Genomic DNA, 55,499 nt, shown 5'->3' on the forward strand with positions numbered 1-55,499 from the left:
AGCCGTCCGGCGAGATCATCGAGACGCCGATCATCTCGAACTTCAAGGAAGGCCTCACCGTGCTCGAGTACTTCAACTCGACCCACGGCGCCCGCAAGGGTCTGGCCGACACCGCTCTGAAGACGGCGAACTCGGGCTATCTCACCCGCCGCCTGGTCGACGTGGCGCAGGACTGCATCGTCAACGCCATAGACTGCGGCACCGACAAGGGCCTGACCATGCAGCCGATCGTCGATGCCGGCCAGGTCGTCGCGACGCTTGGCCAACGCATCCTCGGCCGCACCGCGCTCGATGACATCAACCATCCGGTTTCCGGCGATCTGATCGTCAAGGCTGGCACGCTGATGGACGAGCGCGACATCGAGCTGGTCGAGAAGGCCGGCATCCAGTCGGTACGCATCCGCTCGGCACTGACCTGCGAGGTCAAGGTCGGCGTCTGCGCAGTCTGCTACGGTCGCGATCTGGCCCGCGGCACGCCCGTCAACCAGGGCGAGGCCGTCGGCGTCATCGCGGCGCAGTCGATCGGCGAGCCGGGCACGCAGCTCACCATGCGTACCTTCCACATGGGCGGCACCGCCCAGGTGGTTGACTCGTCCTTCATCGAGGCCTCCTACGAGGGCACGGTGACGGTCCGCAACCGCAACGTGGTGCGCAACTCCGACGGCCAGTTGATGGCGATGGGCCGCAACATGGCGGTGCTGATCCTCGACGAGGGCGGCAAGGAGCGGGCGACCCACCGCATCACCTACGGCTCGCGTCTGTTCGTGGACGAGGGCGACAAGGTGAAGCGCGGCCAGCGCGTCGCCGAGTGGGATCCCTACACCCGGCCTGTGCTGACTGAAATCGAGGGCAGGGTGCAGTACGAGGATCTGGTCGACGGCATTTCCGTGCAGGAAACGGCCGACGAATCGACCGGCATCACCAAGCGCGAGGTCATCGACTGGCGTTCAACGCCGCGCGGTTCGGATTTGAAGCCGGCGATCAGCATCCTCGACCCCAAGGGCAAGGTCGGCAAGCTGTCGAAGGGCGGCGACGCCCGCTTCCTGCTCTCGGTCGAGGCCATCCTCTCGGTCGAGCCGGGTTCGATGGTTCGCCCTGGCGACGTGCTGGCGCGTATCCCAATGGAGTCGGCCAAGACCAAGGACATCACCGGCGGTCTGCCGCGGGTGGCAGAATTGTTCGAGGCGCGTCGTCCGAAGGACCATGCCATCATCGCCGAGATCGACGGCACGATCCGCTTCGGACGCGACTACAAGAACAAGCGCCGGATCATCATCGAGCCGCATGATTCGACGCTGGAGCCGGTCGAGTACCTGATCCCGAAGGGCAAGCCGTTCCATCTGCAGGACGGCGACGCCATCGAGAAGGGCGACTACGTGATGGACGGCAACCCCGCGCCGCACGACATCCTGGCGATCAAGGGCGTGGAGGCGCTGGCCTCCTACCTCGTCAACGAGATCCAGGAGGTCTATCGTCTGCAGGGCGTGTCGATCAACGACAAGCACATCGAGGTGATCGTCCGCCAGATGCTGCAGAAGGTCGAGATCACGGTGCAGGGCGATTCGACCTACATCCCCGGTGACCACGTCGACGCGATCGAGCTTGAGGAGGTCAACGACCGCCTGGTCGAGGAAGGCAAGAAGCCTGCGGAAGGCCAGCCGGTGCTGCTCGGCATCACCAAGGCCTCGCTGCAGACGCCGTCCTTCATCTCGGCGGCCTCCTTCCAGGAGACCACCCGCGTGCTGACCGAGGCGGCGGTTGCCGGCAAGGTCGATACGCTGCAGGGCCTGAAGGAGAACGTCATTGTCGGCCGGCTGATCCCGGCCGGCACCGGGGGCCAGATGAGCGCCATCCGGCGCATCGCCACCTCGCGCGACGAACTCATCCTCGACGAGCGCCGCAAGGCGACCGGCGCGGAGACGGCGACGCCGATGCTCACCGAGATGGTCGACGCCGCGCAGTAGGGCGATCGGCAGAAAAGACAGAATGGGCCGCCGGGCGAGAGTCCGGCGGCCCATTCTGTTTGGGCCATCTTCCCGGGGCGGCTGCAGCGCCGCTGCTGGACGACGAGAGATCGGAGCGTCCGGCTCGTGAAGCATGAGCGCGGTGGAACCCTGTCGACAAATCTGTCAGGAGCACTGGTGGACGTCGGTTGAAGCCCCGCCGGGCTGCCTTATCTCAGACACGGGTGCACCAGTCGGTGACGCTGGAGCGCGGCTGAGAAGCTTGGGATCGTCGAGGAGAGCATGGCGGTGGATGCGCGGGTGAGCGATGTCGGAGTTGGCCCTGCTCACCTTGGGTGTGATTACGCAGGATGGCATCATATTGGCGCTTGGACGTCGAATTCGCTGAGTAGCTCTTCATCGAGCTCGATGTGGCGATTGTGGAATTCCGGGCCAAGAATATGGCCATGACTCAGGGAAAAACCATATAACGTCAGCATCTTGGGATTGGCGGCGCGCAATGCCAAAGCCGCCTGAATTCCTGTAGAGGGAACATGTCGTCCTAATGCCTCAGGCGAAAAGGGAATGCCGCTGCACAGGGATAGGAAGAGATTTCGCTCTTCCCGACCGACTACAATTCTGCTCTTGCAGTTTAGACGAATCGTCGAGCCGATGTCGATGGGATCGATGATAACAGCCAGTCCGCACGATATCGCATCGATGGCTGGTTTCTTAAGGAAGCGGAGCTCTTTGTTCTTTCCTCCAAGTCTCATGGAATAACTATTTAGGAATAGTATATCGACTTCTTTGAGGCCAAATCCAACATGGCTGGCATTCACGCTAGCAATCAGGTCATGGTTATGCCTGAATTCGAACCTCCCGGGGGCGCTTCCTAAAAGGGCGATAGACTTACCCTCGACATATGCTTTGAGGGTATGAAACATCTTCTCGACGCTTTCTAGTTTGTCCACCCTGGCACCTTTCAAGTTTCGACGCATAGAGGCCCATGTTCGGCGTAATGTCGGGGCGAGGTCAGAAGCAATCTCTACGTCCACTTCTACTACCTGGAATAGGCTAGTAGCTCATCAATCTTGATAACAAACTTCACTTGAGTTTGGGCGCGCTCCGGGCCCGCCTTCCGCTTGCCTCAGGGTAGCCTCATCAACCCGCAGGACAAGGGGCGACCGATGAAGGACGTCGACCGAACGAACTCCACAAGGCTATCGCCGGCATCCCGGACAGCTTTCCGTTTCCGCTGCTTCGGCAACCGCCTTGCGTCGGGCTCCGACATCGGCGCCGCGACCACCGCCGGAACGAATAGCGATTCCGGTGCCGGCGCCTCAGCCAAAGGCTGACGGGCGGCCCGACGCCAAGGAACAACTGCTGCGGGACAAGGCGTACCGCGCTCACGGTCTCGCCGGCATCGTGAGCTCTGCAATCGTCATGTGTCGAAGCCCTCAAAGGCTGGAACATCGCTCCTCATATCCACTCGCGAAAGGTGCCCCTGGAACAGCGCTTACGCTTCACCGGCGGCAACCCTAGGAAAATCCATCACTTGCCGCGCGACGCGGAGTTTCTGATCGAGTCGCCGGAAAGCGTGCAGGTGCTGAGGATTCTGACCGGCCATGGAAGGGCGGGGTAGCGAAAGCTTTCCGAGCTGCCGCGATCAGGGATCGCCTACTGCCCGTAACGCTCGGTCCGGATGCGCTGCGGCTCGATGCCTGCCGCGATGAGTGCATCGGCGGCGGCCTCAACGAAGCGGTTGGCGCCGCAGACAAAGGCGAGCCGCGGGCGCTCCGGCAATGCCGCCAGCACGGCCGCCACCATCGGCGGATCGACGCGGCGCGAAAAATCCTCGCTGCGTCGCGCCGGCTCGCGCGTCAGCGCGAAGCTGAGCGACAACCCGTCCTGCCGCCGATCCAGCTCGAGCAGCTCGTCGCGAAAGATCACCTCGTCCCAGGCGCGCACCGAATAGAGCAGGGCAACCGGCACATGCGACGCCTGGGCGGAGCGGTGGCGCAGCATGCTCATCAGCGGCACGACCCCCGAGCCGCCGCCGATCAGCAGCAGCGGGCCCCTTTCGGCGACATCCCACACGAAATGGCCGCCGAGCGGGCCCTTGATCTCGATCTCGTCGCCGACGGCCGCGACATCGTGAAAGAACGAGGAGACCTCGCCGTCCTCCAGCCGCTCGACGGCAAGCTCGACTTCGGGCCCGGCCTCCGGCGCGCCGGCGATCGAATAGCTGCGCTGCGCGGTGTAGCCGTCCGGGGCGGTGAGCCGGACGTCGGCATGCTGCCCGGCCCGCCAGACAAAAGGCGTCCTCGGCAACAGGAAGAAGCTGGTGACGCGGGGTGTTTGTCGCACGATCCGCGTGATGGTGGAGGGCTGCCAGCACGCCGGGCGGACCGTGCCCGGCCCCGCTACGCCATCAGTCATCGGTGTAGCGCTGTTCGCGCCATGGGTCGCCGTAGATGTGATAACCGCGCAGTTCCCAGAAGCCGGCGGCATCCTGGTCTATGAGCTGCAGGCCGTCGATCCACTTCGCCGACTTCCAGAAGTAGAGATGCGGCACCAGCAGCCGCGCGGGGCCGCCGTGGTCGGACGAAATCGACTCGCCTTCGAAACGGATCGCCACCATCGCCTTGCCGCCGACGAGGTCGGCGGTCGGCACATTGGTGGTGTAGCCGTCGAAGCAATGCGCCAGCGCATAAGGCTTCGGCGCTTCGATGCCGGCCTCGGCAAGGATGTCGTCGACCAGCACGCCCTCCCAGCTGGTGTCGAATTTCGACCAGGCGGTGACGCAATGGATGTCGCGGGTCATGCGGCTGATCGGCAGGCGATTGAACGCCTCCCAGTCCCATTCGGCCACCGGCTTCGGTCCGACTTTGAGCGTGAAACTCCAGTCTTCGAGGCGCATCTGCGGCGTCGGGCCGGCCGACAGCACCGGAAAATCCTCGGTAAGGTATTGCCCGGGCGGCAGGCGCTCCGCCTGTTCGCGCGGCGGTCGCCGTCCTCCGAAGCCGCGTGTCACCATCTCTGCCGCTCCTGTCGCTGCTGTCGGACGATCCTATCCATGCCGCCTCGGGGCGGCAACAAGACCGGAGCCGTCGAGGCACCTGCCCATGCCCTGTCGCTCAATCCTCCAGATGCTCCGGCGGGTGCGCGTTGCGGCCCTTGCCGAAGGTGTAGCCGGTCTCTACCGCCGTGCGGCCGAACTTGTCGCGCAGCCGGTCGATGGCGCCCTCCGCCATGGCGCGCTTGCGTGCCTGCTCATCGACCAGATCGGGCGGATCGGCGCGGCCGTCGTCGGAGAGATCGCTGACGCCGATGCCGAGCAGGCGGTAGCGCGTCCCGTCGGCTTCCCTGGCCAGCAACTGCAGGCCGACCTGGAAGATGCGGTCGGCGAGCTGCGTCGGGTCGGCGAGTTGGCGGTTGCGCGTGCGGATCTTGAAATCCTGCGATTTCAGCTTGAGCACGACGGTGCGGCCGGCGATGTCGGCCTTTTTCAGTCGGGCCGACACTTTTTCGGACAGCGCCCGCAGCACCGGCACCAGATCGGCCATCGCGGCGAGGTCGGCGTCGAAAGTGGTTTCGGCCGAGACGCTCTTGGCCTCGCCGTCGGGGTGGACCCGGCGGTCGTCCTGGCCGCGCGACAGGCGAAAGAGCCGGTCGCCCATGACGCCGTAGCGGCGCATGAGGTCGCCGCGCTCCATCGCCTGCAACTGGCCGATCATGCGGATGCCGTCCCGCTCCAGCGCCGCGGCGAAGGCTTTGCCGACGCCCCAGATCAGCGTCACCGGCTGGCCAGCCAGGAAGGGCACTGCCTCCCCTTCGCCGATCACGGCGAAGCCGCGCGGCTTCCTCAGGTCCGAGGCGATCTTGGCCAGGAATTTGCAGTAGGACAGGCCGACCGAGACAGTGATGCCGATCTCCTTCTCCACGCGGCGCGAGAAATCGGCGAGCACCAGCGCCGGCGGCCGGCCGTGCAGCCGCTCGGTACCGCCGAGATCGAGGAACGCCTCGTCGATCGACAGCGGCTCGACCAGCGGCGTCAGCGCCTGCATCATGGCGCGCACCTCGCGGCCGACGCGTACATATTTCTCCATGTCGGGCGAAATCACGAACGCCTGCGGGCAGGCCTCAAGTGCCTTGAACATGGGCATGGCCGAGCGCACGCCGTTGATGCGGGCGATGTAGCAGGCGGTGGAGACGACGCCGCGCTTTCCCCCGCCGATGATCACCGGCTTGTCGCGCAGCTCCGGCCTGTCGCGCTTTTCCACCGCCGCGTAGAAGGCGTCGCAATCTATATGCGCGAGCGGCAGCCGGTAGAGCTCGGCATGGCGGGCGAGTCGCGGGCTGCCGCAACCGGCACAGCGCATTGTTCGCCCGGACTGGGGCGTCAGGCAATCGCGGCAGAAGCCATGCTCCGGGTCGTTGACAGGCATCGCCACCAATGCGAACATAAAGAGAACAGGCGGGATGATAGATCAGCGCGACGGCGCCCGCAAGGCGCGGTAAGGAGGAGTCGTGTCCGAAGTCATCAAACCGCTGACGCCCGAGCTGTGGCCGGCCTTTGAGGATCTCTTCGGCAAGCAGGGCGCATGCTACGGCTGCTGGTGCACGCATTTCCGCCTCCGGCCGGCGGTGCGCCGCGAGAACGACCGGCAGCGCAACAAGGACCACATCCGCGCCCGCATCGAGGCCGGGCCGCCACCGGGCCTGCTTGCCTTCGACGGCGATGCCGCAGTCGGCTGGATGCAGATCGGCCCCCGCGCCGACGTGCCGGAGTGGAACAATGCCGGCCGCGTCTCGGCGCCGCTGGCGACGGAAGACGCCGACGACAACGGCGTGTGGGCGATCTCCTGCTTCTTCACCCGCAATTCGGCCCGTGGCAGGGGCCTGTCGCACCGGCTGGTGGCGGCCGGCATCGGTTTCGCGCGGGAGAACGGCGCGCGTCTGCTGGAAGCCTGCCCGATCGACTATTCCCGCGATTCGCGCTCGGTCGGGCTGTTCGTCGGTTCGACGCGGGTGTTCGAGAAGGCCGGGTTCGTCCGCGTCGCCGAACGCAAGGCTGGCCGGCCGCTGATGCGGATGGAACTGGTCTAGAGGCCCGGTAGGCGCGTACCGGCTGCCGCAGGCCGACGATCCGAAATACGACAGATGCCGTATTTCGGGGCGGATCATCGCGATGTAACCCCTTGCTTTTCAGTGTCCAGAGACCTGGATCAACTTGCGGTGCCGATTGGAGCTTCCAACCGGGCGCGAACCACTGTCGGACGCTGCTGTCACATAACGGAGAAGCGCATGCCGATCGACAACATCCAGGAAACGCTGGTCATCCGCAACCTCATGGGTCTCAACGGAGTGTTTCCCGATGACGGCTCCGCCGGCCTGTCGACGCTCGGCATGATCCGTTCCTTTGCTGGAAACTACCAGCCGTATGAGACGCCGGCACCGTCGGGCTACTCACTTTATTCTGTACACCAATACAGCGCCCTCCACGCCGTCGTCGGAACCACCTATGGCGGTGACGGCGTCAACACGTTCTCGCTACCCGATCTCGGCATGCGCATCGCGACCGGTGCGGGTTCGGGAACTGGTCTGACGCCGCGCTTTAACGGCGAGATCTACGGAGCCAACGAGGTTTGGCTGACAGGGTCGACGCTTCCGGGATCGTCCGGCGGCTGGGGCACGCCGACCGACAACGCCCAGCCATCCCTTGCAGTCACCTATCTTATCCGGACGGATGACACGAACAACCTGCTCGGAGAGGTGGTCCGCTACGCCGGCGACCGCGTCCCGGGCGGCTATCTGAAGGCTGAAGGTCAGGTGATGTCGATTGCCGGCAACGAGGCGCTGTTCGAGGTGCTCGGCAACCGCTATGGCGGCGACGGCTTGACCACATTCGCCTTGCCGGACCTGCGCGGCCGCAGCGTCGTCGGCGCCTCGGACACGCTGGCGCCCGGAAGCCGGGTCGGTTCCGAATACCATTGGCTTTCGACCGAAAACATGCCGGTGGAGATGGGCGGCAGCGGCCAGCCGCTCGACAACAGGGCACCGGGGCTCGCGCTCAACTACATCATCTGCATCGATGGCTACTATCCCTCGAGAGACGGCAGCGGCTATGCACCGGGGGACGGCTACTTCATCGGCGAGATCGTGGCGTTCGCGGGCACTCAGGTGCCGTCGGGCTGGATGCTCTGCACCGGACAGATCTTGCCGATCAGCTCAAATCAGACCCTTTTTTCAGTTCTCGGCACGACCTATGGCGGCAACGGCGTCAACCAATTCCAGCTGCCCGACCTGCGCGGCCGGGTCACTGCGGGTGCGGATCCGTCGCATCCGGTCGGCACGGTGGTGGGCTCCAATACCGTCGACATCCCGATCTCCGAGATTCCGCCGATCGTCACTACGGGAACGTCCGGCGACGATACCTATTACGGCGGCAACCACGCCGACCGTCTCTCCGGGGGCGACGGCAACGACACGTTGACCGGCAATGGCGGAAACGACGTGCTCGACGGCGGCGCCGGCGTCGACACGATGAAGGGCGGGCTCGGCGACGACCTCTACATCGTCCGCCATGCCGGCGACGTCATCATCGAGGCGTCCGGCGAGGGCAGCGACCGCGTCGACGCCTGGGTCGACTACAAGCTGGCGGCCGGGGTGTCGGTCGAGGTTTTGCAGACCGCCGATGCGAACGGCACCGACCCTATCAGGCTGACCGGCAACGACTTCTCGCAGACCATCATCGGCAATGCCGGCAACAACTGGCTGCACAGCGGCGGTTACGGCAATCCGGACACGCTGATCGGCGGCGCCGGCGACGACATCTACTCCGTCTACAACGCCAACGACGTCGTCGTGGAGAATCCGGGCGGGGGGTTCGACCAGGTGGCGGCCGGGGTGAGCTACAGGCTCGCCGCCGGCGTCGAGGTGGAGAAGCTGACCACGACCGCCGCCAGCGGCACCAAGCCGATCGACCTCACCGGCAATACCTTCGGCCAGACCATCATCGGCAACGATGGCAGGAACGTGCTGCATGACGGTGGGGTCGATCCCGTCACCAAGCAGAGCGGCGCCGATACGCTGATCGGCCGCGACGGCAACGACACCTATATTCTCTACAACAGCAGCACCGTCATCATCGAACTCGCGGGGCAGGGAACCGACCGGGTGGCGGCCGGCGTCGACTACAGGCTCGGCGAGGGCGTCCATGTCGAACTGCTCAACACCACCTCGTTGCGCGCCACCTATGCGGTCAATCTCACCGGCAACGAGTTCGTACAGAAGATCCGTGGCAATGACGGCGTCAACCGCCTCGACGGCGGCGGTGGCTCGGACACGCTGATCGGCGAGGGCGGCGCCGACACATTCGTGTTCTCGACGACGCTCGGCCCGGACGATATCGACACCATCGTCGACTTCACGCCGGGCGAGGACAGGATCGAGCTTGCCGGCTCGATCTTCCAGGGGCTGTCGGCGGGCGTTCTGGAAGCCTCGGCTTTCCACGTCGGCGGCGAGGCGATCGAAGCGGACCACCGCGTCCTCTACGATCCGACCACCGGCGCGCTGAGCTACGATGCCGACGGGGACGGCGACGGCGTGGCGATCCACTTCGCCACCGTCACCGTGGGTATATCGCTGACCAACACCGACCTCTTCGTGGTCTGAGAAGGGCTGAACCCGGTCGCGCGGTGCCGGCCGCCGACCGGCGTCAGGCCAGGGCGCTGAGACAGGCGAAGATCACCGCCGCGAGCGACGCCGATATTGGCACCGTGACCACCCAGGCGGCGACGATGGTGCGCACATGCGCGCGTCGCACCAGCCGGCGGCGCGCGATCTCGGTCTGCGCCGTGCGCTTGCCCGCCTTGGCCTTGCCGGGCGCGTCATCCGGCTGAGCGAGGGATTGATCGGACGCGCCGGCGCGCTCGGCCGCCCGGCGCTGCAGATAGCGGCGCCGCTGCACCGAATTGGCCAGATACCATTCGCGGAAGAAGCCGACGCCGAACACGGCGCCGACGGCAATGTGCGTCGAACTGACCGGCAGCCCGAACCAGGAGGCGACGATCACGGTGAGAGCCGCCGACAGCGCGATGCAGAAGGCGCGCATCGGGTTGAGTTTTGTGATCTCCTGGCCGACCATTCGCACCAGACGCGGCCCGAACAGCAGCAGGCCGAACGAAATGCCGAGCGCGCCGATGGTCATGACCCAGAGCGGTGTCGCCGCGGCCGGGCCGCCGCCACCCGCTGCCCGGGCGATCGCCGCCAGCGGGCCAACGGCGTTGGCCACGTCGTTGGCGCCATGGGCGAAGGAGAGCAGGGCGGCGGAGATGATCAGCGGCACCGTGAAGAGCGTCTTGAGCGACTGCCGGCGGTTTTCCATGCCTTCCGACAGGCGGCGGACATGGAAATGCGCAGCCGCCCACGCCAGCATGAAGGCGGCGAGGCCGATCAGCGCCGTGGTGCGGCCGGAGACGTGGGCGCTATTGCCGATCAGCGTCAGATAAACGGCGAAGGCGCCGGCCATGACGGCAATCAGCAGCGGCACCCAGAACCGCGCCGCGGCGATCTTGTCGTCTCGGTAGATGACCGCCGTCTTGACGAAGGCGAGGAACGCAGCGGCGATGACGCCGCCGAGGATCGGCGAGGTTATCCAGCTCGCCGTGATTGCCGCCATGGCATGCCAACTGACGGAGCCGAGGCCCGCTGCGGCCCAGCCGGCGCCGACGACGGCGCCGACGATCGAATGAGTGGTCGAGACGGGCGCGCCGATCCAGGTGGCGAGATTGATCCAGGACGCGGCCGACAGCAGCGCCGCCAGCATCAGAAGCACCAGCGTCGACGGATCGACGCTGTCCGGCGGGATGATGCCGCTGGAGATCGTGTCGACGACCTCCCTGCCGGCAATTAGCGCGCCCGCCGTCTCGAAGACGGCGGCGATCGCCAGCGCGCCGCCCATGGTGAGTACTTTGGCGCCGACCGCCGGTCCGACATTGTTGGCAACGTCGTTGGCGCCGATGTTGAGCGCCATGTAGGCGGCGAGCGTCGCCGCGGCGATGATGACCAGGGTGCGCATCTCGCCGCCGGTGATCAGTGACGTGGCGAAGGCCGCCAGCGCCATGAACAGCAGCGCCAGCCCGGGCGCGACAAGGCGCCTGGAGACGAAGGTTGTAGCCTCGCCTAGCTCGCCGAGCCTGGCCAGGTCTTTGTCCAACGTCGTCTTGCGCTCGGCCGCGCGGCTATCCGTCATCGTCTCTCATTCCCGGCCGTCGGCCATCGCCGCACTGGCGGCGCAAACACCTTCACCTAGGCTGGATGACCGGTCAGGACAATGCTTGCGCCTGCGCCGGCAGATGCGGCGGGATTCGATGGCAGCTTCAGGCTGCCGACTTCCGCGGATTTTGGCAGAAGCGGGCGATCAGGTCGGCAAGGTCGGGCTCGCGCACGCTGCTGGCGGCTGCGTCCGGCGAGAACCATTGGCGCCGTCGCGACTTGCGCTCGGGCCAGCTGTCCTTCACCCGGTCGATCTCCATGGGAAAGACATGCACCTCGCAGCGCTTCGCCTGTCCGGAGGGCATGGCCTTGGCGTAGTAGTAGCGGCCGAGCTCGGCGGGGGCGACCGCGCCCTCGATCCCGGCCTCCTCGCCGGCCTCGCGGGCCGCCGCGTCCCAGAGCTTCTCGTTGCCTTCCGGCCAGCCCTTCGGCAGCACCCAGCGCCCGGTGTCGCGGCTGGTGATCAGCATGACCTCGACGCCGTCCGGCCCTTTGCGCCATGGCAGCGCTGCGACCTGGACACGGCAAGGCGCGCCGCCGAGGAGCCGCCGTATCCTGTCTGCGAAGTAGCTTCGCGCGCTATGGCCTATGAACATCTCCAAGAGTGCCGCCTGCCCGGGAATCGTTTGCCGTCTCAACAATAGTAGAGTTAATCATCCGTAATAAAAGTAAAAATTGCGCAAAGACATGACGCAAATGTGGTATTGGCCTCGTTCCGCGTCAAGGTTCAGCCGACGTGATCGTCGGCGATCGGCTTCTGATAGGTAAAGCCCATGTCCCAGGGAAAGTAGATCCAGGTGTCCTGCGACACCTCTGTGACGAAGGTGTCGACCAGCGGACGCCCTTTGGGCTTGGCATAGACCGTGGCGAAATGCGCCTTGGGCATCATTGCGCGCACGATCCCGGCCGTCTTGCCGGTATCGGTGAGATCGTCGACGATCAGCACGCCTTCGCCGTCCTTCTCGAGCAGGGAAGGCGTCACGTCCTTGAGAACGGCGAGTTCACCTTGCGAGGTGTAGTCGTGATAGGAGGCGACGGAAACGGTCTCTATGACGCGGATGCCGAGTTCGCGCGAGATGATGGCCGCCGGCACCAGCCCGCCGCGGGTGATGCAGACGATCGCCCGCCACTGCGTGCCGGCGCCCGCCAGCCGCCATGCGAGCGCCCGGGCATCGCGATGGAACTGATCCCACGAGACGGGAAAGGCCTTTTCTGGAAGGGACATGGCAAGCGCACTCCGCTGGACGCGCCGCGCGCGTCGAAGATTGGAATGCAGCCTGCATTAGCGGCGAATGCAGCCGTTTGGCAAGCGCCGCCATGTCTGGGCGCTACCGCGACATCAGGCAGGCGACCGGCATCGACTGCAGCACGGTGCGGGTGATGCCGCCGAACAGCAGCTGCCGCAGCCAGGAATGGCTGTAGGCGCCGAGCACCAGAAGGTCGGCGCCGGTCGCGGCGGCGCGGTCGCGGATCACCTCCTCGATGTGGCGGCCGCGCGACTGGTCGGTCGCCACAGTCACCTCGGCGCCGTGGCGCGACAGCGCCGCGGCGAGGGCCGAGGCGCTTGCCGCCAGGTCGTCGCCCTCGGCCGGCGGGTCCACGACGAAAATCTCGGTCGCCTCCGCCTCCTCGATCAGCGGCAGCGCGTCGAAGGCGGCGCGCGCCGCCTCGCGGCTGCCGTTCCAGGCGATCAGCACGCGCGAGAAGCTCGTGGTCAACGCCCCGGAATGCGGCACGATGAGCACCGGCCGACCGGCCTCGTAGAGCACGCTCTCGATTCCGGTCGTGTCGTCGGAAGCCCAGTCCGGATTGTGCTGGGCTGCGATCACCAGGTCGGCCGCCCGCGCGATCGCCGCGCAGGCATAGCCGCTGTCGCCGGAGAAGCTGCGCGCGCCGTGCCAGTCGTGGCTCTGGCCGTCGGCCTTCATGCGGCTGGTGAACAGGCCTTCCACCTGCCTGGTCCGCTCTTCCGCGGCCTGCGTGGCGGTCTCGATCACGGCGACGTCGGGAAAGCCGACCGCCGCGCTGTAGGCGACCGGAATGGGTTCCGCGTGGATGCCGACGATATGCGCGCCCCATGCTTGCGCGAGCGGGACGGCGCAATCGAGCACGCGCTGGGCGTCCTCCTTGCCCTGGAGGATGACGGCGATGGTCTTGTAGATCATGGCGCGCTCCCTGCGTCCTTTACCAAGAAACACGTTGCGGCCGCGCCTGGTTCCGGCGGTCTCCGCGTCACGCGGCGGGCGTCAGGCTCTTCACCATCGCCTCCACCGCGGCGCGGGCAGCCTCCAGCGCCTCCGCCGAACGGGAGCGTACAACGAGTTCGGTCCAGAAGGAACCGTCGCGATATTTCGGATAGGAGCCGATGATCGTGTCCGGATGCGCCTTCTGGATCTCGCCGAGCGGGCCGCCGATGACGCCCTCGCCGAATGGGCAGTGGACGGTGGCCGACAGAAGCTTCTGACCGGTCTTCAGCGTCGGCAGCACGTTGTCGAGCATGGCCTGGAAGATCGCAGGCACGCCTGCCATCACATGTACGTTGCCGATGCGAAAGCCCGGTGCGACAGAGATCGGATTATCGATATGGACGGCGCCGCGCGGCATGCGCGCCATGCGCCTGCGCGCCTCGGTGAACTCCATGTCGCGCGTCGCATAGTGCGCCCCGAGCAGCGCCAGCGCCCCTGCGTCGTGTTCGCAGGGCACGCCGAACGCCTTCGCCACCGAATCCGCCGTGATATCGTCATGCGTCGGCCCGATGCCGCCGGTAGTGAACAGGTAGGTATAGCGCCCGCGCAGCGCATTCACCGCGTCGGCGATGTCGTCCTCGTCGTCGGCGACGATGCGCACTTCCTTAAGATCGATGCCGATCGCCGTCATGATGTCGGCGAGATGGCCGATGTTGCGGTCCTTGGTGCGGCCGGAAAGAATCTCGTCGCCGATGACGAGCATCGCTGCGCTGACGGTGTCGGTCATGGGCGCCCCGTGGGTTTGGCACCCGGAAATACAGCGGGGAGGGCGCGGCGGCAATGGTTCGCGATCGGTGAACGGTCCGTCGGCGGATGGGGTGCTTTCAATGAACGCCGGATGGCTCCATCTTTGCCACGGTGCAACGTCGCAGTCGAAACCGAACGCGTTGAAGGAGAAGATCATGGCCAAGGTGCTGGTGCTTTATTATTCGAGCTGGGGTCACATGGAGCAGATGGCGAAATCCGCCGCCGAGGGCGCGCGCGAGGCCGGTGCCGCCGTGACGATCAAGCGGGTTCCCGAGTTGGTCCCGGACGAGGTCGCCAAGGCCGCCTACTACAAGCTCGATCAGGACGCGCCGATCGCCGATCCGCTGGAACTCGCGGACTACGACGCCATCATTCTCGGCGCATCGACGCGCTACGGCTCGATGGCCGCGCAGCTCAAGAATTTCCTCGACCAGACCGGTCCGCTATGGGCGAAGGGTGCGCTGATCAACAAGGTCGGCTCGGTGATGGTCTCGACCGCGACGCAGCACGGCGGCGCCGAGCTTGCGCTGATCAATGCCCAGGTTTTCATGCAGCACCAGGGCATGATCATCGTGCCGCTGTCCTATGCCTATCAGGGTCAGTCGGGCAACGACGTGGTGCGCGGCGGCGCGCCCTACGGCATGACCACCACCTCCGACACCGATGGTTCGCGCCAGCCTTCCGCACAGGAGCTGGAAGGCGCGAAATTCCAAGGCAAGCGCGTCGCCGAAATCGCGGCCAGGCTGCACAGGTGAGCGTCGTCGCCGGCGGCTTGCTCGTTTGCCAAAACCAATCTTCGGCGCCGGGGCTGGCGGCGAGGCCGGGCGCCGCCTTCGTCCCCCTCGTTGCGGGGGAGACAGCGATTTTCGACATCCTGACCGAGCGCCGATCCCGCGAGGCGAGGAGAAAAGCGCGGTTAAGTGCTGGAAATCGCAGGAGAGGGGCTTTGCCGAGCGCAAATCCGCAATAGTGTCGCCTCGGTGCATGCGCGCGAGGCGACACGATGACCGACCTCCTGGGCTGGCTTGCCGGTGCCTTGTTCCTGACGGCATTCCTGGCCGTCGGCTATTTTGTGCTGGCGACGCGCCGGCTGGCTGCGGAGGCCGAGCGCCGCATTCCGCCGAGCGGCGGCTTCGTCCAGGCCGGCCACAATCGCATCCACTATGTCGAGGCGGGGCAGGGGTGGCCGATCCTGTTCTTGCACGGGCTCGGCGGCCAGCTCCACCATTTTCGCCACACGCTGTTCGACCGGCTGTCCGGCGACTTCCGCGTCGTGGCGCTGGACCGTCCGGGCTCTGGCTATTCCGTGCGCGCGTCCGGCGCCGACGGCCGGCTCAGCCAGCAGGCTGAAGCGGTGGCCGGCTTCATCGATGCTCTGGAGCTCGATCAGCCGCTGGTCGTCGGCCATTCGCTCGGCGGCGCGGTCGCGCTGGCGCTCGCCCTCGACCATCCCGAAAAGGTCGGCGGGCTGGCGCTGCTGTCGCCGCTCACCCATCAGGCCGACAGCGTGCCGGCCGAATTCGCGGCGCTTTCGATCCGTTCGCCGCTGCGACGCAGGCTGCTCGCCCACACAGTCGCGATTCCGATGGCGCTGAAGCGCGCGCCGCAGACGCTCGCCTTCGTGTTCGGGCCGCAGGCGACGCCGAAGGACTACATCGTCGCCGGCGGCGGGCTTCTCGGGCTGCGGCCGGCGCATTTCGAGGCGACGGTGGCCGATTTCGTCGCGCTGGAGCGCGAACTCGGCCGCTACGAGGCGCGGCTCGGCGAGATCGGGCAGCCGGTCGGCGTGCTGTTCGGCACGGCCGACAAGGTCATCCGCCACGAAGAGCACGCGCTGCCGCTCGCCGGCCGGATCAAGGACTTCGAGCTGGAGTTGCTCGACGGCATAGGCCACATGCCGCAGTTCGTGGCGCCCGACCGCGTCGAGGCCTTCATCCGCCGCATCGCCGAACGGGCTTTCGCCCGATAGGAGGAGCGCCCTTGGAAAGCTCGACGGTCCGGACAGGGTTGCGTTTGCCGGCCGGTGCTATACCACTGGCGCGCAAGCGGGCGTGGCGGAACCGGTAGACGCAAGGGACTTAAAATCCCTCGGGCTTGCCCGTGCGGGTTCGATCCCCGCCGCCCGCACCAGGATCACGCCTCCTCCTCGACGAACACTTCGTCGCGCTTCTTGCGCACCGACGGAAGCAGCACGACCACCAGCACGGCGACGGCGATGGCGAGCAGCGCGGCGCTCAGCGGCCGCGTGATGAAGGTCGTCGGGTCGCCGCGCGACAGGATCATGGCGCGGCGCAGGTTTTCCTCCAGCAGCGGCCCCAGCACGAAGCCGAGCAGCAGCGGCGCCGGCTCGCAGCGCAGTTTTGTCAGGATGTAGCCGAGCAGGCCGAACAGGGCCACGGCATAGAGGTCGAAGACGTTGGAGTTCACCGAATAGACGCCGATCGAGCAGAACGCCATGATGATCGGGAACAGCACGTAGTAGGGCACCGTCAGCAGCTTCACCCACAGGCCGATCAGCGGCAGGTTGAGCACGATCAGCATAAGATTGCCGATCCACATCGAGGCGATGATGCCCCAGAACAGCGCCGGCTGCTCGCTCGCCACGTTGGGACCGGGCACGATGCCCTGGATGATCATGGCGCCGATCATCAGCGCCATCACCGGATTCGCCGGGATGCCCAGCGTCAGCATCGGGATGAAGGAGGTCTGCGCCCCGGCATTGTTGGCCGATTCCGGACCGGCGACGCCGGCGACGGCGCCCTTGCCGAACTCCTCGGGGTTTTTCGAGACACGCTTCTCCACAGTGTAGGAAGCGAAGGCGGCCAGGATGGCGCCGCCACCCGGCAGGATGCCGAGGATCGATCCGATCGCCGTTCCGCGCACGATCGGCGCGGCCATGGCGCGAAAATCCTCGCGGGTGGGAAGCAAGCCGGAGACTTTCGCCATCAGCACCTCGCGCGTGCGTTCGTTCTCCAGGTTGCGGAGGATCTCGGCGACGCCGAAGACCCCGACGGCGACTGCGACGAAGTTGAGCCCGTCGGCATATTCGCGGATGCCCAGCGTGAAGCGCGGCGAGCCGGAAATCACGTCGGTGCCGACGAGGCCGAGCAGCAGCCCGAGCACGACCATGGCCAGCGCCTTGACGACCGAGCCATGCGCGAGCGCGATGGCAGAGACGAGGCCGACGATCATCAGCGAGAAATATTCGGCCGCGCCGAATTCCAGCGCGATCGCCGTCAGCGGCGGCGCGAAGATGGCGACCAGGAAGGTCGAGACCGTGCCGGCGAAGAAGGAGCCTATGGCCGCGATGGCGAGGGCCGCGCCGGCGCGGCCCTTGCGAGCCATCTGGTAGCCGTCGATCGCCGTGACGGCGGATGAGGATTCGCCCGGCATGTTGATGAGGATCGCCGTGGTCGAACCGCCATACTGCGCGCCGTAATAGATGCCGGCGAGCATGATCAGCGAGGATACCGGGTCGCCGATCTGGAAGGTGAGCGGCAGCAGCATGGCGATGGTCGCGGTGGCGCCGATGCCCGGCAGCACGCCGATGAGGGTGCCGAGCAGCACCCCGATCAGGCAGAAGCCGAGGTTCCAGATGGTCGAGGCGGTCGAGAAGCCGAGCGCGAGATTGTCGAGCAGATCCATGGCGAGCCTCAGAAACCGATCCAGGGGCCGAAGCGGCGGAAGGGCAGGCCGAGCGCGTAGCTGAACACGGCGACCGAGAAGATGGTCACCGCGGCAGCCAGGATGAGGGCCGCGGCGGGCTTCATGCGGTGGCTGGCGAAGGCGGCGATCAGGCAGGTGAGGAACAGGGCGGGGACGAAACCCAGGCCGCGCACGGTGAGCCCGAAGAAGATCGGCGCCGGCAGGATGAACAGCGCGCCACGCCAGGCGATGGCGCCGATCGGCTCGCCGGCGACGCGTGTCGCCTGGATGACGATGACGACGCCGAGCACGATCAGGATACCGGCCAGCACCAGCGGGAAATATCCCGGCCCCATGCGGAAGGTCGTGCCGATGTCGAGGCCGAACGACTGGATGGCGAAGAACGCGCCGAAGGCGATGAAGATCGCTCCGCAGGCGCCGTTGGTGGGATCAATCTTGAGCGAGTTCATGGCCTCCCCCTCGTGTTCGAGGCGTGGTTCCCGGTTGCCTTCCGGCAGGACATTTCCGGCATTGCCGCCGAAGAGCGTCTTGGACCGTCCGTCCGCCCCGGTGGATGCGCGCGGCGCGTTCGTGGCCGCCCTCTGCCTTTCCTTCGGCCGCGGGTGCGGAAAAGATCCCGCGGCCGCGGCCGTTGCGCAAGCCGAAAGGGCTCAGTCCAGCGAGACGCCCGCCTCCTTGACGATCGGCGCCCACTTGGCGGTCTCGGCCTTGACGTGCTCGGCGAGCTTTTCGGGGCTCGACCCGACGATCTCCGCGCTGAAATCGCCCATGCGCTGCACGACGGTCGGATCGGCGAGCGCCGCCAGCGCCGCCTTGTTGAGCCGCGCCACCACGTCCGGCGGCGTCGCCGCCGGGGCGAACAGGGCGTTCCACGTATAGGTCTCGTAGCCCGGCACCGTCTCGGCCACCGTCGGCATGTCAGGGAAGGAGGCGGCGCGCTTGGCCGTGGTCACCCCCAGCCCTTTCAGCGTGCCGGACTTGATGTGTCCGGACGACGACGGAAGGTTGTCGAACATGATCGGCACCTGGTTGGCAATCACGTCGTTCAGCGCCGGCCCTGCGCCCTTGTAGGGCACGTGCTGCATCTCGACCCCGGCCATGCTCTTGAACAGTTCGCCCGACAGGTGCAGCGGCGTGCCGTTGCCGGACGAGGCATAGGCATACTGGTCCGGATTGGCTTTCAGCAGGTCGATCAGTTCCTGCACCGTGTTGACCGGAAGCTGCGGGTTGACCACCAGCACGTTCGGCACCACGACCAGCAGCGAGATCGGCGAAAAATCCTTCTCCGGATCGTAGGGCTTGGTCTTCAGCATCAGCGGGTTGAGCGCATGGGTGGCGACGGTGCCCATCAGGATGGTGTAGCCGTCCGCCTCGGCCCGCGCCACCCGGTCGGCACCGAGGTTGCCGCCGGCGCCCGCCACGTTCTCCACGATCACCTGCTGGCCGAGGTCCTTGGACATGCTCGCCGCAATCAGGCGCGCCACCAGGTCGGTCGAGCCGCCGGCCGCGAAGGGCACGACCAATGTGACCGGCCGGTCCGGAAAGCCTTGCGCCGAAGCCGGGCCTGCCCAGGCCAGGCCGGCGCCCAGCGCAAGGCCGAGCGCGGTTCTTCTGGTGATTTCCATGGTTTTTCCTCCTTGGGTCGATATCGATCCGGGCGACGCGCCTTGCAGCCTGTCCCTGAGCCAGACAGTCTCCCGCGTCGTGTCGGCCTGCAATGGCCGTCCAGCGCGAAACCGCCCGGCGGAAGGCGTCCGCCAGGTGGTTCCGGCGTTGCGTCAGTCAGCGTACTGGCCGGCAGCCTCGATGATCGGCTTCCAGCGGGCGATCTCGCTCTCCAGCTTGGCCTTCAGCGCGGCCGGTGTGGCGTCGGCCTCCGATGAGGGCGCGGTGCCGAGTTCGGCGAAGCGGGCGACCACGTTGGAATCCTTCAGCGCCACCTGCAGCGACTTCGACAGGCGCTCGGTGACCTCCGCCGGCGTGCCCTTCGGCGCGTAGATGCCGTGCCAGATGCCGACCTGCATGCCGGGCAGGCCGGCTTCGTCGGTGGTGGGCAGGTCGGGCAGCGCCTCCAGCCGCTTGGGGGTGGTCACCGCATAGGCCTTGATGGTTCCGCCGGTGATCTGCTTGGCGGTGTTGGTGGTCTGGTCGCACATGATGTCGACCTGGCCGCCGAGCAGGTCGGTCATGGCCGGCCCGGTGCCCTTGTAGGGAACCGTCACCAAGGGCGTCTGGATGGCGCTCATGAAGAGCATGCCGCACAGATGCGAGGCCGCGCCGATGCCCGCATTGGCAACGGTGACGGTGTCCTTGTTGGCCTTGGCGTATTCGACCAGGCCCTTGAGATCCGTCGGCTCCAGGTCCTTGCGCGCCACGATGGTCATCGGCACCTCGGTGACGAGGCCCACATACTCGAAAGCGCCCAGCGTGTCGTAGGCGAGCTTGCGGTAGAGCGTGGCCGATGTCGCCATGCCGATGTGGTGGAGCAGCAGCGTGTATCCGTCGGGATCGGCGCTCGCCACCCGTCCGGCGCCGAGCGTGCCGCCGGCCCCGCCGACATTCTCGACCACGATCTGCTGCCCGAGGTCCTTCGACATGGCCTCCGCCACCAGGCGGGTCACGGTATCGGTCGGACCGCCGGCCGCGAACGGCACCACGACGGTGATAGTGCGGTCGGGATAGGTCTGGGCGACGGCGGCATTGGTCGCCATCGCAAACGACGCGGCCACGGCAAGGCTCGCGAGCAGCTTCTTCATCGGGCATCCTCCCTGGACTTTCGGAACACACGCCGGATCGGCCAGCAAAAAACCTCCCTGCGGCCGGCGGCGGATGAGCCATTGCAATGCGCCGAGCCTACAGGAATGCAATCACGCTGGCGAATTTTTGCCGGCTTGCCGCGACACAGGCCGAAGTGGCGGGTGGAAACCGGAACATCGGGCCCAAAAATGGGTGGAATTCCACCCATTGCTCGGGCTGTACCTAGGCCGGCCTTTCCTCGGCGGCGTGGTCGCGACGGTCGAGACCGTATTTCTGCATCTTTTCGTAGAGCGTCTTTCGGCCGATTCCGAGGCTCTCATAGACGGGCTTCAGGCTGCCGCCATGAGCGGCAAGCGCACTCTCGATCAGCTTGCGCTCATAGGCGGAAACGCGCTCGGCCAGCGTTCCTCCGCCTTCGTTGTCCGGCTCACCCTGCGGCTGAAGGCCGAGGCCGAGCACGAAGCGGTCGGCTGCGTTGCGCAGCTCGCGCACATTGCCCGGCCAGTCGCGGCGCGCCACTTCCGCGATCACCGCGGGCGGGGCGTCGACCGGTTCGCGCCGATAGCGCGCCGCCGCCTCGTTGACCAGATGCAGGAACAGCAGCGGCACGTCCTCGCGCCGCTGCGTCAGCGACGGTACCCGCAGTGTGACGACGTTCAGCCGGTAGAACAGGTCGGCGCGGAAGCGGCCCGCCGCCACCTCGACCTCAAGGTCGGCCTTGCTGGTGGCGATGAAGCGGATGTCGAGCGGCACCTGCTCGTTAGAGCCTAGCCGGGTGATGGCACGATCCTGGATGACGCGCAGCAGCCGCGCTTGCAGTTCGAGTGGCATCGAGCCGATCTCGTCGAGCAGCACGGTGCCGCCGCGCGCATGCTCGAACTTCCCGTAGCGGGCGCGCAGCGCGCCGGGGAAAGCACCGGCCTCGTGGCCGAACAATTCGCTTTCGATGAGGGCGCCGGGCAGGGCGGCGCAGTTGATGATCAGGAATGGCTTCGTCGCCCGCTGGCTGATGTCGTGCAGCAGGCGCGCCGCGACCTCCTTGCCGGCGCCGGTGTCGCCGATGATCAGCACGTCGGCGTCCGTCGCTCCCACGGCACGGATGCGGTAGCGCAGGTCGACCATGGCGGCGGTGCGGCCGGGCAGCCGCGCCTCGACGTCGTCGCGTTTGCCGGCGACGGCGCGCAACTCGCGGTTCTCCAGCACCAGCCGCCGTCGGTCCATGGCACGGCCGGCCATATCCGCCAGATGCTGCGGCGTGAACGGTTTTTCGATGAAGTCGTAGGCGCCCTCGCGCATGGCGCGCACCGCGAGCTGCACGTCGCCATGGCCGGTGGTCAGGATCACCGGTATCTCGGGATCGATGTCGCGGATGCGCCCCATCAGCGTCATGCCGTCCATGCCGGGCATGCGGATGTCGGTGATGACGACACCGTTGAATCCCTGGCTGACGAAGTCGAGGACGCGCTCGGCTGACGGGAAGTCGCGCACGGCGAGGCCGGAAAGGTCGAGCGACTGCGCGGCCGAACGCCTGAGTTCGTCCTCGTCGTCGACGAGCAGGACGGTCGCGGCCTTCATTCGGCGGCTACCGCTGCGGCCGACCCGGCCGCGTCGAGTTCGATCGTGAACACCGCGCCGCCCTCGGGATGGTTTTCGGCCGACAAGCTGCCGCCGAAATCCTTGACGATGTTGTAGGAGATGGAGAGGCCGAGCCCGAGCCCCTTGCCAACGCCCTTGGTGCTGAAGAAGGGATCGAAGATGCGCTCGGTGATTTGCGGGGCTATCCCAGGCCCGCGGTCGCGGATGGCGATCGTCACCTTGCCGCCCTGCTGCCGCGCGGTCAGCGTTATCGTCCGGTCGTCCAATCCCTGCACGGCGTCGGCGGCATTGGAGACGATGTTCACCAGCACCTGCTGCAGGCGCACGGTGCCGGCGATCACCACCGGCGGCACCGCGTCCAGATCAACCTCGAGCGTGGCGCCGGCGCTCTCCAGCCGCCGCCCGATGATCTCCAACGTATCGTCGACCACCTCGGCGAGCGGGACGGGCCCGAGCCTCTGGTTGGGCTTGCGCGCGAAGTTGCGCAGATGGCGGCTGATCGTCGCCATGCGGTCGGCGAGGCTGGATATGCGCGAGACGTTGTCGCGGGCTTCAGGCACGCGCGCGCGGTCGATCAGCACGGCCGCGTTGTCGGCATAGGCTTTCACCGCAGCCAACGGTTGGTTGAATTCGTGGCTAAGCGCCGCTGACATCTGGCCGAGCGCCGCCAGCTTGCCGGCCTGCACCAGGTCCGATTGGGTCTGCCGCAGCCGCTGCTCGGTCGTCCGGCGTTCCGCCACTTCCAGCTCCAGCTGGGCGTTGACGGTGGCGAGGTCGGCGGTGCGCTCCTCGACCCGGCGCTCCAGCTCCTCGCGCGCCTGCTTCTGCATGAGCATGCGCTCGGCCTGGCGAGCCCGTCGCTGCAGGATGATGGCGCCGATCAGCGTCGCCAGGCCGAACAGCAGCACCGCCGCCGTCGCGCTGGTCAGCGCCTGGGCGCGTGCCGACGCAGTGTCCATCAGCACGCTCACCGTCCAGCCGGCATCCGCCATGTTCTCGGAGACCTGCAGGAACTCGCGCGTGGCGCCGCCGTCCCTGATGGTTACGAACTCGTGGCCGTCTTCGGGGGCGCCGCGCGTGATCGGCAGCTCGCGCAGCACGGCGTCGGCGTAGCGGCGCGACTGTCTCGTGCGGGCGACGCGCTCCGGCGTCAGCGGCAGCAGGCCGGCATAGAGCCATTGCTCGCGGCCGGCCATGAAGATGATACCTTCCGGGTCGGCGACGATGATCTCGTTTTCGCCGCCCCGCCAGGACGCCTCGACCGCATCGATCTCCACCTTGAACACGACGACGCCGCGAATTTCGTCATCAACCAGGACCGGCGACGAGAAGAAGTAGCCGCGCCGGAGCGACGTCGTGCCGATGGCGAAGAACCGGCCGCGCCTCCCGGCTGCCGCCTCCTGGAAATAGGGACGGTAGATGAAGTTCTCGCCGACAAAGGTCAGCGGCAGGTCGTAATTGCTGGCCGCGATGGTGTCGCCGTTCGGGATCATCACATAGATGTCGGACGATTGGAGCAGCGTATTGATTTCCTTGAGGTATTCATTGGCCTGAGCGCGCCGGACCGGGTCGTCCGGATGGCTGACGAGATCCTTGATGTCGTCGTGGTCGGCGATGAGCGCCGGCAGCGGCTCGAAGCGGCTGATGTGGCCGCGCAGTGCCGCCACCGCGAGCCGCAGCGTCGTCTGCCCGCGCGATGCCGCCTCGTCGAAGGCGGCGCGGGTGGCGATCCGGTGGCCGAGCACGGCGATCGCCACGGCCGCTGCGGTGAGTGCCAGCGCGATCCAGAATTTTCGCAGGCGCAGGACCCGGAGGGCCATCGAACATCCTCATACGCGACTTGCCTATTAGATGGCGGGCGGTCACGAACGCAATGGCCGCGTCGAGGCGGTGCGCATTGGCTTTGCGCCGCGAACCGGGAGCGGTATGGTCGAAAACTCCGAAAGGGAATGGGAAATGCCATGAGAGCCGTCGTCTACGAGCAGTTTGGCGCGCCGCCGGCGGTGAAGACCGTTCCCGATCCCGAGCCGACGCCCGACGGCGTGGTCGTCAAGGTCGAGGCGACGGGGCTCTGCCGCAGTGACTGGCACGGCTGGATGGGACACGATCCCGACATCGTGCTGCCGCATGTGCCGGGCCACGAGCTCGCCGGCACCATCGCGGCAGTGGGCAGCCGGGTCACCGGCTGGCGCGTCGGCGATCGCGTCACGGCGCCCTTCGTCTGCGGCTGCGGCCGCTGCTTCGAATGCCATTCCGGCAATCATCAGGTCTGTGAGAAGCAGTCGCAGCCGGGTTTCACCGCCTGGGGCTCCTTCGCCGAATATGTGGCGCTCGACTTCGCCGACACCAATCTGGTGCGGCTCCCTGACGAACTCGACTTCGCCACCGCGGCCAGCCTCGGCTGCCGTTTCGTCACCTCCTTCCGCGCCATTGTCGACCAGGGACGGGTCAGGCCCGGCGAATGGCTGGCCGTGCACGGCTGCGGCGGCGTCGGCCTTTCCGCCATCATGATCGCCACAGCCATGGGCGCCAATGTCGTCGCCGTCGATCTCACCAAGGAAAAGCTCGATTTCGCCCGCGAGATGGGCGCGGCGGCGACCGTCAATGCCTCCGAGGTGGAAAACGTCCCGCGCGCCGTGAAACAGATCACCAAAGGCGGCGCGCATGTGTCGATCGACGCGCTCGGCCATCCCGTCACCTGCTTCAACTCGATCTCCAACCTGCGCCGGCGCGGCCGCCATGTGCAGGTCGGGCTGATGCTGGGCGAGCACAGCGAGGCCAAGGTGCCGATGGCGCGCATCATCGCCCACGAACTGGAGATCTACGGCAGCCACGGCATGCAGGCGTTCCGCTATGCCGCGATGATGGACATGATTGCCGCCGGCAGGCTGAAGCCGCAGAAGCTGGTCGGCCGCACGCTGTCGCTCGACGAGGCGCCGGCGGCGCTGATGGCGATGGATCGCTTCGAGGGCACCGGCATCGGGGTGGTTACGCGGTTTTGAGCGGGCTGCGCGGCGCGGCAGGGGACGGTTTTGCGGAAAGGCCGCAGGAGTCCAGAAGTCACGCGAGCCGAAAAAGGAAACTGTCCCCCGCCTTGCGCCGTCTCTGTCGCGGACTTCCTGCGCCAATTTCGGGCGTATCGGGGTAGGCCGAGTAAAACGGTCCCGGCGCTTGATCTGCATGGCGCTGGCCAAATCGCGTGCGCCTTGGCACAGTCTCGCGCAAACAGGAGTCGTCCATGGCGAAGAAGCCGGGTTTCCCGAAACCGAAATCCTGGGCGGAGATGGCTCCGCTGCTGGTCGATGTCGCCACCGGCCGCAGGCCGGCTGACCTGGTGGTGCGCAACGGCCGCTGGGTCAACGTGCATTCCGGCGAGATCATCGCGGGCACCGACCTCGCCATCGCCGGCGGCCGCTTCGCCTATTGCGGGCCGAATGCCGCCCACGCCATCGGCGAGGGCACAAAGGTGGTGGACGCCGCCGGCCGCTATCTCGTGCCGGGCCTCTGCGATGCGCACATGCATGTCGAGAGCGGCATGGTGACGGTGACCGAGTTCGCTCGCGCCGTTATCCCGCACGGCACAACCTCCATGTTCGTAGACCCCCACGAGATCGCCAACGTGCTCGGGCTCGACGGCGTGCGGCTGATGCATGACGAGGCGATGGCCATGCCGATCAACGTGCATGTGCAGATGCCGAGCTGCGTGCCGTCGGCGCCCGGCCTCGAAAATGCCGGCGCCACGCTCACCGTCGCCGATGTCGCCGAGGCGATGACCTGGCCGAACATCATCGGGCTGGGCGAAGTCATGAACTTTCCCGGCGTCATCGCCAACAATGCGGTGATGACCGGCGAGATTGCCGCCACCGTGCGCGCCGGCAAGACCGTCGGCGGCCACTATGCCTCGCCCGATCTCGGCACGGCCTTCCACGGCTATGTCGCGGGCGGGCCGGAGGACGACCACGAGGGCACGCGCGCCGAGGACGCCATCGCTCGGGTTCGCCAGGGCATGAAGGCGATGCTGCGGCTGGGCTCGGCCTGGTACGACGTGGCCAGCCAGATCAAGGCGGTGACGGAGCAGGGGCTCGACCCGCGCAACTTCATCCTGTGCACCGACGACAGCCATTCCGGTACGCTGGTGCATGAGGGTCACATGGACCGCGTCGTGCGCCATGCGATCGCCCAGGGGCTGAAGCCGGTCACCGCCATCCAGATGGCGACCGTCAACACCGCCGAGCATTTTCGCCTCGGTCGCGAGCTCGGCTCGATCGCGCCGGGGCGGCTGGCCGATTTTCTGATCGTCTCCGACCTGCCGACGCTGAAGATCGACGAGGTCTATGGACGTGGCGTCAAGCTCGCCAAGGGCGGCAGGCTCACCGTGGACATCCCGGCCTACGACTATCCCCGCAAATCCAGGAACACCGTGCGGCTCGGCCGAAAGCTCAAGGCGGGGGATTTCGACATCGCCGCGCCGGTGGGCGCCAACGAGGTGCGGGTACGCGTCATCGGCGTCATCGAGAACCAGGCGCCGACCCGCGCCCTGCAGGCCGATCTTGCCGTCGAGAACGGGCTGGTGGCGATGGACCGGCCCAACGACGTCTGCCAGATCGCACTGGTCGAGCGCCATCGCGGCACCGGCGCCGTCACCAACGCCTTCGTCTCCGGCTTCGGCTATGTGAAGGACTGCGCGATCGCCTCGACCGTGGCGCATGACAGCCACCACATGATCGTCGTCGGCACCAACAAGGCCGACATGGCGAAAGCCGCCAACCGGCTCGGCGAGATAGGCGGCGGCGTGGTGCTGATCGCCGAGGGCCGGGAGCTGGCGCTGGTCGAGATGCCGATCGCCGGGCTGATGTCGGACGAGCGCGCCGAGATCGTCGCCGAAAAGGCCGATCGCCTGACCAAGGCGATGCGCGACATGGGCTGCAGCTTGAACAACGCCTACATGCAGCATTCGCTGCTGGCGCTGGTGGTCATCCCGGAGCTGCGCATCTCCGATGTCGGGCTGGTCGACGTGACGACGTTCCAGAAGGTCGACCTGTTCGTCTGAGCGTGTTGCGCGCTACTGCCCGACCGCGATCCGCAGCACGTTGATCGGCGTGGTGATCACGACCTCCGCTGCCGAGGTGAGCGTGCCGGTGATGCCGCGCGTCAGCGATGCGACGCGCTCGTTGGCCTCTTCCTCGTTCGTGGCCAGTCGGCCGTTCTGCGCCAGCCTCTCGCCGAGAATCTTGATGAGCACCGGGTTCTCGGCGAATTTCGTGTGGTTCAGCCTGTCTTCGGTCTGAACCTTCGACAGGTCGACGGCGACGACGCCCAGCTTGGCGATCTCCTCGGCATTGCTGTAGTCGCCGAGACGCGGCCGTCTGCCCGCGATCAGGCTGGAAATCTGCAAGGCCCGGTCGTCGCTCGACAGGAACAGGATGAACGGCTTTTCCGGCACGCCGTAGCGGGCCATCTGCGCCTTGAACACGTCGACGTCGATGTCGGGCGAGGCCAGCACCACGTCGCCGAGCTTGCCGCCGAGCGTGCGGTCGCCGGAGATGGCCAGTTGCCGCAACGCCTCCACCGTCACCCAATTGCCCATCGAATGGGCGATGATGTCGACACGCTTGGCGCCGGACTTGGCGACCAGCCGCAGCGTCGCCTCGAGCGCGTCGCGGGCGGCGCTGGCGCTGTTGCTGTCGTAGACATAATCGACCGTGCTGCCGCCTGACGCCCAGGTGAACAGCACCGGCGTTCCCTTGTAGCCGGCGTCGTGCACGATCTGCGTCATCCGGTAGACGGCGCCGTCGAAGGCGGTGTTGTAGCCGTGGATGAACACCAGGGCGCGGCCCTCGTGGCTGGCGATGTCCTTGCGCAGCGCTGCGCCGAACGCGTCCTCCCCGCCATAGGCGGTGACGGCCTCGGCGACGAAGAACTTGGCCGGATCGGCCGGCTGGCGCGCCTTGCGGCGCTCGATCGCGCCGGTCTTGTGGATGGCCGGAACGGTGATGTCGACCTTGGCGTAGCTGGTGTCGGGCGAGCGCCGCCCGTCGAACACCTCGGCGGCTTTGTCGGATTTGTGCCGGGTGGTGGCGACGAAAATCTCGTGCCGCCCGGCGATGGCGCCTGCCGGAGCCGCGACAACCTTCTGCGCCAGCAGGTCGCGCGTCTGCTGTCCGGCGCAGCCGGCAAGGGCGAGCGCGCAGGCGATCACCGCCAGTCTCGCCAGACGTCCCCCGAACATGTCCCTCGGCATCGACCCTACGCTCTGCCCTCTCCAGACTTCTGTATCCCGCCGGGAAGCCGCGGTCCAGCCGCGCGCCGCGCATGCCGCGCATTGCCGATCAGCGAATCCAGAAGGCCGGCGAGAACAGCACCAGCACGGCAAGGATCTCCAGGCGCCCGAGCAGCATCAGGAAGGACAGGATCCATTTCGACGTGTCCGGCAGCGAGGAGAAGTTGCCGACCGGGCCGATGATCGGTCCCAGCCCGGGGCCGACATTGGTCAGCGCCGTCAGCGCCCCCGTCGTGGCGGTGATGAAGTCGAGCCCGGTCGCACCGAGCAGGATCGTGCCGATCGCCCAGATGACGAAGAAGGAGGCGATGAACAGGATCACCGTGCGCTGCATGTCGGGGTCGACCGAGCGGTCGCCGTAGCGCACCGGCAGCACCGTGTGCGGATAGATCAGGCGCTGGATGCCGTTGGCCATGAGCTCGAACAGGATGAGGAAGCGGTAGGCCTTGATGCCGCCGGTGGTCGACCCCGAGCAGCCGCCGAGGAAGGTGGCGACGAAGATGCAGGCGACGGCAAACGGTCCCCACAGCGTGTAGTCGTCGCTGGCGAAGCCCGCCGTGGTGATGATCGACACCAGGTTGAAGGTCGAATGGGTGAGCGCGTCGAAGAACGGCATGTCGAGTCTGACCCGCAGGTAGATGGCGATCGCCAGCGAGAAGACGATGCAGTAGCCGGCGAACACGCGGATCTGCGGGTCGCGCAAGGCGTCCAACCGGCCGCGCACGGCGAACAGGATCATGATCGAGAAGGGCAGGGCCCCGATGAACATGAAGATGCTGCCGGTCCACAGGATCGCCGGCATGTCGGCATAGCGCAGGAAGGATGTGTCGTGCGTGGAGAAGCCGCCGGTCGCCACCGTCGACATGGCGTGGTTGACCGCGTGGAAGGGCTCCATGCCGCCTGCCGCGTAGGAGATCGCACAGGCGGTCACCAGCGTACCGTAGATGCCGATCAGGCTGATGGTGAAGGTCTGGAAGCGCTCGAACGGGCGATCCTCAATGTCGGAGGATTCGATCTTGAAATAGGAGACGCCGCCGATGTTGAGAAACGGCAGCAGGAACAGGCCGAGCACGATCACCCCGAGACCGCCCATGAAGGAGAGCAGCGAGCGCCACAGAAGCAGGCCTGGCGGTGCCTGGTCGAGCCCGTTGATCACGGTGCCGCCGGTGGTAGTCACCCCCGAGACCGACTCGAAGAAGGCGTCCGTGAAGCTCAGTTCGAGCGAGGAGGCCATGAAGGGCACTGCGCCGGCGACGGCCATGGTCAGCCACAGCAGGTTGACCAAAAGAAAGCCGAAGCGCGTGTTCACCTGCGGCGCGCGGCCCTGTGTGGCGAGCGCCACGGCCAGCGCCAGCCCGCCCAGGAACAGTGCCGAGAAGGCGAAGGCCTGCCAGTCGTCATTGCCGTAGTAGAGGTCGACAAGCGCCGGCAGCAGCATGGCGACCGACAGGTAGATCGCGAAAACCGCTGCGACGTGGACGGCTGCGCGGACGGCAGATCTGTTCACGGAAAAGCGGACCCCACTCGCGATCGGACGGCATACCCGCCGCCTTGCAGGGGCGGACAGTGGCTTCGACAAAGCGAATATGCAATAGCGCCGAGCAGCACTCCAAAGGAAATGAGCTTGGGCGGAACGATGCAATGACCGACTTTGCCGAAGGCGTCGCAGCGGCGGCTATCGCGCTGCGCGACCTTTTCCCGGAGACGCCGCTGCAGGAGAACGTCTACCTGTCGCACAAGACCGGCGCACGCATCTTCCTGAAGCGCGAGGATCTGTCGCCGGTGCGCTCCTACAAGATCCGCGGTGCCTTCAACTTCTTCCGCAAGGCGCTGGAGGCCGGCAGCAGCGCCGAGCTGTTCGTCTGCGCCTCGGCCGGCAATCATGCGCAGGGTTTTGCCTTCGTCTGCCGCCATTTCGGCAAGCACGGCGTCGTCTTCATGCCGACCACCACGCCGCAGCAGAAGATCGACAAGACGAGACATTTTGGCGGCGGCTTCGTCGAGATAAGGCTGATCGGCGACTTCTTCGACGATTGCCTGAGGGCGGCGCTCGCCTTCGCGGACGAGGCCGGCGGCCACATGGTGCCGCCTTTCGACCACAGGGACATCGTCGAGGGCCAGGCGACGGTCGCGCTGGAGATCGCGGCGCAGATGCCGGAGGCACCCGACATGGTGGTGCTGCCGGTCGGCGGCGGCGGGCTGGCCGCCGGCGTAACCCGCTACCTGACCGGCCTGGGGCAGACGCCGCGTTTCGTCTTCTGCGAGCCGGCCGGCGCTCCGAGCTTCAAGGAGACGCTGCGCACCGGCAAGCGCGTGAAGCTTGCAAAGGTCGACAACTTCGTCGACGGCGCGGCGGTGGCCGAGATCGGCCGCGAGCCCTTGCGGCATCTGAAGGACTTTCCGGAGGATGCGGTGCGGCTGATCCCGGAGAACCGGCTCTGCGCCACGATGATCGAGATGCTCAACGTCGAGGGCGTGGTGCTGGAGCCGGCCGGCGCGCTCGCCATCGACGCGCTCAAGGATTTTTCCAGGCGCGAGCTCAAGGACAAGACCATCGTGTTGGTCGTCTCCGGCGGTAATTTCGACTTCGAACGGCTGCCCGACGTCAAGGAGCGGGCGCTGCGCTTCGAAGGGCTGAAGAAGTATTTCGTGTTCCGCTTCCCGCAGCGGCCTGGCGCGCTGCGCGATTTTCTCGCGCTGCTCGGCCCCGACGACGATATCGTGCGCTTCGAGTATCTTAAGAAGTCGGCGCGTAATTTCGGGTCCGTGCTCATCGGCCTGGAAACGAAGGATTCCAGGAACTTCGGCGTTCTAGCGAAACGGTTCCACGAAGCCGGCTGGGCCTATCAGGACATCACCGACAACGAGACGCTGGCGGGGTTCATCATATGAGCGGCAAGGTCAGGATGCGATCGCTCGATCACGTCGTGCTTTGCGTGACGGACGTGGCGGCCACGATTGCCTTCTATCGACGGGTACTCGGAATGGAGGCGCGCCAGGAGCGGCCGGGAAAATGGTCGCTGCATTTCGGTTCGAACAAGATCAGCCTGCAGGACGCGGGCACGTCGCCGGCGATTGCCGCTGTGACGGTGCCGGGAAGCGGCAATTTTTGCCTGCTCACGGACATGCCGATAGGCGAATTTGTGGCCCATCTGGAGCGGGAGGGCGTCATGATACTGGAAGGGCCGGCCGAGCGGCATGGTGCGGTCGGGCCGATCCTGTCGGTCTATTTCAACGATCCGGACGGCAATCTCGTCGAGGTCAGCAATCAGCTATGATGGGTGCTTCGGCTTTTCCGAACGGAGACTTGGTGCCGTGACCGTCTACATCCTCTTGTTCCGTGGCGTCGGCGGCGCGACGCAACTGCCGACCGCGCCGCTGCGCGAAGCCCTCAGCGCGGCGGGTTTCGAGAATGTCGCGACCTACATCAACAGCGGCAACGCGATCGTGCGGACCAGCCTGTCGCGCGACAAAACCGTTGCCAAGGTTGCTGAGATCTGCCGCGAAAAGTTCGGCTTCACCAAGGCGATCCATGCGCCGACCCTGCAGGAATGGTCGGAGCTGATCGCCAAAAATCCGTTTCCGGATGCGGTCTCGGTGCCGAAATTCCTGCACGCCGCCGTGCTGGCCGAGGAGCCGGACGAGAAGAATGTCGAGGCGATTCGTGCCCTTGCCAGGGACGGCGAGCGCATCGCGGTCGTCGGCAAGGTTGCCTATATCCACACGCCGGGCGGCTTCGGCGTCTCCAGGATGGCGGAAAAGTTCGACAGGCTCATCGGCGTCGAGAACACCGCCCGCAACTGGAACTCGGTGCTGAAGCTCGAGGAACTGGCGAAGAAGGCGGCGGCCTGACTTGTTCATGGCGTAGCTGCTCGGGCGGCTCTCGCAGCGCCTCGCCATGGCCGGCGCCATGCGCGGGCCCCGAAACCCGCGCGAAGCGCCGGTGGCTGTTGCACCCACGGCGCCCTGCCGGTATAGCCGCAGAAACGCCTTGCCGGTCTGCCGGAGTTTCAACATGTCCGTGGATACCACCACCGTGAAGCGCGTCGCGCGCCTTGCCCGCATCGCCGTCACCGACGAGGATGCCGAGCGCATGACCGGCGAGCTCAATGCCATCCTCGGCTTCGTCGAGCAGCTCAACGAGGTGGATGTGACGGGTGTGGAGCCGATGACCTCGGTGACGCCGATGGCGATGAAGAAGCGGCGGGATGTCGTCACCGACGGCGGCAAGGCCGCCGACATCGTCGCCAATGCGCCGGCCACGGCCGAGAACTTCTTCCTCGTGCCGAAGGTCGTGGAATGACGACGGCCGTCGAGATCGCCGTCGAAAGCCCGCTGCAGGACGAGGTGAGGGCGCTGATCGCCGAGCTCAATGCCGCGCTGCTGGAGCTGACGCCGCCGGAACACTGCTACCACATGACCGCCGAGCAGATGGCGGAACCGGACACGACCGTGTTCATCGCGCGCGAAGACGGCCAGGCGGTCGCCTGCGGCGCGCTGAAGCGCCATGCGGATGGAATCGGCGAGGTGAAGCGCATGTACACCCGCCCGGCCTTCCGCGGCCGTCGCGTCGGCACCGGCATCGTGTCGCGCATCGAGCGCCTGGCGCGTGACGAAGGGCTGACGCGGCTGGTGCTGGAAACCGGCGACCGCCACCCGGTTGCCTGGTCCGTCTACGAGCGGGCCGGCTTCACCCGCCGCGGGCCGGTGCTCGACTACCCCGCTTCTTCCTATTCGGTCTTCTACGAGAAGACCCTGGCCAACTGAGCGCGACGACCATGACCGACCTGACCAGACTGACGATCGCGGACGCCCGCGACAAACTGCGCGGCAAGGAGATCACCTCGGCCGAGCTGACCGACGCCTATCTCGATGCGATCGACGCAGCGAATGCCACCCTCAACGCCTATGTCGCGGTGACTCACGACAAGGCCCGCGACATGGCGAAAGCCTCCGACGCGAAGATGGCGAAGGGCGAGGGTGGCGCGCTGGAGGGCATTCCGCTCGGCATCAAGGATCTGTTTTCGACCGAGGGCGTGCACACGCAGGCTTGCAGCCACATCCTCGATGGGTTCAAGCCGCGCTATGAATCGACCGTCACATCCAACCTTTGGGCCGACGGCGCCGTCATGCTGGGCAAGCTCAACATGGACGAGTTCGCCATGGGCTCCTCCAACGAGACCTCGCATTACGGCCCGGTCGTCAATCCGTGGCGGCGCCAGCGCCTCGAGCAGAGCGTGACGCCGACGATCCATCTGGACGAAGGTGGGTTCGTCCCGGCCGGCGGCGGGGTGCGGGAAGCGCGCGCGCTGGACAATGCGCGGCTGGTGCCGGGCGGCTCCTCGGGCGGCTCGGCAGCGGCGGTTGCGGCCTTCCTGTGCGCCGGAGCGACCGCGACCGACACCGGCGGCTCGATCCGTCAGCCGGCCGCCTTCACCGGCACTGTCGGCATCAAGCCGACTTATGGCCGCGTGTCGCGCTGGGGCGTGGTCGCCTTCGCCTCGTCGCTCGACCAGGCCGGCCCGATCGCCCGCGACGTGCGCGACGCGGCGATCCTGTTGAAGTCGATGGCCTCCGTCGATGCCAAGGATACGACCTCCGTCGACATGCCCGTGCCCGATTACGAGGCGGCCATCGGTCGCCCGGTCAAGGGCATGAGGGTCGGCATTCCGAAGGAATACCGTGTCGACGGCATGCCCGAGGAGATCGAGGCGCTGTGGCAGAACGGCATCGCGTGGCTGAAGGACGCCGGCGCGACAATCGTCGACATCTCGCTGCCGCACACGAAATACGCGCTGCCGGCCTACTATATCGTCGCCCCGGCGGAAGCCTCGTCCAACCTCGCCCGCTACGACGGCGTGCGTTACGGGTTGCGCGTGCCGGGCAAGGACATCGTCGACATGTACGAGAAGACGCGCGCCGCCGGTTTCGGCCGCGAGGTCAAGCGCCGCGTCATGATCGGCACCTATGTGCTGTCTGCCGGATATTACGACGCCTATTACCTGCAGGCGCAGAAGGTGCGCACGCTGATCAAGCGCGACTTCGAGGCGGTGTTCGACGCCGGCGTCGACATCATCCTGACACCGGCGACCCCGTCCGCGGCCTTTGGCATCGCCGACGAGGACATGGCCTCCGACCCGGTGAAGATGTACCTCAATGACATTTTCACGGTCACCGTGAACATGGCCGGCCTGCCCGGCATCGCCGTTCCCGCCGGGCTCGACGCGCGCGGCCTGCCGCTCGGTCTCCAGCTCATCGGCAAGCCGTTCGACGAGGAGACGCTGTTCCAGACCGCCCATGTCATCGAGCAGGCGGCCGGGCGGTTCCAGCCGGAGAAATGGTGGTAGTGAGCAAGCTGATTAATGTCATAGTGAAGGCAGTTCCACGAAATCATTCCGTGGAGCACGTCTATGAGCTCAAGCCAGGCCGCAACGGCGTCTTTGATTTCTATGAGGCTGGGGCGCCGACCAAGAATGCAAAGTACCGACTGGCAAATTTACCAAGCACTTTGGATGACGCTCTTGCCTTGTTAAAGGCAGGATATGCTGGTCGTTTTTATGCAAATGGGCCAACATATTTCCGAGATTCTGTGTTTTCTAAAGATACTCAGACCATAATTCCGATTTATCGCTAGCTGGTGAGCTAGCTATGTTCTTCTATCTCTCCAAAATCTTGTGGTTCTTCGTCCAACCTCTTAATCTCGTTATCTTTCTGCTGGCGGCAGGGCTGCTTTGCGGCGTCCTCGACCGCAGGCGGCTGATGACGGCGGGCATGGCCGGTGCGTTCGTAGTTCTCGCACTAGCCACCTGGACCTCATTTGGCCAGACCTTACTCAATCCGCTAGAGGAACGCTTCCAGCGCCCGAACCCGGTGCCAGAAAAGGTTGACGGCATCGTCGTGCTCGGCGGCGGGCTGGAAGGGGCGATCAATCTTGTGCGCGGCGGCTACGAGCTCAATGCCGGCGGCGACCGCTACGTCGAGACGGCCATCCTGGCGCGAGGCTATCCCAAGGCACGGATCGTGGTGACCGGCGGTGCCGGCACGCTCGTGCTCGAAGGCGAGGGCGATGGCGCCACCGCGCCGCGGCTGCTGACGGCGCTCGGCGTCGATCCCGCCCGGCTGGTGCTGGAGAATGAATCGCGCAACACCTATGAGAACGCGGTCTTCACCAAGCGCCTGGTTTCACCGGCTCCAGGCGAGACCTGGCTGTTGGTGACCTCGGCCTTCCACATGCCGCGCTCGATGGCGCTGTTCGAAAAAGCCGGCTTCGCCGTACTGCCCTGGCCGGTCGACTACCGCACCAGCGGCCGCGAAAGCCTGTTCTTCGCCGACAATGCCATCGATTCGGTTCAGGCCACCACGCTTGGCATCCGCGAATGGATCGGGCTTCTCGCTTATTGGCTGTCGGGGCGCATCGATTCGCCGTTTCCTGAAGCGAGGCAAGTAGGGCAGTAGGGCGACCGTACTCAGCCGCCCCGAAACTCATGTAAAATGGAAAGCTGTAACGCGACGCATTGACTGTACGGCAAGGTCGCGTTCCCCTCCTACTGCCCTACTGCCCTACTGCCCTACTGTGCCTTCCCCCAACGCCACCCGCCGCGCTTCCGAGAAGAACTGCCGGTGCAGGAGCACGGCGAACAGCAGGCAGGTGGTCAGCGCCAGGGCCGCCGGATTGATGAACCAGCCGAGATAGGCGATCGAAAAGAAGATGGCGCGCAGCCCGGCGTTGAAATGCGCGCCGGCCAGCATGTTCATGCGCGCGGCGCGCTCTATGCCTGCCTCCAACTCGGCCGGATCGTGCGCGGCGTCCTTGTGCATGGGCACGGCGCCGACCAGGATCGAGCAGTAGTTGAACAGCCGGTAAGACCAGCCGAACTTGAAGAAGGCGTGGGCGAGGATGGCGATCAGGCCCAGCACCTTGAATTCGAAGGCCTGGCGCGACGGCTGCGCCGCCAGCGGCACGTCGGCGACGATCATCAGCACATGATCCGAGGCGTTGAGCAGGGCGAAGCAGCCGCCGATGGCGATCAGCGCGCTGGAGGCGAAGAAGGCCGTACCCTGCTGCAGGCCGACCATGATGCTGGTGTCGATCATGCGCAACTCGCGCCGGCCCATGGTGCGCATCCAGGCAAGCCGCTGCGCGTTCATGGCGGTGGTGAGCGATACGCGCCTGGTTATGTGGCCGCCGGCCGCCAGCCCGTGCACCACCCAGACCGCCAGGAAGAAGGCGAGGGCGACGAGATCCCCGAGCGTGAGAGGCAGCGATTCGGCCATGCCGCCAGCGTAATGCGGCCGATGCCGGAAGGGGAGCGGCATCGCCGGGATTTCCAGCGGCATGGCCTTCCGGACCGGACACGCCTCGAATCCGCCTCACCAGTAAAGGCATGGTTTACCGCGAGGTGCCCGTAAATCGCTGATTTTATTAAAATGCATAGCGCTTGAGACACAATGGCCCGCCCGCCTGCCACGGTTTCGCCGTTTTTCCCGTTGCGAAAGTGGCGCCGAAGGCGTATTGAGCCGGCTGATCGGGGCCCGCCAGACGATGCGTCGGCGGGACCAGCAACAACAGGAATATCATGGACGACGGAATTCAGAAGTCTTGCTGGGGCCTGACCGCCAAGGCGGTGATCGGCTTCGCAGGCATCGTGCTTCTCGCTTGGCTGGTCGGTGGCAACGCGCTTCTCGCGACAGGTTGACCGGCGGCGGAAAACGAACTCTCCAAAGGCGCGGGCGACCGCGCCTTTTCTTTGCCGAAAAGCGCTCTTGCGCCGGCCATGTCGCGAGCGGAGAAGCGGATTTCGGCCTGAGCCTAGTCCCAGCCCCGCAAAAGCCCGATATGTAGCCAAAGGGCGTCGGTACGCCCTCAGCCAGGGAGCGCCGCTTGTTCCTGTCCGTGTTCGACCTGTTCAAGATCGGGATCGGCCCTTCGAGCTCGCACACGATGGGGCCGATGACGGCGGCGCGGCGCTTTCTCGACGAGGTCGCCGGCAGCGACTGGCCGCGCCCGGCCGGCACCAGGGTCGGCCGCCTCGGCGCCAGCCTGCACGGCTCTCTCGCCTATACCGGGATAGGGCATGGGTCCGATCGCGCGGTCATTCTTGGGCTCGCGGGCGAGACGCCGACGACGGTCGACCCCGACAAGGCTGATGCGCAGATCGAGGCGATCAAGGCGGCGAAACGCATTTCGCCGCCCGGCCATCCCTCCTATCGCTTCGACCCGGCCGTCGATCTGGTGCTCGACAGGAAAACGGCGCTGCCCGGGCACGCCAACGGCATGACTTTCTACGCTTATGACACGGATGACCATCTGGTGCTGCGCCGTGTCTTCTATTCCATCGGCGGCGGCTTCGTCGTGTCGGAGGAGGAGTTGCAGCGCATGAAGGGCGGGACGGCGAAGGCCGCCGGACCGGACGTGCCATATCCCTTCGCCGACGCGGCCGAAATGCTGTCCATGGCCGATGCCAGCGGCCTCTCCATCGCCGAGATGAAGCGCGCCAACGAGGAAACGGTGACCTCACGCGAAAAGCTCGACGAAGGGCTGGACGCCATTTGGTCTGCCATGCGCGGCTGTATCGAGCGGGGCCTTAGTCAGGAGGGCATCATGCCGGGCGGCCTGAAAGTGCGCCGCCGCGCCAAGATGCTGCACCAGAAGCTCGACGAGGAGTGGCGACAGAACCGGCCGAACCCGCTGCTCGCCAATGACTGGCTGTCCGTCTACGCCATGGCCGTCAACGAGGAGAACGCCGCCGGCGGCCGCGTGGTGACTGCGCCGACCAACGGCGCGGCCGGCACGCTGCCGGCGGTGCTGCGCTACTGGCTGCATTTTCATCCCGATTCGGATCACCACGGCATCCGCGACTTTCTGCTCACCGCCGCTGCCATCGGCGGCATCATCAAGACCAACGCCTCGATCTCCGGCGCCGAGGTCGGCTGCCAGGGCGAGGTGGGCTCCGCCTCGGCGATGGCGGCGGCGGGGCTGGCGGCAGTCATGGGCGGCAGCCCGCGGCAGATCGAGAACGCCGCCGAGATCGCGCTGGAGCATCATCTCGGCATGACCTGCGATCCCGTGGCCGGGCTGGTGCAAGTGCCGTGCATAGAACGCAACGCCCTGGGTGCGGTGAAGGCGGTGACGGCGGCCTCGCTCGCCATAAAGGGCGACGGCACGCATTTCGTGCCGCTCGACGCGGCGATCGAGACCATGCGCCAGACCGGCCTCGACATGAACGAGCGCTATAAGGAGACCAGTCTCGGCGGGTTGGCCGTCAACGTGGTGGAGTGCTGAGCGCCTCACGGTGCCGCGTGCCCGCGGACCGCGTCGCTCTCCTGTCGGCTCGACGTGAGACGGGCCCTCTTAGGCGTTGGCCGCTGGTTTTCGATCCGAAGTGGAGCGCACCGAGTGGCAGCCGCGCCTTCCGGGGCCGACGCGGGCCGATCTCGGCCAGCCGGGCCGGAGCTGATGGAGATTCCGCCGAAGCTGCGGCGGGAACTGGCCGAGCTCGGCCTTCTTAGACCTGTTGCGCGATGCTCACGCCGCCGCTGGCAGAATACCGGCAAGTGTCGGTCCAAGGTCGCCGGCGGGCAATACCTCGACGCGCTCCAGACCCAGCCAGTCGCGCATCAACTCCAGCTCTTTCGCGAGTTCGGCGCCCGTGTGCGACGGTGCTCCCGGTTCCGAATAAGCGGCCATCACACGCAGCACGCCGGCCGGCCGGTCGGCCTTGAGGTCGACGCGGCCGACGATGGTGTCGCCGAGCAGGAAGGGCAGGACGTAATAGCCGTACTGGCGCTTCTCGGCGGGCGTGTAGATCTCGATGCGATAGTGGAAGTCGAACAGCCTCTCGGCCCGCGAGCGCTCCCACACCAGCGGATCGAACGGGGCAAGCAGGGCGCGCGCCTCTACCTTGCGCGGCATGCGCGCGCCGGCGAAGAGATAGGCCGGGTTCCGCCAGCCCTCGACGGCGACCGGCAAGAGGTCGCCCGTCTCGACCAGCTCCTCGACACGGCCCTTGATGTCGGCCGGCGACAGGCGAAAATAGTCGCGCAGGTCGCTCGCGGTGGCAATGCCGAGGGCGCGCGCGGAGCGCCGCAGCAATTCGCGATGCGCGTCCTCCGGCGCCGGCTCGGGCAAGGCGAGCACCTCCTTCGGCAGCACACGCTCGGGGATGTCGTACAGGCGTTGGAAGCCGCGGCGGGCCGCCGTGGTTATCCTGCCGGCCCAGAACAGCCACTCGAAGGCGTGCTTCTCGTCGCTCCAGCCCCACCAGCCGCCCTTGCCCTTCGCTCCGTCTATGTCGGAGGCGGCGATCGGGCCCTCCTCGGCGACGCGCCGGTAGATCAACTCGATCAGCGGGCGGTTGGCGTCGGCCCAGCGGGCCAGGCCCTTGTAGATTTCCCGGTCGTCATTGGCGCGCGCTCGCTCCATGCGCCAGCGCATCAGCGGCCAGGACTCGAGCGGCAGCAGCGACGCCTCGTGCGCCCAGTATTCGAACAGCATGCGCTTGCGGCCCGGTGCGGCCGCGTCGTCGAGCAGCGCCATCGGGTAGGCTCCGAGCCGCGAGAACAGCGGCATGTAGTGGGCGCGCACCACGGCGCTGACGGAATCGATTTGCAGCAGGCCGAGGCGTTCCAGCACCCTTGCCAGATGGCGGCGGGTGATTGGGCCAACCGGCCGCGGCTCGGAGAGCCCCTGCGCCGCGATGGCGATGCGGCGGGCGAGGGGCAGCGAGATTCGATCCTTCATGCGCGATTCACCAGCATTCGTCGGTGTTTGTTGCCGCAACCATATGGCCGACCCGCCCGGCACCCGTCCACCCGCTTTGCGGGGACCTCCTGACAAGGACTGTCGGGACGTCCGCCATGTTTTAGCCAAGGATCGGCTTGCGTCGCTTCCGAGCCTGCGCTAACGCTCTGCCGCATCGCAGCAAGGTTTCGGGCAGGTGGCCGGCGGGTCAGACTGTCGCGCTCCCAGCCTCCCGTTCCGTGCTATGATTTGAAGTCAGGATCGCCAACGGAAGGTCGGAGCATGGACGGGCTACTCGGTTCATATCTTCCCGTCATCATCTTCCTCGGTGTGTCGATCGTCATCCCTGTGGTGCTGGTGGTTGCACCCTATCTGGTGGCGTATCGCAACCCCGATCCGGAGAAGCTGTCCGCCTACGAGTGCGGCTTCAACTCCTTCGACGACGCACGCATGAAGTTCGATGTCCGCTTCTATCTGGTGTCGATCCTGTTCATCATCTTCGATCTCGAAGTGGCCTTCCTGTTCCCGTGGGCAGTGTCCTTCGGCGAGATCGGCATGTTCGGCTTCTGGTCGATGATGGTGTTTTTGGCCGTGTTGACGATCGGCTTCGTCTATGAGTGGAAGAAGGGTGCGCTGGAATGGAACTGAGCACGACCACGCTCGTCGCGCCGCAGCCGAGGGGCATTCTCGATCCGCGGACTGGCAAGCCGGTCGGCGCCGACGACCCGTTCTTCGGTGACCTGAACAACGAATTGTCGGACAAGGGTTTTCTGGTCACGTCGTCCGAGGCGCTGATCAACTGGGCCCGCAGCGGCTCGCTGATGTTCATGACCTTCGGCCTCGCCTGCTGCGCGGTCGAGATGATCCACACCTCGATGCCGCGTTACGACAGCGAGCGTTTCGGCGTCGCGCCGCGCGCCAGCCCGCGCCAGTCCGACATCATGATCGTGGCAGGCACGCTGACCAACAAGATGGCGCCGGCGCTGCGCAAGGTCTACGACCAGATGCCGGAGCCGCGCTACGTCATCTCTATGGGCTCCTGCGCCAATGGCGGCGGCTACTACCACTATTCCTATTCGGTGGTGCGCGGCTGCGACCGCATCGTGCCGGTCGACATCTACGTGCCGGGCTGCCCGCCGACGGCGGAAGCGCTGCTCTACGGCATTTTGCTGCTGCAGAAGAAGATCCGCCGCACCGGCACGATCGAGCGGTGACGGCATGGCTGAGCCCAAGGATCTTGTCTTGCCTCTGCTCCGCGAAATCCAGGCGGACTTGGCAGCGTTTCGAAAGGAAACCGGCGAGCGGCTGAGCAGGCTGGAAACGGGTCAGCGGAATATCCGGTCTGCGCTGGCCGGGGAAAGAGTTCGCGAACTGGAGTCGCACAAGTGAGCGAAGCTCTCAACGATCTCTCGGCCTACCTCACGGAGAAGCTTGGCCGGCGGCTGGGCGGCGCCGTCGTCGCCTATGGCGAGCTGACGCTGTCGGTCGAGGCAAGCGACATCGTCGACGTGCTGACGTTTCTGAAAAACGACGTGCAGTGCCAGTTCGTGTCGTTCATCGATATTTCCGGCGTCGACTATCCGGCGCGGGCCAAGCGCTTCGACGTCGTCTACCATCTCCTGTCGCCGCGCCAGAACCTGCGCGTGCGCATCAAGGTGGAGGCCGACGAGCAGACGATGGTCCCTTCCGCCACCGCCGTCTATCCCGGTGCCGACTGGTTCGAGCGCGAGACCTACGACCTCTACGGCATCCTGTTCTCCGGCCACCCGGACCTGCGCCGCATCCTCACCGACTACGGCTTCGAGGGGCATCCGCTGCGCAAGGATTTTCCGCTGACCGGCTTCGTCGAGGTGCGCTACGACGACGAGGCCAAGCGCGTGGTCTACGAGCCGGTGGAGCTCAAGCAGGAATTCCGCAACTTCGATTTCCTCTCGCCCTGGGAAGGCACGGACTACGTGCTGCCGGGCGATGAAAAGGCGAAGCAGTGAATGGTGAATAGTGAATGGTGAATGGACAAGAAGTCCGAGCCGATACGCGACTACCGCGATCTGATCGTCTGGCAGGAGGCGATGGACATTGCGGAGGACGTTTATCGTCTGACGAAGCAGCTTCCGCGGGACGAACTGTTCGGCATGGCGTCACAACTGCGTCGCTGCGCGGCCTCCATTCCGGCCAATATCGCGGAGGGGTGGGGGCGCGGGCAAAGACGCCCTTTCATTCAATTCCTGCGAATCGCCCAAGGCTCCCTGAAGGAACTCGAAACGCATCTCGCGCTCTGTGTGCGAGTGAGTTTGTTGGAGTCTTCGGAGGTCAGCAGGGTGAACGAGCGCTGTTCCCGACTGGGAAAGCGGCTGGTTCAGTACGTGCGGTCGCTCGATATCGGGCCGGAGCCATGACCATTCACCATTCACCATTCACCATTCACTGCGCGGAACGCGCCCATGCCTGAAATCGACGTCCGCAACTTCAACATCAACTTCGGGCCGCAACATCCTGCGGCGCACGGCGTTTTGCGCCTCGTGCTGGAGCTCGACGGCGAGGTGGTCGACCGGGTCGATCCGCATATCGGGCTGCTGCACCGCGGCACCGAGAAGCTGATGGAGGCCAAGACCTACCTGCAGGCCGTGCCCTATCTCGACCGGCTCGACTACTGCGCGCCGATGAACCAGGAGCACGCCTTCGCGCTCGCCGTGGAGCGGCTGCTGGGCATCGAGGTACCGAAGCGCGGGCAGATCGTGCGCGTGTTGTGCTGCGAGATCGGCCGCATCATGTCGCACATCCTCAACGTCACCACCCAGGCGATGGACGTCGGTGCGCTCACCCCGCCACTGTGGGGTTTTGTCGACCGCGAGAAGCTGATGGTCTTCTACGAGCGCATGAGCGGCTCGCGCATGCATGCGGCTTACATCCGCCCGGGCGGCGTGCACCAGGACCTGCCGCCGGAGCTGATCGAGGACATCGGCCGCTGGATCGACCCGTTCCTCAAGACGCTCGACGACCTCGACAATTTGCTCACCCCCAACCGCATCTTCAAGCAGCGCAACGTCGACATCGGCGTGGTGTCGCTCGACGACGCCTGGGCCTGGGGGTTTTCGGGCGTGATGGTGCGCGGCTCGGGCGCTGCCTGGGACCTGCGCAAGAGCCAGCCCTACGAGTGCTACGCCGAGATGGAGTTCGACGTGCCGATCGGCAAGAACGGCGACTGCTTCGACCGCTATCTCATCCGCATGGAGGAGATGCGCCAGTCGGCGAAGATCATGCGCCAGTGCATCGACCTGCTGCTCGGCAAGGAGCGCGTCGGGCCGGTCTCCAACATGGACGGCAAGGTCGTGCCGCCGAAGCGCGCCGCCATGAAGCGCTCGATGGAAGCGCTCATCCACCACTTCAAGCTCTATACCGAGGGCTTTCATGTGCCGGCCGGCGAGGTATACGCGGCGGTCGAGGCGCCGAAGGGCGAGTTCGGCGTCTATCTCGTCTCCGACGGCACCAACAAGCCCTATCGCTGCAAGCTGCGCGCGCCCGGATTCGCCCACCTGCAGGCTATGGACTTCCTCTGCCGCGGCCACATGCTCGCCGACGTCTCGGCGGTGCTGGGCTCGCTCGACATCGTGTTCGGCGAGGTGGATCGATGATGGTGGCGCTGCCGAAGACGAAACTGGCCGTTCAGGACTATCTGCGCTGGTCCCAGTCCCAGGCCGAGGGCCGGTTTGAGCTCGTGGGCGGCGAGGTGATCATGATGTCGCCGGAAACGGTTCGTCACGTCCAGATCAAGAACGAGGCCTGGTTGGCCTTGCGCAATGCAATAAAGCGGGCCGGGCTACAGTGCACCGCCTTTGGCGACGGCGTCGGTATTCGGATTGACGATGCAACGGTCCGCGAGCCCGACGTTTCGGTGCAATGCAAGCCGGCCGATCCGGACTCGTTGCTGATCGATGAGCCGATCATCGTGCTGGAGGTCGTTTCGCTCTCCAGTGTTCGCAGCGACACCGGCGCCAAAGTGGCCGAGTACTTTCGCGTACCGAGCATCCTTCACTATCTAATCGTCGATCCTTTTAGCCGTTCGCTCATTCATCACAGCCGCGGCGACGAAAAGTATCCGATTTCTACCCGAATCATTACCTCGGGTGAGGTCGAGCTATCGCCGCCCGGCCTTATCGTGGCGGTGTCCGATTTTTTGACCGAAGGTGACACTGAAGATGCGGGTTGACTCTCATCTACGGCGAGGCGTCCCGGCGAAAGCATCGCTTCTTGGTCTTGCCCTTTCGCTGCTCGCCGTACCGGCGATGGCGCAGGACAAGCCCACGGTCGAAAGCCTGCTAAAGCAGGGCTACGACGTGGTCGGGGTGTTTCCGTCCGATGCCGGGCCGGGAATCCTGCTGGAGGACGACGACGGCGACCGGTTGATGATGTGCTTCGTTGCCGAGACGCCGCAAACCGCCGAGATCGTCACCCAATATTGCAAGCCAGTACGCTAGGGTTCGTCCGTAAATGTCCGTTCGCCGTCTTGCCGAGCCAGCCGTCCAGCCCGCCACCTTCGCCTTCGCCGGCGAGATGGTGGGCGAGGCGCAGCGCTGGATCGCCAAATATCCCGAGGGCCGCCAGCAGTCGGCCGTCATCCCGCTGCTCATGCTCGCGCAGGAGCAGGAGGGCTGGGTCACCAAGGCCGCCATCGAGCATGTCGCGGGCATGCTCGACATGCCGCTGATCCGCGTGCTGGAGGTCGCCACCTTCTACACCCAGTTCCAGTTGAAGCCGGTCGGACGCCAAGCCCACATCCAGGTCTGCGGCACGACGCCCTGCATGATCATGGGCGCCGAGAAGCTGATGGATGTCTGTCGTTCAAAAATCCATCAGGACCAGTTCCACACCAATGCCGACGGCACGCTGTCGTGGGAGGAGGTCGAGTGCCTCGGCGCCTGCGTCAACGCGCCGATGGTGATGATCTTCAAGGACACCTACGAGGACCTGACACCGGAACGGCTTGCCGAGATCATCGACGCCTTCGAGACAGGCAAGGGCGACACGGTGATACCTGGCCCGCAAACGGCGCGCAGCGTTTCGGCGCCGATCGGGGGCCTGACCAGCCTGACCGAGGAGAAGGCGGTGCTGAAGGCGACCCGCGACCGCGAGGCGCGGGAGGCGGCGATGGCTGACGCCGGTGAGGCGGCGAGCGTGCCGCCGTCCAAGTCGGCCAAGCCCAAGACTGACGCGCCGGAGACGAACCCGGCGATCAAGACGCCGTCGCCCGAGAAGGCCAGCCAGAACGGCGAGAAGGCTGCGAGCGTCGGCGCGCCGGTCCATTCGGCCGCTGCCGCCAACAAGGCGGCGGAGGCCGTCGAGAAGGTGGAGAAGCAGCGCAGCGGACGGGCCCCGCACGACGAGCCCGTCACCGCCTTCAAGGCGCCGGAGACCAGGCAGGGCGCGGCTCGTGCCAAGGCCCAGGTTGCCAGGCCGTCGCTCGGGGACAGGAACCGTCCGGCCGGCATCGAGAAGCCGGCGGTGGTCGACGACCTCAAGCTGATCTCGGGCGTCGGGCCGAAGATCGAGGGCATCCTGCATTCGCTCGGCATCTACACCTTCGCCCAGGTGGCCGCGTGGAAGACAGCGGAGCGCGAATGGGTCGACGGCTACCTGAATTTCAAGGGCCGCATCGAACGTGACGACTGGGTGAAGCAGGCCAAGGCGCTCGCCAAGGGCGGCGTGGCCGAATACATCCGCGTGTTCGGCAAGAAGCCGGTCTGAGGGACGATCAATGCTTCAGGACAAAGACCGCATCTTCACCAACATCTACGGCCTGTTCGACAGGTCGCTGAAGGGCGCGATGGCGCGCGGCCAGTGGGACGGTACCAAGGCGATCATCGACAAGGGGCGCGACTGGATCATCAACGAGATGAAGGCGTCCGGCCTGCGCGGCCGCGGCGGCGCCGGCTTTCCGACCGGCCTGAAATGGTCGTTCATGCCCAAGCAGAGCGACGGCCGCCCGTCCTACCTGGTCGTCAACGCCGACGAATCGGAGCCGGGAACCTGCAAGGATCGCGACATCTTGCGGCACGATCCTCACACGCTGGTGGAAGGCTGCCTGGTCGCAGGCTTCGCCATGGGCGCGGTCGCCGCCTACATCTATGTGCGCGGCGAGTTCATCCGCGAGCGCGAGGCGCTGCAGCGGGCGATCGACGAAGCCTATGACGCCCGCCTGATCGGCAAGGACAACATCAACGGCTACGATTTTGACATCTACGTCCACCACGGCGCCGGCGCCTATATCTGCGGCGAGGAGACGGCGCTGCTGGAAAGTCTGGAGGGCAAGAAGGGGCAGCCGCGGCTGAAGCCGCCTTTCCCCGCCAATATGGGCCTCTACGGCTGCCCGACGACGGTCAACAACGTCGAGTCGATCGCGGTGGCGCCCACCATCCTGCGGCGCGGCGCGGCCTGGTTCTCCTCCATAGGCCGGCCCAACAATGTCGGCACGAAACTGTTCATGCTGGTCGGCCATGTGAACACGCCCTGCACGGTCGAGGAGGCCATGGGCATCACCTTCCGCGAGCTGGTGGAGAAACACGGCGGCGGCATCCGCGGCGGCTGGGACAATCTGCTCGCCGTCATCCCCGGCGGCGCTTCGTGCCCGGTGGTCAAGGCCGAGGACATCATCGACTGCCCGATGGATTTCGACGGGCTGCGGGAGCGCAAATCCTCCTTCGGCACGGCGGCTGTCATCGTCATGGACAAGTCCACGGATATCGTGAAGGCGATCGCCCGGCTCAGCTATTTCTTCAAGCACGAGAGCTGCGGCCAGTGCACGCCGTGCCGCGAGGGCACGGGCTGGATGTGGCGGGTGATGGAACGGCTGGTGCGCGGCGAGGCGCAGAAGCGCGAGATCGACATGCTGCTCGACGTCACCAAGCAGATCGAGGGGCATACGATCTGCGCATTGGGCGACGCGGCGGCATGGCCGATCCAGGGTCTGATCCGCAACTTCCGGCCTGAGATCGAACGGCGTATCGACGAATTCACCCGCAACGCGCATCGCGCCGAGCCGGTGCTGGTGGCGGCCGAATAGCGGATCCAGAGAAGCAGAACGTACGACAGGTTGGAGGCGGTCAACGCGGGCGACGGAACAGACGACAAGGAAGCATGCCATGTCGATGTTTTCCATTCCCGATGGACTATTGCCGAGTGAGACGATGCTGGACGATGCGATGAAGCAGATGGGGGTTCCGATGCCAGCCGAGATGGCCGGCGCCGTAAACCTTATGGCGCATCCGCTGGCGAGCGCGGCGGCGATGTCGGCGCTCGGCATCGGTCTCGCCAGCCAGGCGATGGGCGTGTGGCTCGGCTCGATGGCCGGCGCCGCGACCGCGTCGCGCCGGCTGTTTTTGCCGATGTTCGAGGAAGCCGCCGCCGATGCGCACGAGTTCCGCGATACCGCGCGCACGCCGCAGGCGCGGGCGAAGATGGCCGCCTCGACGCTGATCGCCGAGGCCGGGACGCTCCCCGGCAAGCCGCAGGCTGGGAAGGCGGCCCAATCCGCACCGAAAGTTGCTCGGATCAAGGCGGCCCCGGCAGAAAAATCCAGGACCGGCGCCAGGCCGAAAGCCGCCGGCTCCGCGCCGGTGCAACTCGCAGCAACTGGAAAGGCGACGGTTGAGGCCAAACCGAAGGCTGTTGCCGCGCCTGCCGCCCCGTCATCCGGGGAACTCCGAAAGCCGGCGGCGATCGGCAAGCCGGCGCGGCCGGACGATCTCAAGGCGATCGCCGGCGTCGGCCCGAAGCTGGAGCAGGTTCTGAACGGCCTCGGCGTGTGGACCTATGCGCAGATCGCCGCCTGGTCCAAGGACGAGATCGCCTGGGTCGAGGATTCGCTCGGTTTCTCCGGCCGCATCGACCGCGACGACTGGATCGGCCAGGCGACGAAGCTCGCCGGTGTGACGGGAGGGGGCAAGCGGAAGCCATGAACCTTGCCCAGTTCAATGTCGCGCGCCTCAGATATCCGTTCGAGGATCCGCGGGTCGCGGACTTCGCGGACAATCTCGACCGCATCAACGGGCTTGCCGACCGCTGCGACGGCTTCGTCTGGCGGTTGCAGGACGATGGCGGCAACGCACTCGACATCCGCGCCGATGCTGACCCGATGATCATCGTGAACATGAGCGTCTGGCGCGATGCGGAGAGCCTTGAGCGCTTCGTCTGGAACACGGTCCACAAGCAGTTCTACCGCCGCCGCGGCGAGTGGTTCTCGGCGATGAAGGACCAGCATCTAGTGATGTGGTGGATCGCGGAAGGGCACGAGCCAACGGTCGAGGAAGGCAGGGAACGGCTCGAGCATCTGCGCGCCAACGGCGACAGCGATTTCGCCTTCGGCTGGTCGCATCTGCCGCATGTGAAACTGTGGCAGCAGGCGCGGTGCGGGTGAAGGAGCGAACGCAGATGCAGGTCCACGACACCCGCGACGTCCTCGACGTGAAGAACGCCACGATGGCGAATTCGCGTTTCGACGACGTCAACCTGTCGAACACGCGTTTCCACAACGCCAACCTGTCGGCGGCGGCGTTCGACAAGGTGCTGCTCAGCAATGCGAGCGTCGTCGAGGCCAACCTCTCCAACGCCCTGTTCCGCGACGTGAACATGAGCAATGTGAAAATCGAGAAGGCACAGACCGCCGGCATGACGATCAACGGCATCAGCGTCCATGACATGATGCAGGCATACGAGGCGGCGCAGGCCGCCGGGGGTAAGTGATGGCAAAACTCAAGGTCGACGGGAACGAGATCGAGGTACCCGACCACTACACGCTGCTGCAGGCGGCGGAGGCGGGCGGCGCCGAAGTGCCGCGTTTCTGCTTCCACGAGCGGCTGTCGATCGCCGGCAACTGCCGCATGTGCCTGATCGAGGTGAAGGGCGGCCCGCCCAAGCCGGCCGCCTCCTGCGCCATGGGCGTGCGCGACCTGCGCCCGGGCCCGAACGGCGAGGCGCCGGAGATCTTCACCAACACCCCGATGGTGAAGAAGGCGCGCGAAGGGGTGATGGAGTTCCTGCTCATCAACCACCCGCTCGACTGCCCGATCTGCGACCAGGGCGGCGAATGCGACCTGCAGGACCAGGCGATGGCCTTCGGCGTCGATTCCTCGCGCTACCAGGAGAACAAGCGCGCGGTCGAGGACAAGTATATCGGCCCGCTGGTCAAGACGATCATGAACCGCTGCATCCATTGCACGCGGTGCGTCCGCTTCACCACCGAGGTTGCCGGCATTTCCGAGCTCGGCCTGATCGGCCGCGGCGAGGACGCCGAGATCACCACCTATCTCGAGCAGGCGATGACCTCGGAGCTGCAGGGCAATGTCGTCGACCTCTGCCCGGTCGGCGCGCTGACCTCAAAGCCGTTCGCCTTCACGGCGCGGCCGTGGGAGCTTACCAAGACCGAATCGATCGACGTGATGGACGCCGTCGGCTCCGCGATCCGCGTCGATTCACGCGGCCGCGAGGTGATGCGCATCATGCCGCGCGTCAACGACCAGGTGAACGAGGAGTGGATATCCGACAAGACCCGCTTCATCTGGGACGGGCTGCGCACGCAGCGGCTCGACCGGCCATATGTCCGCAGGAATGGTAGTCTCGCGCCGGCAACCTGGCCGGAGGCTTTTGCCGCCATCAAGGATGCGGTGGCCAAGTCGGCCCCGGACCAGATCGGCGCCATCGCCGGCGATCTCGCGGCGGTCGAGGAGATGTATGCGCTGAAGCTCTTGATCCAGTCGCTCGGTTCGCAGAACGTCGACTGCCGGCAGGACGGCGCGGCGCTTGATCCTTCACTCGGTCGCGGCAGCTACATCTTCAACCCGACCATCGAGGGCATCGAGCAGGCCGACGCCATCCTGATCGTCGGCGCCAACCCGCGCTTCGAGGCCTCGGTGCTCAACGCCCGCATCCGCAAGCGCTACCGCATGAACGAGCCGCTGGCGGTGGGTGTCGTCGGCGAGGCCGTCGACCTGCGCTATCCCTATGAATCGCTCGGCGCCGGACCGGAGACGCTGAAGGAACTGGCGGCGGGACGCGGTGCGTTCTTCGACGTGCTGAAGAACGCCAAGCACCCCATGATCATCGTCGGTCAGGGCGCGCTGGCGCGGCCGGACGGTGCGGCGGTGCTCGGCCTGGCGGCAAAACTCGCGGAAGCGGCCGGCGTGGTCAAGGACGGCTGGAACGGCTTTGCCGTGCTGCACACGGCGGCGGCGCGCGTCGGCGGCCTCGACATCGGCTTCGTGCCGGGCGAGGGCGGCAGGGACGTCGCTGGCATGCTGGGCGGCAGCGACGTGCTGTTCCTGCTCGGCGCCGACGAACTCGACCTCTCCAGGGCGGAAGGCGCCTTCGTCGTCTATATCGGCACCCATGGCGACCGCGGCGCGCACCGCGCCGACGTCATCTTGCCGGCGGCCGCCTACACCGAGAAGTCGGGAACCTACGTCAACACCGAGGGCAGGGTGCAGCAGACCAGCCGCGCCGGCTTCGCGCCCGGCGACGCGCGCGAGGACTGGGCGATTCTCAGGGCGCTGTCCGACGTGCTCGGCAAGCGGCTGCCGTTCGATTCGCTGGCGCAGCTCAGGGCTTCGCTCCACCAGGCCCATCCGCATCTCGCTGGAATCGACGAGATTCTTCCGGGTAGCGCGGCCGACATCGGCAAGGCGGCGAAGCTCGGCGGTGCGGTGACGAAAACCGCGTTTGCATCGCCGGTCGAAGACTTCTATCTGACGAACCCGATCGCCCGGGCGTCGGCCGTGATGGCGGAATGCTCGGCCTTGGCGAGGGGCGGGTTCAAGCAGGCAGCCGAGTAGAGACGCAGCATGGATTCCTTTCTCACAGTCTACGTGCTGCCGGCGCTGATCATCCTGATCAAGTCGGTCGTGCTGCTTGTCGTGCTGCTCATCTTCGTCGCCTACCTGCTCTATGCCGACCGCAAGATCTGGGCGGCCGTGCAGCTGCGCCGCGGGCCCAACGTGGTCGGGCCATGGGGCCTGCTGCAGTCCTTCGCCGACCTGTTCAAGTTCGTGTTCAAGGAGCCGGTGATCCCGTCGGGCGCCAACAAGGGCGTGTTCCTGCTCGCCCCGGTGGTGTCGGCGGCACTTGCGCTGGCGACCTGGGCGGTCATCCCGGTCGACGAGGGCTGGGCGGTCGCCAACATCAATGTCGGCATCCTCTACGTCTTCGCCATCTCGTCGCTGGAAGTCTATGGCGTCATCATGGGCGGCTGGGCGTCGAACTCGAAATATCCGTTCCTTGGCGCGTTGCGGTCGGCGGCGCAGATGGTGTCCTACGAGGTGTCGATCGGCTTCGTCATCGTCACCGTGCTCTTGTGCGTCGGCTCGCTCAACCTCACAGACATCGTGCTGTCGCAGAGCGACGGCCTCGGCACCCATCTCGGCCTGCCCAACACCTTCCTCGACTGGCATTGGCTGGCGCTGTTCCCGATGTTCGTCGTGTTCTTCATCTCGGCGCTGGCCGAGACGAACCGGCCGCCCTTCGACCTGGTGGAAGCCGAATCTGAGCTCGTCGCCGGCCACATGATCGAATATTCGTCGACGCCGTTCCTGCTGTTCTTCCTCGGCGAATATGTGGCGATCGTGCTGATGTGCGCGCTCACCACCATCCTGTTCCTCGGCGGGTGGCTGCCACCCTTCGACTTCGCCCCGTTCACCTGGGTGCCGGGCGTCATCTGGTTCGTGCTCAAGGTCTGCCTGGTGTTCTTCATGTTCGCCATGGTGAAGGCGTTCGTGCCGCGCTACCGCTACGACCAGCTGATGCGGCTCGGCTGGAAGGTGTTTCTGCCGATCTCGCTGGCGATGGTGGTCATCACCGCCGCCTTCCTGAAGCTGACGGGGCTGGCATGATGGCAGAGACCGGCGGCGACAGCGTGCGGGTCGAGACGGGCGCCTGTTTCTGCGGCGACATCGCCGCGGAAATGCATGGCGAGCCGTTCTGGGTCGTCAGCGACCACGACGCCGACTGCCGCCGCGCCATCGGCGGGCCGCTGATGCTCTGGGTCGGCTATCGTCCCGCACAGGTGCGCTTCAGCCGCGGCACGCCGAGAACCTTTTCGAAGACGCCCGGCGTGACCCGCAGCTTCTGCGGCCGTTGCGGCACGTCGATCGGCTATGTCGACGACGGGCTGGCCGACGAGCACTATCTGGCGATCGGCTTCTTCGATCACCCGGAGCGCTTTACGCCGCAGGCGCATGGCTATTGGCAGGAACGGCTGCCTTGGGTGGCCTTTGCCGATGACTTGCCGCGCCAGTCGGGTTATACGCGCGGCCGCGACGCCGCGTTCGGCACGCCCGCCGACAGGCAGAAGGCGGGAGCCAAACCATGAGCGCGAGCCTGATCGGCGCTTTGGTCGGCCTGGTCGTCGCGGCGACGGATTTCTACCTGCTGCGGCTGCTCGCCTCGCGGGTCGACCTGCCGGAGACGAAGAAGGTTCTGAACATAACCGGCCTCAGCCAGTTCGTGTTGATGCCGCTGGTGGGCTGGTTCGTCGGCCCGCTGTTTGCTGGAGAATGAGAAGATGTCAGCGCTAGCCCAGGCTGCCAAGTCGCTGTTGCTGAAGGAATTCGTCGGCGCCTTCGTGCTGTCGATGCGGCAGTTCTTCGCGCCGAAGGAGACCATCAACTACCCGCACGAGAAGGGGCCGCTCAGCCCGCGCTTCCGCGGCGAGCACGCGCTGCGCCGCTACCCTAACGGCGAGGAGCGCTGCATCGCCTGCAAGCTTTGCGAGGCGATCTGCCCGGCGCAGGCCATCACCATCGAGGCCGGTCCGCGCCGCAACGACGGCACGCGCCGCACCGTGCGTTACGACATCGACATGGTGAAGTGCATCTATTGCGGCTTCTGCCAGGAAGCCTGTCCGGTCGACGCCATCGTCGAGGGGCCGAATTTCGAGTTCGCGACGGAGACGCGCGAGGAGCTCTACTACGACAAGGACAAGCTGCTCGCCAACGGCGACCGCTGGGAGCGCGAGCTTGCGCGCAACCTCGCGCTCGACGCCCCGTATCGGTAGCAGGCACAGGGGACAGTTTACTTAATTCCGTGTTCGGGGCTGCGCCCGGCGAACCGGGCGAGAGCGGAATTAAGTAAACTGTCCCCCAGTGGCAACATGGACGGACCGCAACGGCTCGTCTAAGGAACACGCGTTTCGTGCCGGAGGCGGCGGCGGAACGGCAGGACGGACGGCGTGCAAGGCGCCCGGCCGTAAGGACAGGAACTCGGGGGAACCCATGCTCAACGGACTCGAGGCGATCTTCTTCTATCTCTTCGCCTTCGTCGCGGTGGCGGCGGCCTTCATGGTCATCTCCGCGCGCAACCCGGTGCATTCCGTCCTCTATCTGATCCTCACCTTCTTCAACGCCGCGGCGCTGTTCCTGCTCACCGGCGCCGAGTTTCTGGCGATGATCCTGCTCGTCGTCTATGTCGGCGCGGTGGCGGTGCTGTTCCTGTTTGTCGTCATGATGCTCGACGTCGACTTCGCCGAATTGAAGAGCGGCGCCCTGCAATACGCTCCGGTCGGCGCCCTGGTCGGCATCGTGCTGGCGGCAGAGCTGATCATCGTGCTCGGCGGCTACGCTTTCGCGCCGCAGCTCGCCTCGACCGTTTCCAAGCCTACGCCGGACATCGTCACGCGAACAAACACGGCCGCGCTCGGCGACATCCTCTACACGGACTACGTCTATTTCTTCCAGATCGCCGGCCTGATCCTACTGGTCGCCATGATCGGCGCGATCGTGCTGACGCTGCGCCGCCGCGAGCATGTGAAACGCCAGGACGTGTCGGTCCAGGTGGCGCGCACGCCGGCCACGGCGATCGAGATCAAGAAAGTCGAGACGGGGAAGGGTATCTGACGATGACCGTCGGCATCGCGCATTATCTCACGGTTTCGGCTGTCCTGTTCACGCTCGGCGTGTTCGGCATCTTCCTGAACCGCAAGAACGTCATCGTCATCCTGATGTCGATCGAGCTCATCCTGCTTGCCGTCAACCTGAACTTCGTCGCCTTCTCGGCGGCCCTCGGCGATCTCGTCGGCCAGGTGTTCGCGCTGTTCGTGCTCACCGTCGCGGCGGCCGAGGCGGCGATCGGCCTTGCCATTCTCGTCGTCTTCTACCGCAACCGCGGCTCGATCGCGGTCGAAGACGTCAACATGATGAAGGGCTGAGCGAAGGTTTCCCTATGTACCAGGCCATCGTCTTCCTTCCGCTCCTCGGCTTCCTGATCGTCGGGCTGTTCGGCACCTCGCTGGGCGCCAAGGCGTCGGAATACATCACCTCCGGCCTGCTGGTCGTCTCGGCGGTGCTGTCGTGGGTCGCCTTCTTCACCGTCGCCATGGGCGACGTCGAGACCTTCACCGTGCCGGTGCTGCGCTTCATCGATTCCGGCACGATGCAGGCCGACTGGGCGCTCAGGATCGACACGCTCACCGTCGTCATGCTGGTGGTGGTCAACACCGTCTCGGCCCTCGTGCACATCTATTCGATCGGCTACATGCACCACGATCCGCACCGGCCGCGCTTCTTCGCCTATCTGTCGCTGTTCACCTTCGCCATGCTGATGCTGGTGACGTCGGACAACCTCGTGCAGATGTTCTTCGGCTGGGAGGGCGTCGGCCTCGCCTCCTACCTGCTGATCGGCTTCTGGTACAAGAAGCCGTCGGCCAACGCCGCGGCGATCAAGGCCTTCGTGGTCAACCGCGTCGGCGACTTCGGCTTCATCCTCGGCATCCTCGGCGTCTACGTGCTGTTCGGCTCGGTCGATTTCGGCACCATCTTCGCCAATGCGGCCACCTACCTGCCGGCCGGCGGCCACGGCGCCGAAGCGGCGGCGGGCGAGGCGGCTGCGCATGGCGAGACAGTGCTGAATTTCCTCGGCTACCACCTCGACAAGGCGGGCGCGCTGACCGCCGTCTGCCTGCTGCTGTTCATGGGCGCCATGGGCAAGTCGGCGCAGGTGCCGCTGCACACCTGGCTGCCGGACGCCATGGAAGGCCCGACCCCGGTGTCGGCGCTGATCCATGCCGCCACCATGGTGACGGCCGGCGTGTTCATGCTGGCTAGGCTCTCGCCGATCTTCGAATTGTCGCACACCGCGCTTCTGGTGGTGACGATCATCGGCGCCATAACCGCCTTCTTCGCGGCCACCGTCGGCCTGGTGCAGAACGACATCAAGCGCGTCATCGCCTATTCGACCTGCTCGCAGCTCGGCTACATGTTCGTGGCGCT

General features: G+C 66.0%; 57 protein-coding genes and 1 tRNA gene. 39 read left to right on the top strand and 19 right to left on the bottom strand.

The window, feature by feature from the left end:
• Positions 1-1,964: DNA-directed RNA polymerase subunit beta' (locus AC5JDC_RS15370; RefSeq protein ID WP_495842412.1), on the top strand; the 1,964-nt coding region annotated here is incomplete at its 5' end.
• 356 nt (positions 1,965-2,320) lie between these two features.
• Here AC5JDC_RS15370 and AC5JDC_RS15375 read toward each other — a convergent pair.
• Positions 2,321-2,914, bottom strand: coding sequence for a hypothetical protein (locus AC5JDC_RS15375; RefSeq protein WP_495842414.1), 594 nt, complete (start codon positions 2,912-2,914; stop codon positions 2,321-2,323).
• Positions 2,915-3,130: 216 nt separating this feature from the next.
• On the opposite strand from AC5JDC_RS15375, the gene AC5JDC_RS15380 reads away from it, so the two are divergent.
• On the top strand, positions 3,131-3,298 hold the full coding sequence (locus AC5JDC_RS15380) for a hypothetical protein (protein ID WP_495842416.1): 168 nt from the start codon (positions 3,131-3,133) through the stop codon (positions 3,296-3,298).
• 322 nt (positions 3,299-3,620) lie between these two features.
• On the opposite strand, the gene AC5JDC_RS15385 is transcribed toward AC5JDC_RS15380, so the two are convergent.
• The 3 genes from AC5JDC_RS15385 to AC5JDC_RS15395 form a co-directional block, all read right to left on the bottom strand.
• On the bottom strand, positions 3,621-4,382 hold the full coding sequence (locus AC5JDC_RS15385; protein ID WP_495842418.1) for a ferredoxin reductase: 762 nt from the start codon (positions 4,380-4,382) through the stop codon (positions 3,621-3,623).
• Positions 4,375-4,980, bottom strand: a complete 606-nt coding sequence (locus AC5JDC_RS15390; RefSeq protein ID WP_495842420.1) for a sulfite oxidase-like oxidoreductase — start codon at positions 4,978-4,980, stop codon at positions 4,375-4,377. The genes AC5JDC_RS15385 and AC5JDC_RS15390 overlap by 8 nt, the downstream gene beginning before the upstream one ends.
• 100 nt (positions 4,981-5,080) lie before the next feature.
• Complete coding sequence (locus tag AC5JDC_RS15395) at positions 5,081-6,409, bottom strand: DNA polymerase IV (protein ID WP_495842422.1); 1,329 nt, start codon at positions 6,407-6,409, stop codon at positions 5,081-5,083.
• Between the two features lie 64 nt (positions 6,410-6,473).
• Between AC5JDC_RS15395 and AC5JDC_RS15400 the strand changes: the two genes are divergently transcribed.
• Together AC5JDC_RS15400 and AC5JDC_RS15405 are read left to right on the top strand one after the other, a co-directional pair.
• The gene (locus tag AC5JDC_RS15400; RefSeq protein ID WP_495842424.1) at positions 6,474-7,052 is read left to right on the top strand and encodes a GNAT family N-acetyltransferase; all 579 of its coding nucleotides are present in this window, start codon (positions 6,474-6,476) and stop codon (positions 7,050-7,052) included.
• A gap of 198 nt (positions 7,053-7,250) precedes the next feature.
• On the top strand, positions 7,251-9,620 hold the full coding sequence (locus AC5JDC_RS15405; RefSeq protein WP_495842426.1) for a tail fiber protein: 2,370 nt from the start codon (positions 7,251-7,253) through the stop codon (positions 9,618-9,620).
• A 43-nt stretch (positions 9,621-9,663) separates the two neighbouring features.
• Here the strand turns inward: AC5JDC_RS15405 and AC5JDC_RS15410 are convergent, their stop codons facing one another.
• From AC5JDC_RS15410 to AC5JDC_RS15430, 5 genes are all read right to left on the bottom strand, one after another.
• The gene (locus AC5JDC_RS15410; protein WP_495842428.1) at positions 9,664-11,199 is read right to left on the bottom strand and encodes an inorganic phosphate transporter; all 1,536 of its coding nucleotides are present in this window, start codon (positions 11,197-11,199) and stop codon (positions 9,664-9,666) included.
• Between the two features lie 127 nt (positions 11,200-11,326).
• A complete protein-coding gene (locus tag AC5JDC_RS15415; protein ID WP_495842498.1) occupies positions 11,327-11,818 on the bottom strand; it encodes an NUDIX hydrolase in 492 nt (163 codons plus the stop codon).
• A gap of 131 nt (positions 11,819-11,949) precedes the next feature.
• A complete protein-coding gene (gene gpt, locus AC5JDC_RS15420; protein ID WP_106775406.1) occupies positions 11,950-12,447 on the bottom strand; it encodes a xanthine phosphoribosyltransferase in 498 nt (165 codons plus the stop codon).
• A 103-nt stretch (positions 12,448-12,550) separates the two neighbouring features.
• Positions 12,551-13,387: a universal stress protein gene (locus AC5JDC_RS15425; protein WP_106775407.1), complete on the bottom strand. Its 837-nt coding sequence runs from the start codon at positions 13,385-13,387 to the stop codon at positions 12,551-12,553.
• Positions 13,388-13,454: 67 nt separating this feature from the next.
• Positions 13,455-14,195, bottom strand: a complete 741-nt coding sequence (locus AC5JDC_RS15430; protein WP_495842431.1) for a competence/damage-inducible protein A — start codon at positions 14,193-14,195, stop codon at positions 13,455-13,457.
• A 175-nt stretch (positions 14,196-14,370) separates the two neighbouring features.
• On the opposite strand from AC5JDC_RS15430, the gene wrbA reads away from it, so the two are divergent.
• The 3 genes from wrbA to AC5JDC_RS15445 all read left to right on the top strand — a co-directional run bounded on the left by wrbA (position 14,371) and on the right by AC5JDC_RS15445 (position 16,345).
• Positions 14,371-14,970, top strand: a complete 600-nt coding sequence (wrbA, locus tag AC5JDC_RS15435; RefSeq protein WP_495842433.1) for an NAD(P)H:quinone oxidoreductase type IV — start codon at positions 14,371-14,373, stop codon at positions 14,968-14,970.
• 248 nt (positions 14,971-15,218) lie between these two features.
• Entirely contained in the window at positions 15,219-16,184 is a 966-nt protein-coding gene (locus AC5JDC_RS15440; protein ID WP_495842434.1) for an alpha/beta fold hydrolase, read from the top strand.
• A gap of 76 nt (positions 16,185-16,260) precedes the next feature.
• Positions 16,261-16,345 (top strand) — tRNA-Leu (locus tag AC5JDC_RS15445).
• Between the two features lie 3 nt (positions 16,346-16,348).
• On the opposite strand, the gene AC5JDC_RS15450 is transcribed toward AC5JDC_RS15445, so the two are convergent.
• The 6 genes from AC5JDC_RS15450 to AC5JDC_RS15475 form a co-directional block, all read right to left on the bottom strand.
• A complete protein-coding gene (locus AC5JDC_RS15450; protein WP_106771228.1) occupies positions 16,349-17,860 on the bottom strand; it encodes a tripartite tricarboxylate transporter permease in 1,512 nt (503 codons plus the stop codon).
• An 8-nt stretch (positions 17,861-17,868) separates the two neighbouring features.
• Complete coding sequence (locus AC5JDC_RS15455) at positions 17,869-18,330, bottom strand: tripartite tricarboxylate transporter TctB family protein (protein ID WP_106771227.1); 462 nt, start codon at positions 18,328-18,330, stop codon at positions 17,869-17,871.
• 201 nt (positions 18,331-18,531) lie between these two features.
• On the bottom strand, positions 18,532-19,506 hold the full coding sequence (locus AC5JDC_RS15460) for a Bug family tripartite tricarboxylate transporter substrate binding protein (RefSeq protein ID WP_495842437.1): 975 nt from the start codon (positions 19,504-19,506) through the stop codon (positions 18,532-18,534).
• A 153-nt stretch (positions 19,507-19,659) separates the two neighbouring features.
• Entirely contained in the window at positions 19,660-20,637 is a 978-nt protein-coding gene (locus AC5JDC_RS15465; RefSeq protein WP_495842439.1) for a tripartite tricarboxylate transporter substrate-binding protein, read from the bottom strand.
• 223 nt (positions 20,638-20,860) lie between these two features.
• Positions 20,861-22,213: a sigma-54-dependent transcriptional regulator gene (locus AC5JDC_RS15470; protein WP_495842441.1), complete on the bottom strand. Its 1,353-nt coding sequence runs from the start codon at positions 22,211-22,213 to the stop codon at positions 20,861-20,863.
• Entirely contained in the window at positions 22,210-24,054 is a 1,845-nt protein-coding gene (locus AC5JDC_RS15475) for a sensor histidine kinase (protein WP_495842443.1), read from the bottom strand. The genes AC5JDC_RS15470 and AC5JDC_RS15475 overlap by 4 nt, the downstream gene beginning before the upstream one ends.
• Before the next feature lie 141 nt (positions 24,055-24,195).
• On the opposite strand from AC5JDC_RS15475, the gene AC5JDC_RS15480 reads away from it, so the two are divergent.
• Together AC5JDC_RS15480 and ade are read left to right on the top strand one after the other, a co-directional pair.
• Positions 24,196-25,236 carry a zinc-dependent alcohol dehydrogenase family protein gene (locus AC5JDC_RS15480; RefSeq protein WP_495842445.1) on the top strand — a complete coding sequence of 347 codons (1,041 nt, stop codon included), beginning with the start codon at positions 24,196-24,198 and terminating at the stop codon, positions 25,234-25,236.
• Positions 25,237-25,472: 236 nt separating this feature from the next.
• Positions 25,473-27,284 (top strand): adenine deaminase, encoded by a 1,812-nt coding sequence (gene ade, locus AC5JDC_RS15485; RefSeq protein ID WP_495842447.1) that lies wholly within the window; start codon positions 25,473-25,475, stop codon positions 27,282-27,284.
• A 12-nt stretch (positions 27,285-27,296) separates the two neighbouring features.
• On the opposite strand, the gene AC5JDC_RS15490 is transcribed toward ade, so the two are convergent.
• Positions 27,297-28,463 carry an alpha/beta hydrolase gene (locus AC5JDC_RS15490; protein WP_495842449.1) on the bottom strand — a complete coding sequence of 389 codons (1,167 nt, stop codon included), beginning with the start codon at positions 28,461-28,463 and terminating at the stop codon, positions 27,297-27,299.
• Between the two features lie 100 nt (positions 28,464-28,563).
• Entirely contained in the window at positions 28,564-30,021 is a 1,458-nt protein-coding gene (locus AC5JDC_RS15495; RefSeq protein ID WP_495842451.1) for a TrkH family potassium uptake protein, read from the bottom strand.
• 134 nt (positions 30,022-30,155) lie between these two features.
• Between AC5JDC_RS15495 and ilvA the strand changes: the two genes are divergently transcribed.
• From ilvA to AC5JDC_RS15535, 8 genes are all read left to right on the top strand, one after another.
• Entirely contained in the window at positions 30,156-31,406 is a 1,251-nt protein-coding gene (gene ilvA, locus AC5JDC_RS15500; protein ID WP_495842453.1) for a threonine ammonia-lyase IlvA, read from the top strand.
• Positions 31,403-31,792 (top strand): VOC family protein, encoded by a 390-nt coding sequence (locus AC5JDC_RS15505; RefSeq protein ID WP_495842456.1) that lies wholly within the window; start codon positions 31,403-31,405, stop codon positions 31,790-31,792. The genes ilvA and AC5JDC_RS15505 overlap by 4 nt, the downstream gene beginning before the upstream one ends.
• A gap of 37 nt (positions 31,793-31,829) precedes the next feature.
• Positions 31,830-32,366, top strand: coding sequence for a DUF1697 domain-containing protein (locus AC5JDC_RS15510; RefSeq protein ID WP_495842458.1), 537 nt, complete (start codon positions 31,830-31,832; stop codon positions 32,364-32,366).
• 163 nt (positions 32,367-32,529) lie between these two features.
• Positions 32,530-32,817: an Asp-tRNA(Asn)/Glu-tRNA(Gln) amidotransferase subunit GatC gene (gene gatC, locus AC5JDC_RS15515; RefSeq protein ID WP_495842460.1), complete on the top strand. Its 288-nt coding sequence runs from the start codon at positions 32,530-32,532 to the stop codon at positions 32,815-32,817.
• The gene (locus tag AC5JDC_RS15520) at positions 32,814-33,281 is read left to right on the top strand and encodes a GNAT family N-acetyltransferase (RefSeq protein ID WP_495842462.1); all 468 of its coding nucleotides are present in this window, start codon (positions 32,814-32,816) and stop codon (positions 33,279-33,281) included. The genes gatC and AC5JDC_RS15520 overlap by 4 nt, the downstream gene beginning before the upstream one ends.
• Positions 33,282-33,292: 11 nt before the next feature.
• Positions 33,293-34,861 (top strand): amidase, encoded by a 1,569-nt coding sequence (locus AC5JDC_RS15525; RefSeq protein WP_495842464.1) that lies wholly within the window; start codon positions 33,293-33,295, stop codon positions 34,859-34,861.
• A complete protein-coding gene (locus AC5JDC_RS15530; protein WP_495842466.1) occupies positions 34,861-35,148 on the top strand; it encodes a hypothetical protein in 288 nt (95 codons plus the stop codon). The genes AC5JDC_RS15525 and AC5JDC_RS15530 overlap by 1 nt, the downstream gene beginning before the upstream one ends.
• A 14-nt stretch (positions 35,149-35,162) precedes the next feature.
• The gene (locus AC5JDC_RS15535; RefSeq protein ID WP_495842468.1) at positions 35,163-35,969 is read left to right on the top strand and encodes a YdcF family protein; all 807 of its coding nucleotides are present in this window, start codon (positions 35,163-35,165) and stop codon (positions 35,967-35,969) included.
• 105 nt (positions 35,970-36,074) lie between these two features.
• Here AC5JDC_RS15535 and AC5JDC_RS15540 read toward each other — a convergent pair whose 3' ends face one another.
• Positions 36,075-36,788, bottom strand: coding sequence for a DUF599 domain-containing protein (locus AC5JDC_RS15540; protein WP_495842500.1), 714 nt, complete (start codon positions 36,786-36,788; stop codon positions 36,075-36,077).
• 607 nt (positions 36,789-37,395) lie between these two features.
• On the opposite strand from AC5JDC_RS15540, the gene AC5JDC_RS15545 reads away from it, so the two are divergent.
• On the top strand, positions 37,396-38,796 hold the full coding sequence (locus tag AC5JDC_RS15545; RefSeq protein WP_106771212.1) for an L-serine ammonia-lyase: 1,401 nt from the start codon (positions 37,396-37,398) through the stop codon (positions 38,794-38,796).
• A gap of 243 nt (positions 38,797-39,039) precedes the next feature.
• On the opposite strand, the gene AC5JDC_RS15550 is transcribed toward AC5JDC_RS15545, so the two are convergent.
• Positions 39,040-40,254: a winged helix-turn-helix domain-containing protein gene (locus AC5JDC_RS15550; RefSeq protein WP_495842470.1), complete on the bottom strand. Its 1,215-nt coding sequence runs from the start codon at positions 40,252-40,254 to the stop codon at positions 39,040-39,042.
• A gap of 282 nt (positions 40,255-40,536) precedes the next feature.
• Between AC5JDC_RS15550 and AC5JDC_RS15555 the strand changes: the two genes are divergently transcribed.
• The 21 genes from AC5JDC_RS15555 to AC5JDC_RS15655 all read left to right on the top strand — a co-directional run.
• Positions 40,537-40,902, top strand: a complete 366-nt coding sequence (locus AC5JDC_RS15555; RefSeq protein ID WP_106771210.1) for an NADH-quinone oxidoreductase subunit A — start codon at positions 40,537-40,539, stop codon at positions 40,900-40,902.
• Positions 40,893-41,468 carry a NuoB/complex I 20 kDa subunit family protein gene (locus AC5JDC_RS15560; protein ID WP_106771209.1) on the top strand — a complete coding sequence of 192 codons (576 nt, stop codon included), beginning with the start codon at positions 40,893-40,895 and terminating at the stop codon, positions 41,466-41,468. The genes AC5JDC_RS15555 and AC5JDC_RS15560 overlap by 10 nt, the downstream gene beginning before the upstream one ends.
• A 4-nt stretch (positions 41,469-41,472) precedes the next feature.
• On the top strand, positions 41,473-41,643 hold the full coding sequence (locus tag AC5JDC_RS15565; RefSeq protein ID WP_495842473.1) for a hypothetical protein: 171 nt from the start codon (positions 41,473-41,475) through the stop codon (positions 41,641-41,643).
• On the top strand, positions 41,640-42,242 hold the full coding sequence (locus AC5JDC_RS15570) for an NADH-quinone oxidoreductase subunit C (protein ID WP_106771208.1): 603 nt from the start codon (positions 41,640-41,642) through the stop codon (positions 42,240-42,242). Before AC5JDC_RS15565 ends, AC5JDC_RS15570 begins: the two co-directional genes overlap by 4 nt.
• A gap of 21 nt (positions 42,243-42,263) precedes the next feature.
• Positions 42,264-42,650, top strand: coding sequence for a four helix bundle protein (locus AC5JDC_RS15575; protein ID WP_106771207.1), 387 nt, complete (start codon positions 42,264-42,266; stop codon positions 42,648-42,650).
• A 45-nt stretch (positions 42,651-42,695) separates the two neighbouring features.
• Positions 42,696-43,886: an NADH-quinone oxidoreductase subunit D gene (locus AC5JDC_RS15580; protein WP_106771206.1), complete on the top strand. Its 1,191-nt coding sequence runs from the start codon at positions 42,696-42,698 to the stop codon at positions 43,884-43,886.
• A complete protein-coding gene (locus AC5JDC_RS15585; RefSeq protein ID WP_106771205.1) occupies positions 43,883-44,461 on the top strand; it encodes a Uma2 family endonuclease in 579 nt (192 codons plus the stop codon). Before AC5JDC_RS15580 ends, AC5JDC_RS15585 begins: the two co-directional genes overlap by 4 nt.
• Complete coding sequence (locus AC5JDC_RS15590) at positions 44,451-44,729, top strand: hypothetical protein (RefSeq protein WP_495842476.1); 279 nt, start codon at positions 44,451-44,453, stop codon at positions 44,727-44,729. The genes AC5JDC_RS15585 and AC5JDC_RS15590 overlap by 11 nt, the downstream gene beginning before the upstream one ends.
• Before the next feature lie 13 nt (positions 44,730-44,742).
• On the top strand, positions 44,743-45,996 hold the full coding sequence (locus tag AC5JDC_RS15595) for an NADH-quinone oxidoreductase subunit E (RefSeq protein WP_495842478.1): 1,254 nt from the start codon (positions 44,743-44,745) through the stop codon (positions 45,994-45,996).
• A gap of 10 nt (positions 45,997-46,006) precedes the next feature.
• The gene (gene nuoF / locus AC5JDC_RS15600) at positions 46,007-47,311 is read left to right on the top strand and encodes an NADH-quinone oxidoreductase subunit NuoF (RefSeq protein WP_106771202.1); all 1,305 of its coding nucleotides are present in this window, start codon (positions 46,007-46,009) and stop codon (positions 47,309-47,311) included.
• Positions 47,312-47,390: 79 nt separating this feature from the next.
• Complete coding sequence (locus AC5JDC_RS15605) at positions 47,391-48,206, top strand: helix-hairpin-helix domain-containing protein (RefSeq protein ID WP_495842480.1); 816 nt, start codon at positions 47,391-47,393, stop codon at positions 48,204-48,206.
• Entirely contained in the window at positions 48,203-48,664 is a 462-nt protein-coding gene (locus AC5JDC_RS15610; protein ID WP_495842482.1) for a DUF3291 domain-containing protein, read from the top strand. The genes AC5JDC_RS15605 and AC5JDC_RS15610 overlap by 4 nt, the downstream gene beginning before the upstream one ends.
• Positions 48,665-48,678: 14 nt before the next feature.
• Positions 48,679-48,990, top strand: a complete 312-nt coding sequence (locus AC5JDC_RS15615) for a pentapeptide repeat-containing protein (protein ID WP_495842484.1) — start codon at positions 48,679-48,681, stop codon at positions 48,988-48,990.
• Entirely contained in the window at positions 48,990-51,074 is a 2,085-nt protein-coding gene (nuoG, locus tag AC5JDC_RS15620; RefSeq protein ID WP_495842485.1) for an NADH-quinone oxidoreductase subunit NuoG, read from the top strand. Before AC5JDC_RS15615 ends, nuoG begins: the two co-directional genes overlap by 1 nt.
• A gap of 9 nt (positions 51,075-51,083) precedes the next feature.
• On the top strand, positions 51,084-52,127 hold the full coding sequence (gene nuoH / locus AC5JDC_RS15625) for an NADH-quinone oxidoreductase subunit NuoH (protein ID WP_495842487.1): 1,044 nt from the start codon (positions 51,084-51,086) through the stop codon (positions 52,125-52,127).
• Entirely contained in the window at positions 52,124-52,606 is a 483-nt protein-coding gene (locus tag AC5JDC_RS15630) for a GFA family protein (protein WP_495842489.1), read from the top strand. Before nuoH ends, AC5JDC_RS15630 begins: the two co-directional genes overlap by 4 nt.
• Positions 52,603-52,794, top strand: a complete 192-nt coding sequence (locus tag AC5JDC_RS15635) for a hypothetical protein (protein WP_495842491.1) — start codon at positions 52,603-52,605, stop codon at positions 52,792-52,794. Before AC5JDC_RS15630 ends, AC5JDC_RS15635 begins: the two co-directional genes overlap by 4 nt.
• Positions 52,795-52,798: 4 nt before the next feature.
• On the top strand, positions 52,799-53,290 hold the full coding sequence (nuoI, locus tag AC5JDC_RS15640; protein ID WP_106771195.1) for an NADH-quinone oxidoreductase subunit NuoI: 492 nt from the start codon (positions 52,799-52,801) through the stop codon (positions 53,288-53,290).
• Between the two features lie 217 nt (positions 53,291-53,507).
• Positions 53,508-54,128, top strand: coding sequence for an NADH-quinone oxidoreductase subunit J (locus AC5JDC_RS15645; RefSeq protein WP_106771194.1), 621 nt, complete (start codon positions 53,508-53,510; stop codon positions 54,126-54,128).
• A 2-nt stretch (positions 54,129-54,130) separates the two neighbouring features.
• Positions 54,131-54,439 (top strand): NADH-quinone oxidoreductase subunit NuoK, encoded by a 309-nt coding sequence (nuoK, locus tag AC5JDC_RS15650; protein ID WP_495842494.1) that lies wholly within the window; start codon positions 54,131-54,133, stop codon positions 54,437-54,439.
• Between the two features lie 14 nt (positions 54,440-54,453).
• On the top strand, positions 54,454-55,499 hold a 1,046-nt coding region (locus AC5JDC_RS15655), incomplete at its 3' end, for an NADH-quinone oxidoreductase subunit L (protein ID WP_495842496.1).

It is taken from the genome of Kumtagia sp., from assembly GCF_059502445.1.

What these genes read in the sequence shown, in the direction of transcription:
- AC5JDC_RS15595 (WP_495842478.1), top strand. Translation starts at nt 44,743, where the DNA reads ATGTCCGTTCGCCGTCTTGCCGAGCCAGCCGTCCAGCCCGCCACCTTC.
- AC5JDC_RS15385 (WP_495842418.1), bottom strand. Translation starts at nt 4,382, where the DNA reads ATGACTGATGGCGTAGCGGGGCCGGGCACGGTCCGCCCGGCGTGCTGG.
- gpt (WP_106775406.1), bottom strand. Translation starts at nt 12,447, where the DNA reads ATGTCCCTTCCAGAAAAGGCCTTTCCCGTCTCGTGGGATCAGTTCCAT.
- AC5JDC_RS15465 (WP_495842439.1), bottom strand. Translation starts at nt 20,637, where the DNA reads ATGAAGAAGCTGCTCGCGAGCCTTGCCGTGGCCGCGTCGTTTGCGATG.
- AC5JDC_RS15490 (WP_495842449.1), bottom strand. Translation starts at nt 28,463, where the DNA reads ATGTTCGGGGGACGTCTGGCGAGACTGGCGGTGATCGCCTGCGCGCTC.
- AC5JDC_RS15470 (WP_495842441.1), bottom strand. Translation starts at nt 22,213, where the DNA reads ATGAAGGCCGCGACCGTCCTGCTCGTCGACGACGAGGACGAACTCAGG.
- AC5JDC_RS15410 (WP_495842428.1), bottom strand. Translation starts at nt 11,199, where the DNA reads ATGACGGATAGCCGCGCGGCCGAGCGCAAGACGACGTTGGACAAAGAC.
- AC5JDC_RS15615 (WP_495842484.1), top strand. Translation starts at nt 48,679, where the DNA reads ATGCAGGTCCACGACACCCGCGACGTCCTCGACGTGAAGAACGCCACG.
- AC5JDC_RS15550 (WP_495842470.1), bottom strand. Translation starts at nt 40,254, where the DNA reads ATGAAGGATCGAATCTCGCTGCCCCTCGCCCGCCGCATCGCCATCGCG.
- AC5JDC_RS15520 (WP_495842462.1), top strand. Translation starts at nt 32,814, where the DNA reads ATGACGACGGCCGTCGAGATCGCCGTCGAAAGCCCGCTGCAGGACGAG.
- AC5JDC_RS15645 (WP_106771194.1), top strand. Translation starts at nt 53,508, where the DNA reads ATGCTCAACGGACTCGAGGCGATCTTCTTCTATCTCTTCGCCTTCGTC.
- AC5JDC_RS15635 (WP_495842491.1), top strand. Translation starts at nt 52,603, where the DNA reads ATGAGCGCGAGCCTGATCGGCGCTTTGGTCGGCCTGGTCGTCGCGGCG.
- AC5JDC_RS15575 (WP_106771207.1), top strand. Translation starts at nt 42,264, where the DNA reads ATGGACAAGAAGTCCGAGCCGATACGCGACTACCGCGATCTGATCGTC.
- AC5JDC_RS15585 (WP_106771205.1), top strand. Translation starts at nt 43,883, where the DNA reads ATGATGGTGGCGCTGCCGAAGACGAAACTGGCCGTTCAGGACTATCTG.
- AC5JDC_RS15535 (WP_495842468.1), top strand. Translation starts at nt 35,163, where the DNA reads ATGTTCTTCTATCTCTCCAAAATCTTGTGGTTCTTCGTCCAACCTCTT.
- wrbA (WP_495842433.1), top strand. Translation starts at nt 14,371, where the DNA reads ATGGCCAAGGTGCTGGTGCTTTATTATTCGAGCTGGGGTCACATGGAG.
- gatC (WP_495842460.1), top strand. Translation starts at nt 32,530, where the DNA reads ATGTCCGTGGATACCACCACCGTGAAGCGCGTCGCGCGCCTTGCCCGC.
- AC5JDC_RS15415 (WP_495842498.1), bottom strand. Translation starts at nt 11,818, where the DNA reads ATGTTCATAGGCCATAGCGCGCGAAGCTACTTCGCAGACAGGATACGG.
- AC5JDC_RS15555 (WP_106771210.1), top strand. Translation starts at nt 40,537, where the DNA reads ATGGACGGGCTACTCGGTTCATATCTTCCCGTCATCATCTTCCTCGGT.
- AC5JDC_RS15610 (WP_495842482.1), top strand. Translation starts at nt 48,203, where the DNA reads ATGAACCTTGCCCAGTTCAATGTCGCGCGCCTCAGATATCCGTTCGAG.
- AC5JDC_RS15390 (WP_495842420.1), bottom strand. Translation starts at nt 4,980, where the DNA reads ATGGTGACACGCGGCTTCGGAGGACGGCGACCGCCGCGCGAACAGGCG.
- ilvA (WP_495842453.1), top strand. Translation starts at nt 30,156, where the DNA reads ATGACCGACTTTGCCGAAGGCGTCGCAGCGGCGGCTATCGCGCTGCGC.
- AC5JDC_RS15395 (WP_495842422.1), bottom strand. Translation starts at nt 6,409, where the DNA reads ATGTTCGCATTGGTGGCGATGCCTGTCAACGACCCGGAGCATGGCTTC.
- AC5JDC_RS15505 (WP_495842456.1), top strand. Translation starts at nt 31,403, where the DNA reads ATGAGCGGCAAGGTCAGGATGCGATCGCTCGATCACGTCGTGCTTTGC.
- AC5JDC_RS15455 (WP_106771227.1), bottom strand. Translation starts at nt 18,330, where the DNA reads ATGAACTCGCTCAAGATTGATCCCACCAACGGCGCCTGCGGAGCGATC.
- AC5JDC_RS15605 (WP_495842480.1), top strand. Translation starts at nt 47,391, where the DNA reads ATGTCGATGTTTTCCATTCCCGATGGACTATTGCCGAGTGAGACGATG.
- AC5JDC_RS15475 (WP_495842443.1), bottom strand. Translation starts at nt 24,054, where the DNA reads ATGGCCCTCCGGGTCCTGCGCCTGCGAAAATTCTGGATCGCGCTGGCA.
- AC5JDC_RS15540 (WP_495842500.1), bottom strand. Translation starts at nt 36,788, where the DNA reads ATGGCCGAATCGCTGCCTCTCACGCTCGGGGATCTCGTCGCCCTCGCC.
- nuoH (WP_495842487.1), top strand. Translation starts at nt 51,084, where the DNA reads ATGGATTCCTTTCTCACAGTCTACGTGCTGCCGGCGCTGATCATCCTG.
- AC5JDC_RS15440 (WP_495842434.1), top strand. Translation starts at nt 15,219, where the DNA reads ATGACCGACCTCCTGGGCTGGCTTGCCGGTGCCTTGTTCCTGACGGCA.
- nuoK (WP_495842494.1), top strand. Translation starts at nt 54,131, where the DNA reads ATGACCGTCGGCATCGCGCATTATCTCACGGTTTCGGCTGTCCTGTTC.
- AC5JDC_RS15380 (WP_495842416.1), top strand. Translation starts at nt 3,131, where the DNA reads ATGAAGGACGTCGACCGAACGAACTCCACAAGGCTATCGCCGGCATCC.
- AC5JDC_RS15525 (WP_495842464.1), top strand. Translation starts at nt 33,293, where the DNA reads ATGACCGACCTGACCAGACTGACGATCGCGGACGCCCGCGACAAACTG.
- AC5JDC_RS15460 (WP_495842437.1), bottom strand. Translation starts at nt 19,506, where the DNA reads ATGGAAATCACCAGAAGAACCGCGCTCGGCCTTGCGCTGGGCGCCGGC.
- AC5JDC_RS15560 (WP_106771209.1), top strand. Translation starts at nt 40,893, where the DNA reads ATGGAACTGAGCACGACCACGCTCGTCGCGCCGCAGCCGAGGGGCATT.
- AC5JDC_RS15425 (WP_106775407.1), bottom strand. Translation starts at nt 13,387, where the DNA reads ATGATCTACAAGACCATCGCCGTCATCCTCCAGGGCAAGGAGGACGCC.
- ade (WP_495842447.1), top strand. Translation starts at nt 25,473, where the DNA reads ATGGCGAAGAAGCCGGGTTTCCCGAAACCGAAATCCTGGGCGGAGATG.
- AC5JDC_RS15480 (WP_495842445.1), top strand. Translation starts at nt 24,196, where the DNA reads ATGAGAGCCGTCGTCTACGAGCAGTTTGGCGCGCCGCCGGCGGTGAAG.
- AC5JDC_RS15630 (WP_495842489.1), top strand. Translation starts at nt 52,124, where the DNA reads ATGATGGCAGAGACCGGCGGCGACAGCGTGCGGGTCGAGACGGGCGCC.
- AC5JDC_RS15590 (WP_495842476.1), top strand. Translation starts at nt 44,451, where the DNA reads ATGCGGGTTGACTCTCATCTACGGCGAGGCGTCCCGGCGAAAGCATCG.
- AC5JDC_RS15430 (WP_495842431.1), bottom strand. Translation starts at nt 14,195, where the DNA reads ATGACCGACACCGTCAGCGCAGCGATGCTCGTCATCGGCGACGAGATT.
- AC5JDC_RS15565 (WP_495842473.1), top strand. Translation starts at nt 41,473, where the DNA reads ATGGCTGAGCCCAAGGATCTTGTCTTGCCTCTGCTCCGCGAAATCCAG.
- nuoG (WP_495842485.1), top strand. Translation starts at nt 48,990, where the DNA reads ATGGCAAAACTCAAGGTCGACGGGAACGAGATCGAGGTACCCGACCAC.
- AC5JDC_RS15405 (WP_495842426.1), top strand. Translation starts at nt 7,251, where the DNA reads ATGCCGATCGACAACATCCAGGAAACGCTGGTCATCCGCAACCTCATG.
- AC5JDC_RS15450 (WP_106771228.1), bottom strand. Translation starts at nt 17,860, where the DNA reads ATGGATCTGCTCGACAATCTCGCGCTCGGCTTCTCGACCGCCTCGACC.
- AC5JDC_RS15580 (WP_106771206.1), top strand. Translation starts at nt 42,696, where the DNA reads ATGCCTGAAATCGACGTCCGCAACTTCAACATCAACTTCGGGCCGCAA.
- nuoF (WP_106771202.1), top strand. Translation starts at nt 46,007, where the DNA reads ATGCTTCAGGACAAAGACCGCATCTTCACCAACATCTACGGCCTGTTC.
- nuoI (WP_106771195.1), top strand. Translation starts at nt 52,799, where the DNA reads ATGTCAGCGCTAGCCCAGGCTGCCAAGTCGCTGTTGCTGAAGGAATTC.